The 57,671-nt window shown below is 68.0% G+C and carries 47 protein-coding genes and 10 pseudogenes (2 of these 57 running past the window's edge); 31 read left to right on the plus strand and 26 right to left on the minus strand.

What is annotated here, in order from left to right; all coding sequences use genetic code 11:
• A protein-coding gene (locus OG736_RS05765; RefSeq protein WP_266396734.1) for an IclR family transcriptional regulator crosses the window boundary here: on the minus strand, positions 1-49 show its beginning. It extends 662 nt beyond the left edge of the window; 49 of the gene's 711 nt are visible here — the first part of the coding sequence; it begins with the start codon at positions 47-49; the stop codon falls past the left edge of the window.
• 343 nt (positions 50-392) lie between these two features.
• Here OG736_RS05765 and OG736_RS05770 point away from each other — a divergent pair, with 343 nt between their 5' ends.
• The 5 genes from OG736_RS05770 to hutU are packed head-to-tail and all read left to right on the plus strand — an operon-like array spanning position 393 to position 6,489.
• The gene (locus OG736_RS05770) at positions 393-1,934 is read left to right on the plus strand and encodes an HAL/PAL/TAL family ammonia-lyase (protein WP_327181457.1); all 1,542 of its coding nucleotides are present in this window, start codon (positions 393-395) and stop codon (positions 1,932-1,934) included.
• On the plus strand, positions 1,931-3,154 hold the full coding sequence (locus tag OG736_RS05775) for a CaiB/BaiF CoA transferase family protein (RefSeq protein ID WP_327181458.1): 1,224 nt from the start codon (positions 1,931-1,933) through the stop codon (positions 3,152-3,154). Before OG736_RS05770 ends, OG736_RS05775 begins: the two co-directional genes overlap by 4 nt.
• A 20-nt stretch (positions 3,155-3,174) precedes the next feature.
• Positions 3,175-4,050: a 3-hydroxyacyl-CoA dehydrogenase family protein gene (locus tag OG736_RS05780; RefSeq protein WP_327181459.1), complete on the plus strand. Its 876-nt coding sequence runs from the start codon at positions 3,175-3,177 to the stop codon at positions 4,048-4,050.
• Entirely contained in the window at positions 4,043-4,825 is a 783-nt protein-coding gene (locus tag OG736_RS05785) for an enoyl-CoA hydratase-related protein (RefSeq protein ID WP_327181460.1), read from the plus strand. Before OG736_RS05780 ends, OG736_RS05785 begins: the two co-directional genes overlap by 8 nt.
• A 5-nt stretch (positions 4,826-4,830) precedes the next feature.
• Positions 4,831-6,489, plus strand: coding sequence for a urocanate hydratase (hutU, locus tag OG736_RS05790; RefSeq protein ID WP_327187529.1), 1,659 nt, complete (start codon positions 4,831-4,833; stop codon positions 6,487-6,489).
• A 49-nt stretch (positions 6,490-6,538) separates the two neighbouring features.
• Here the strand turns inward: hutU and OG736_RS05795 are convergent, their stop codons facing one another.
• The 3 genes and pseudogenes from OG736_RS05795 to OG736_RS05805 all read right to left on the minus strand — a co-directional run.
• The gene (locus OG736_RS05795; protein WP_327181461.1) at positions 6,539-6,784 is read right to left on the minus strand and encodes a hypothetical protein; all 246 of its coding nucleotides are present in this window, start codon (positions 6,782-6,784) and stop codon (positions 6,539-6,541) included.
• Entirely contained in the window at positions 6,729-7,163 is a 435-nt protein-coding gene (locus tag OG736_RS05800; RefSeq protein WP_327187530.1) for a ribosomal maturation YjgA family protein, read from the minus strand. The genes OG736_RS05795 and OG736_RS05800 overlap by 56 nt, the downstream gene beginning before the upstream one ends.
• 51 nt (positions 7,164-7,214) lie before the next feature.
• A pseudogene (locus OG736_RS05805) lies at positions 7,215-7,337 on the minus strand (ISAzo13-like element transposase-related protein); the annotation flags it as partial.
• Positions 7,338-7,624: 287 nt separating this feature from the next.
• Between OG736_RS05805 and OG736_RS05810 the strand changes: the two are divergent.
• Positions 7,625-7,792 (plus strand): annotated as a pseudogene (locus OG736_RS05810) (IS5 family transposase); the annotation flags it as partial.
• Positions 7,793-7,837: 45 nt separating this feature from the next.
• Here OG736_RS05810 and OG736_RS05815 read toward each other — a convergent pair.
• A complete protein-coding gene (locus tag OG736_RS05815; protein WP_327181462.1) occupies positions 7,838-8,260 on the minus strand; it encodes a DUF6924 domain-containing protein in 423 nt (140 codons plus the stop codon).
• A 221-nt stretch (positions 8,261-8,481) separates the two neighbouring features.
• On the opposite strand from OG736_RS05815, the gene OG736_RS05820 reads away from it, so the two are divergent.
• Positions 8,482-9,285, plus strand: coding sequence for an SDR family oxidoreductase (locus OG736_RS05820; RefSeq protein WP_327181463.1), 804 nt, complete (start codon positions 8,482-8,484; stop codon positions 9,283-9,285).
• 353 nt (positions 9,286-9,638) lie between these two features.
• Here OG736_RS05820 and OG736_RS05825 read toward each other — a convergent pair whose 3' ends face one another.
• Positions 9,639-10,553: a DMT family protein gene (locus OG736_RS05825; RefSeq protein ID WP_327187531.1), complete on the minus strand. Its 915-nt coding sequence runs from the start codon at positions 10,551-10,553 to the stop codon at positions 9,639-9,641.
• Positions 10,554-11,076: 523 nt separating this feature from the next.
• Complete coding sequence (locus tag OG736_RS05830) at positions 11,077-11,376, minus strand: hypothetical protein (protein ID WP_327181464.1); 300 nt, start codon at positions 11,374-11,376, stop codon at positions 11,077-11,079.
• Between the two features lie 25 nt (positions 11,377-11,401).
• Between OG736_RS05830 and OG736_RS05835 the strand changes: the two genes are divergently transcribed.
• Positions 11,402-13,936, plus strand: a complete 2,535-nt coding sequence (locus OG736_RS05835) for a sel1 repeat family protein (RefSeq protein WP_327181465.1) — start codon at positions 11,402-11,404, stop codon at positions 13,934-13,936.
• A gap of 694 nt (positions 13,937-14,630) precedes the next feature.
• On the opposite strand, the pseudogene OG736_RS05840 reads toward OG736_RS05835, so the two are convergent.
• A pseudogene (locus tag OG736_RS05840) lies at positions 14,631-15,002 on the minus strand (aldo/keto reductase); the annotation flags it as partial.
• Between OG736_RS05840 and OG736_RS05845 the strand changes: the two are divergent.
• Positions 15,002-15,529, plus strand: a pseudogene (locus tag OG736_RS05845) (LysR substrate-binding domain-containing protein); the annotation flags it as partial. The pseudogenes OG736_RS05840 and OG736_RS05845 overlap by 1 nt on opposite strands.
• Before the next feature lie 261 nt (positions 15,530-15,790).
• Here OG736_RS05845 and OG736_RS05850 read toward each other — a convergent pair.
• Positions 15,791-16,177 carry a hypothetical protein gene (locus tag OG736_RS05850; RefSeq protein ID WP_327181466.1) on the minus strand — a complete coding sequence of 129 codons (387 nt, stop codon included), beginning with the start codon at positions 16,175-16,177 and terminating at the stop codon, positions 15,791-15,793.
• Positions 16,178-16,569: 392 nt separating this feature from the next.
• Between OG736_RS05850 and OG736_RS05855 the strand changes: the two genes are divergently transcribed.
• Positions 16,570-16,893, plus strand: a complete 324-nt coding sequence (locus OG736_RS05855; RefSeq protein ID WP_327181467.1) for a hypothetical protein — start codon at positions 16,570-16,572, stop codon at positions 16,891-16,893.
• Positions 16,894-16,916: 23 nt separating this feature from the next.
• On the opposite strand, the pseudogene OG736_RS05860 reads toward OG736_RS05855, so the two are convergent.
• Positions 16,917-17,063: pseudogene (locus tag OG736_RS05860) on the minus strand (helix-turn-helix domain-containing protein); the annotation flags it as partial.
• A 93-nt stretch (positions 17,064-17,156) separates the two neighbouring features.
• Positions 17,157-17,849: a hypothetical protein gene (locus OG736_RS05865; RefSeq protein ID WP_327181468.1), complete on the minus strand. Its 693-nt coding sequence runs from the start codon at positions 17,847-17,849 to the stop codon at positions 17,157-17,159.
• 391 nt (positions 17,850-18,240) lie between these two features.
• On the opposite strand from OG736_RS05865, the gene OG736_RS05870 reads away from it, so the two are divergent.
• A complete protein-coding gene (locus tag OG736_RS05870; RefSeq protein WP_327181469.1) occupies positions 18,241-19,026 on the plus strand; it encodes a maleylpyruvate isomerase family mycothiol-dependent enzyme in 786 nt (261 codons plus the stop codon).
• A 168-nt stretch (positions 19,027-19,194) separates the two neighbouring features.
• Here OG736_RS05870 and OG736_RS05875 read toward each other — a convergent pair.
• Positions 19,195-19,336, minus strand: a pseudogene (locus OG736_RS05875) (IS5/IS1182 family transposase); the annotation flags it as partial.
• A gap of 446 nt (positions 19,337-19,782) precedes the next feature.
• On the opposite strand from OG736_RS05875, the gene OG736_RS05880 reads away from it, so the two are divergent.
• On the plus strand, positions 19,783-20,616 hold the full coding sequence (locus OG736_RS05880) for a PIG-L family deacetylase (RefSeq protein WP_327181470.1): 834 nt from the start codon (positions 19,783-19,785) through the stop codon (positions 20,614-20,616).
• A gap of 464 nt (positions 20,617-21,080) precedes the next feature.
• Positions 21,081-21,212: pseudogene (locus OG736_RS05885) on the plus strand (MOSC N-terminal beta barrel domain-containing protein); the annotation flags it as partial.
• Positions 21,213-21,556: 344 nt separating this feature from the next.
• Here OG736_RS05885 and OG736_RS05890 read toward each other — a convergent pair.
• A complete protein-coding gene (locus OG736_RS05890) occupies positions 21,557-22,972 on the minus strand; it encodes an RICIN domain-containing protein (protein WP_327187532.1) in 1,416 nt (471 codons plus the stop codon).
• Between the two features lie 1,083 nt (positions 22,973-24,055).
• Here OG736_RS05890 and OG736_RS05895 point away from each other — a divergent pair.
• The 8 genes and pseudogenes from OG736_RS05895 to OG736_RS05930 all read left to right on the plus strand — a co-directional run.
• Positions 24,056-24,325, plus strand: a pseudogene (locus tag OG736_RS05895) (transposase); the annotation flags it as partial.
• A 220-nt stretch (positions 24,326-24,545) separates the two neighbouring features.
• The gene (locus OG736_RS05900) at positions 24,546-24,965 is read left to right on the plus strand and encodes a hypothetical protein (RefSeq protein WP_327181471.1); all 420 of its coding nucleotides are present in this window, start codon (positions 24,546-24,548) and stop codon (positions 24,963-24,965) included.
• Positions 24,962-25,174: a helix-turn-helix transcriptional regulator gene (locus tag OG736_RS05905; RefSeq protein ID WP_327181472.1), complete on the plus strand. Its 213-nt coding sequence runs from the start codon at positions 24,962-24,964 to the stop codon at positions 25,172-25,174. Before OG736_RS05900 ends, OG736_RS05905 begins: the two co-directional genes overlap by 4 nt.
• A gap of 232 nt (positions 25,175-25,406) precedes the next feature.
• Positions 25,407-26,312: a LysR family transcriptional regulator gene (locus OG736_RS05910; RefSeq protein WP_327181473.1), complete on the plus strand. Its 906-nt coding sequence runs from the start codon at positions 25,407-25,409 to the stop codon at positions 26,310-26,312.
• Between the two features lie 139 nt (positions 26,313-26,451).
• Positions 26,452-27,795 (plus strand): MFS transporter, encoded by a 1,344-nt coding sequence (locus tag OG736_RS05915; RefSeq protein ID WP_327181474.1) that lies wholly within the window; start codon positions 26,452-26,454, stop codon positions 27,793-27,795.
• 31 nt (positions 27,796-27,826) lie between these two features.
• The gene (locus OG736_RS05920) at positions 27,827-29,473 is read left to right on the plus strand and encodes an acyl-CoA dehydrogenase family protein (protein ID WP_327181475.1); all 1,647 of its coding nucleotides are present in this window, start codon (positions 27,827-27,829) and stop codon (positions 29,471-29,473) included.
• Complete coding sequence (locus OG736_RS05925; RefSeq protein ID WP_327181476.1) at positions 29,466-30,668, plus strand: CaiB/BaiF CoA transferase family protein; 1,203 nt, start codon at positions 29,466-29,468, stop codon at positions 30,666-30,668. Before OG736_RS05920 ends, OG736_RS05925 begins: the two co-directional genes overlap by 8 nt.
• Positions 30,669-30,670: 2 nt before the next feature.
• A complete protein-coding gene (locus tag OG736_RS05930; protein WP_327181477.1) occupies positions 30,671-31,849 on the plus strand; it encodes an acyl-CoA dehydrogenase family protein in 1,179 nt (392 codons plus the stop codon).
• Positions 31,850-32,225: 376 nt separating this feature from the next.
• Here OG736_RS05930 and chvE read toward each other — a convergent pair whose 3' ends face one another.
• Together chvE and OG736_RS05940 are read right to left on the minus strand one after the other, a co-directional pair.
• Positions 32,226-33,323, minus strand: a complete 1,098-nt coding sequence (chvE, locus tag OG736_RS05935; protein WP_327181478.1) for a multiple monosaccharide ABC transporter substrate-binding protein — start codon at positions 33,321-33,323, stop codon at positions 32,226-32,228.
• 466 nt (positions 33,324-33,789) lie between these two features.
• Entirely contained in the window at positions 33,790-34,362 is a 573-nt protein-coding gene (locus OG736_RS05940; RefSeq protein WP_327181479.1) for an ATP-binding protein, read from the minus strand.
• Between the two features lie 915 nt (positions 34,363-35,277).
• Between OG736_RS05940 and OG736_RS05945 the strand changes: the two genes are divergently transcribed.
• The 3 genes from OG736_RS05945 (at position 35,278) to OG736_RS05955 (ending at position 39,044) form a co-directional block, all read left to right on the plus strand.
• Positions 35,278-36,318 (plus strand): substrate-binding domain-containing protein, encoded by a 1,041-nt coding sequence (locus OG736_RS05945; protein ID WP_327181480.1) that lies wholly within the window; start codon positions 35,278-35,280, stop codon positions 36,316-36,318.
• A 105-nt stretch (positions 36,319-36,423) separates the two neighbouring features.
• A complete protein-coding gene (locus OG736_RS05950) occupies positions 36,424-38,013 on the plus strand; it encodes a sugar ABC transporter ATP-binding protein (RefSeq protein WP_327181481.1) in 1,590 nt (529 codons plus the stop codon).
• Entirely contained in the window at positions 38,010-39,044 is a 1,035-nt protein-coding gene (locus OG736_RS05955; protein WP_327181482.1) for an ABC transporter permease, read from the plus strand. Before OG736_RS05950 ends, OG736_RS05955 begins: the two co-directional genes overlap by 4 nt.
• 364 nt (positions 39,045-39,408) lie before the next feature.
• Here the strand turns inward: OG736_RS05955 and OG736_RS05960 are convergent.
• The 10 genes and pseudogenes from OG736_RS05960 to OG736_RS06010 form a co-directional block, all read right to left on the minus strand.
• Positions 39,409-39,693: pseudogene (locus OG736_RS05960) on the minus strand (DeoR family transcriptional regulator); the annotation flags it as partial.
• Between the two features lie 414 nt (positions 39,694-40,107).
• Positions 40,108-41,589, minus strand: a complete 1,482-nt coding sequence (locus OG736_RS05970; protein WP_327187533.1) for an alkaline phosphatase family protein — start codon at positions 41,587-41,589, stop codon at positions 40,108-40,110.
• Positions 41,590-42,015: 426 nt separating this feature from the next.
• Positions 42,016-42,765 (minus strand): IclR family transcriptional regulator, encoded by a 750-nt coding sequence (locus OG736_RS05975; RefSeq protein WP_327181483.1) that lies wholly within the window; start codon positions 42,763-42,765, stop codon positions 42,016-42,018.
• Positions 42,766-42,897: 132 nt separating this feature from the next.
• Positions 42,898-43,965, minus strand: a complete 1,068-nt coding sequence (locus OG736_RS05980; protein ID WP_327181484.1) for a maleylacetate reductase — start codon at positions 43,963-43,965, stop codon at positions 42,898-42,900.
• Between the two features lie 28 nt (positions 43,966-43,993).
• Positions 43,994-44,875, minus strand: a complete 882-nt coding sequence (locus tag OG736_RS05985; protein WP_327181485.1) for an intradiol ring-cleavage dioxygenase — start codon at positions 44,873-44,875, stop codon at positions 43,994-43,996.
• A gap of 86 nt (positions 44,876-44,961) precedes the next feature.
• Positions 44,962-45,573 carry a nuclear transport factor 2 family protein gene (locus tag OG736_RS05990; RefSeq protein ID WP_327181486.1) on the minus strand — a complete coding sequence of 204 codons (612 nt, stop codon included), beginning with the start codon at positions 45,571-45,573 and terminating at the stop codon, positions 44,962-44,964.
• A gap of 61 nt (positions 45,574-45,634) precedes the next feature.
• Positions 45,635-46,192 (minus strand): NADPH-dependent FMN reductase, encoded by a 558-nt coding sequence (locus OG736_RS05995; protein ID WP_327187534.1) that lies wholly within the window; start codon positions 46,190-46,192, stop codon positions 45,635-45,637.
• Between the two features lie 112 nt (positions 46,193-46,304).
• On the minus strand, positions 46,305-47,042 hold the full coding sequence (locus tag OG736_RS06000) for an ABC transporter permease (RefSeq protein ID WP_327181487.1): 738 nt from the start codon (positions 47,040-47,042) through the stop codon (positions 46,305-46,307).
• An 89-nt stretch (positions 47,043-47,131) separates the two neighbouring features.
• Positions 47,132-47,938: an ABC transporter ATP-binding protein gene (locus tag OG736_RS06005; protein ID WP_327181489.1), complete on the minus strand. Its 807-nt coding sequence runs from the start codon at positions 47,936-47,938 to the stop codon at positions 47,132-47,134.
• Positions 47,929-49,083 carry an ABC transporter substrate-binding protein gene (locus OG736_RS06010; RefSeq protein WP_327181490.1) on the minus strand — a complete coding sequence of 385 codons (1,155 nt, stop codon included), beginning with the start codon at positions 49,081-49,083 and terminating at the stop codon, positions 47,929-47,931. Before OG736_RS06010 ends, OG736_RS06005 begins: the two co-directional genes overlap by 10 nt.
• 1,137 nt (positions 49,084-50,220) lie before the next feature.
• On the opposite strand from OG736_RS06010, the pseudogene OG736_RS47230 reads away from it, so the two are divergent.
• A pseudogene (locus tag OG736_RS47230) lies at positions 50,221-50,367 on the plus strand (kynureninase/PvdN C-terminal domain-containing protein); the annotation flags it as partial.
• Positions 50,368-50,410: 43 nt separating this feature from the next.
• Complete coding sequence (locus OG736_RS06025; protein WP_327181491.1) at positions 50,411-51,844, plus strand: amino acid permease; 1,434 nt, start codon at positions 50,411-50,413, stop codon at positions 51,842-51,844.
• A 103-nt stretch (positions 51,845-51,947) separates the two neighbouring features.
• Here the strand turns inward: OG736_RS06025 and OG736_RS06030 are convergent, their stop codons facing one another.
• Positions 51,948-52,739 carry an IclR family transcriptional regulator gene (locus OG736_RS06030; RefSeq protein ID WP_327181492.1) on the minus strand — a complete coding sequence of 264 codons (792 nt, stop codon included), beginning with the start codon at positions 52,737-52,739 and terminating at the stop codon, positions 51,948-51,950.
• 75 nt (positions 52,740-52,814) lie between these two features.
• On the opposite strand from OG736_RS06030, the gene OG736_RS06035 reads away from it, so the two are divergent.
• The 5 genes from OG736_RS06035 to OG736_RS06055 all read left to right on the plus strand — a co-directional run.
• Entirely contained in the window at positions 52,815-53,813 is a 999-nt protein-coding gene (locus tag OG736_RS06035) for an AraC family transcriptional regulator (protein ID WP_327181493.1), read from the plus strand.
• Between the two features lie 245 nt (positions 53,814-54,058).
• Positions 54,059-55,084: a carbon-nitrogen hydrolase family protein gene (locus OG736_RS06040; RefSeq protein WP_327181494.1), complete on the plus strand. Its 1,026-nt coding sequence runs from the start codon at positions 54,059-54,061 to the stop codon at positions 55,082-55,084.
• A complete protein-coding gene (locus OG736_RS06045; protein WP_327181495.1) occupies positions 55,081-56,193 on the plus strand; it encodes a cupin domain-containing protein in 1,113 nt (370 codons plus the stop codon). The genes OG736_RS06040 and OG736_RS06045 overlap by 4 nt, the downstream gene beginning before the upstream one ends.
• A gap of 60 nt (positions 56,194-56,253) precedes the next feature.
• On the plus strand, positions 56,254-57,159 hold the full coding sequence (locus tag OG736_RS06050; protein WP_327181496.1) for a fumarylacetoacetate hydrolase family protein: 906 nt from the start codon (positions 56,254-56,256) through the stop codon (positions 57,157-57,159).
• Positions 57,156-57,671 carry the 5' portion of a maleate cis-trans isomerase family protein gene (locus OG736_RS06055; protein ID WP_327181497.1) on the plus strand. Its footprint extends 252 nt past the window's final position, so 516 of the gene's 768 nt are visible here — the first part of the coding sequence; the start codon lies at positions 57,156-57,158; its stop codon lies beyond the right edge, outside the window. The genes OG736_RS06050 and OG736_RS06055 overlap by 4 nt, the downstream gene beginning before the upstream one ends.

A 57,671-nucleotide genomic window follows, 5' to 3' on the forward strand; every position in this document is an offset into this window, starting at 1 on the left:
CGAGCAGAGCCATCGCCCGCTCCGCAGTCCGTGTCGACGTTTCGCCCATGCCCCACCTCCTGAATAGGTGGCAACACTAGGGACGGTTCTTTTCGGATGTATTCAGTACGGTTTCTGTTGAGTGAATCCCGATTGCCACCAGACGGAATACGCGAAACGCATGGTGGCGATTTGCGCACGAAGAGTCACTACCCGGCAGGGGAAATGCTCCCCGAAGGGCGGGATTGCACTGCCACAGATATGCGCGGAGCTCGAAAGAACATCCTGAGCAGGCCGCTCTGCCACCTGGTGGCAATCGGGTTTCATCGGGCAGAAACCTCCGCGAGTGAGACGCGAAACCGGGCGTCCATAGCGTCCGATTCCATACACACGCACCGCTGGGAAGGAATACCGTGAGTGATTCTCGGGAGCCGGTGGCCATCGGATCCACGCCGCTGTCCATTGACGACATCGTGGCGGTGGCGCGGCACGGCGCCCCGGTGCTGCTCACCGAGGAAGCCGCCCTGGCGGTCAAGGGCATGCGCGTCCGGATGCTCGCGGGCCTCGACGCGGACGGAGCGCCCGTCTACGGGCTCACCACGGGCGTCGGCGACCTCTACGACGTGTCGGTCGCCCCGGAGCACGTGTCGTCGGCCCAGCTGAAGATGCTCAAGAGCCATGCCTGCGGGGTGGGCGAGCCCTACCCGCCCGAAGTTGTGCGCGCCATGATCCTCCTGATCGTGCGGGCGATGGCCCAGGGCCGCAGCGGAGTGGGCCTCGGTCTGGTCGAGACCCTCGCCGCGATGCTCAACCGAGGCGTCACCCCCTGGTCCCCCGGCCGCGGCTCGGTCGGCTATCTGATCGGCACCGCACACATCGGCCTGGTCACGGCCGGTCTCGGCCGGGCGTACTTCGAGGGCGAGCTGCTGCCCGGCGCCGAGGCGATGCGCCGCGCCGGTCTGCCCGTTCTCGAACTGGGCCCCCGCGAGGGTCACGCCCTGGTCAGCGGCACGTACGAGGTGACCGCGATGGCGGCGCTCGCCGTCCACGACGCCCGGCTGCTGACCGCCGCCGCCGACATAGCGGCGGCGATGAGCCTGGAGGCCCTGCGCGGCAACGACCGCGCCTTCGACCCCCGCGTCCAGCAGGTCCGCCCGCACCCCGGCCAGGCGGCCACCGCCGCGAACCTGCGCGCCCTGCTCGACGGCAGCGCGATCGTGGCGGCGCACCGTCACCACCGCCTCCAGGACCCTCTGAGCCTGCGCTGCGCGCCCCAGGTCCACGGCAGCGTGCGCGACGCGCTGGACTACGCCGAGCGCACGGTCACCATCGAGGCCAACTCGGTCACCGACAACCCGCTGTTCTCCGTCGCCGGCGACGAGCTCACCGCCCACACCGGCGGCAACGGCCACGGCGCCCCGGTCGCCATGGCGCTGGACGTCCTCGCCATCGCTGTCACCCACCTGCTCAACATCTCCGAGCGCCGCACCGACCGCCTCACCACCGCCCACTTCAGCGAACTGCCGGCCTTCCTCGCGGCCCCCGGCGGCGAGGACTCAGGCTTCATGATCCCGCAGTACGTCGCCGCCTCGCTGGCCGCCGAGGCCCGCGCACTCGCCCAGCCCGCCTCCGTGCACAACATCCCGACCTCGGCGATGCAGGAGGACCACGTCAGCATGGGCGTCCCCGCCGGCTGGCAGGCCCGGCAGGCGGTCGAGTACGCACAGCAGGGCCTCGGCATCGAGATCCTGGCGGCGGCGCAGGGGCTGGAGCACCACGGCACCCTGCGCCCGGGAGCCGGGACGGGGGCCGCGTACCGAGCGGTCCGGGAGCGGGTGGCCGCCCTGGAGGAGGACCGCGAGATGTACCCCGACCTCGCGGCGGCCCGGGAGCTGGTCGCGGACGGCAGCCTCGTGGCGGCCGTGGAAGCAGTAGTGGGAGGACTGGCCCGATGAAGAGCACGGTGACGAGCGAGAACAACGCAGATCAGAAAGGCCCGCTGTCCGGCGTCAAGGTCCTCGACCTCTCCCGGGTCCTGGCCGGTCCGCTCTGCGGGGCGCTGCTCGGTGACCTCGGAGCCGAGGTCACCAAGGTCGAGATGCCCGGCGCCGGCGACGACTCCCGGCACTTCGCCCCGCACATCAACAGCGAGAGCTCGTACTTCATGATGCTCAACCGGGGCAAACGCGGCATCACCCTCAACCTGAAGTCCGACGAGGGCCGCGATCTGCTGCACCGCCTGGTGCGCGACACGGACATCCTGATCGAGAACTACCGGCCCGGCGTCACCGCCCGCCTCGGCATCGACTACGACACCCTGGCCGCCGTCAACCCGCGCCTGGTGTACGTCAGCATCTCCGGCTTCGGCCAGACCGGACCACTCGCCCACCGCCCCGCCTACGACCACATCATCCAGGCCATGGGCGGCATCATGAGCCTCACCGGCTGGCCCGGCACCGGCCCGACCCGCGTCGGCGAGTCCATCGGCGACGTCGTCGCCGGGATGTACGGCTCGTACGGTGCCCTGGCCGCGCTCCGGCAACGCGACGTCACCGGGCACGGGCAGCACGTGGATGTCGCCATGCTCGACTCCGTGCTGTCCCTGCTGGTCGTGTCGCTGTCCCAGTTCACCGCCGACGGCACCGAACCCGAGCGGATCGGCAACCGTCATCCGGTCTCCGCCCCCATGGACAGCTTCCCCGCCCGCGACGGACAGGTCGTCCTCGCGGTCGCCAACGACGCCCTCTTCGCCCGTCTGTGCAAGGAGACCGGCATGCCCGAACTCCTCGACGACCCCCGCTTCGCCACGGACGCCCAGCGCGCCCGCCACCACGCCGAACTCCGGGTACTGATCGAGAACTGGACGCGTGGCCTGACGGTCGACGAGGCCGTGAACCGGCTGGAGGCGGCGGGCGTACCGGCCGGTCCCATCTGGAGCCTCAAGGAGGCCCTGGACAGCGACCACGCGCGGCAGCGACAGCTGCTGGGCACCACACGGCACCCGGTGGCCGGCGAGGTCGCCGTGATGCGTCAGCCCGTCCGCTTCTCCGGAGCGCAGCCCGCCGCCCCCGCACCCGCGCCGGTCCTCGGGCAGCACACGGACGAGGTGCTGGCCGCCGCGCTCGGGCTGAGCCCCGACGAGATCGCGGGCCTGCGCGCCCGTGGCGCGATCTGAGCCCCTGAATGGAGAGAGAGATGCCGGAGAAGAAACTGCCCACCGTGGCGGTGATCGGCGCCGGGACCATGGGCGCGGGCATCGCCCAGGTCTTCGCCCGAGCGGGCTGCCGGGTCACCCTGTGGTCCCGCAGCGAAGCCACCCTGGATGCCGCGCGCGCCCTGGTCCCGGACGAGGTCCTCCGCACGCGTTCGCTGTCGGAGGCGCTGGACGGCGCGGACGTGGTGAGCGAGAACGTCGCCGAAGTGGTGGCTCTCAAGCAGGACGTCCTCGCCTCGATCGAGGCCGCGGTGACACCGGACTGCCTGCTCACCACCAACACCTCCAGCGTGCCGATCACCCTGCTGGGCACGGCACTTGACGATCCCGGCCGGTTCCTCGGCATGCACTGGTTCAATCCCGCGCCGGTCATGCCGCTCGTCGAACTCGTCGCCGGCGAGGCCACCTCCGCGACGGCGATGGAGCGCGCCGAGTCGCTGACCCGGCGGCTCGGCAAGCTGCCCGTCGTCGTACGGGCGGATGTCCCCGGCTTCGTCGTCAACCGTATCCAGTACGCGGTGCTGCGGGAGGTGCTGCACCTGGTGGAGTCGGGCGTGACCTCCGCGGCGGACGCCGACCTGGCGGTCCGTACGACGCTCGCCCCACGCTGGGCTGCCTGCGGCCCACTGGAGCTGATGGACCTGGCCGGGCTGGACGTGGTCGAGCAGGTGTCGGCGATCCTGATGCCCGAGCTGAGCCGCTCGGTCGAGGTGCCGGAGTCCGTGAGGAAACTGGTGGCCGAAGGCGCTCTGGGCGCCAAGTCGGGACGCGGCTTCTACGAGTGGCCCGGCGAACGGGCCGACCGGGTCAAGGCCCACCGGGACGCCGTCGTCAGGCAGTTGACCCACGATGGCTGACGGCGCCGGCACCATTCTGACCCGTACCGAGGATGCGGTCGGCCACGTCCGCCTCCACCGCCCCGAAGCGGCCAACGCGCTGAGCCGCGCCATGATGACGGCTCTGCTGGACGCCGTACGCGCCTGGGACGCCGACCCCGACGTCCGCTGCGTCGTCATCAGCGGCACGGAACGCCTCTTCGCGGCCGGCGCCGACATCGCCGACCTGGCGGAACTCTCGGAGTCCGGCCCGGTCGGCACGTACCTCGACGACTTCAGCGACCTGTGGGAGGCCCTGTACGCCACCCGCATCCCTCTCGTCGCGGCGGTCAACGGTCATGTCCTGGGTGGCGGCTGCGAACTCGCCATGATCTGCGACCTCGTCATCGCCTCGGACACCGCCCGCTTCGGCCAGCCCGAGCTGCGTCTCGGTGCGATCCCCGGTGCGGGCGGCACCCAACGCCTCGTCCGCGCGGTCGGCAAGGCCCTCGCGATGGACATGATCCTCACCGGCCGCACCATCACCGCCCCCGAAGCCCTCGCCGCCGGCCTCGTCAGCCGCGTCGTACCCCCCGACCAGCTCGACCGCACCGCCCACGACACGGCCCGCACCATCGCCGCCCACCCCGCGACCGCGGTCCGACTGGCGAAGGAGGCGGTGCTGACGGCCTTCGAGACGCCCCTCTCCGTCGGCATCCGCACCGAACGCCGCCTGGCCGCCCTCAACTCCTCCACCGACGACCACACCCAGGGCCTGCGGGCCTTCCTCGACAAGCGCCGGAGCAACGAACGATGACTGGAATTTCTGGACCGAGGACCGTGCGCGCTCCCCGCGGGAACTCGCTCAGCGCGCAGGGCTGGCAGCAGGAGGCGGCGCTGCGGATGCTGCAGAACAACCTGGATCCGGAAGTCGCCGAGCACCCCGACAAGCTCGTCGTCTACGGCGGCACGGGAAAGGCGGCGCGGGACTGGCGGTCGTTCGACGCGATGGTCCGCACCCTGCGGACCCTGAAGCAGGACGAGACGATGCTGGTGCAGTCCGGCCGTCCGGTGGGGGTGATGCAGACCCACGAGTGGGCCCCGCGTGTCCTCATCGCCAACTCCAACCTCGTCGGCGACTGGGCCAACTGGGAGGAGTTCCGCCGCCTGGAGGCCCTGGGCCTGACCATGTACGGGCAGATGACCGCCGGTTCCTGGATCTACATCGGTACGCAAGGCATCCTCCAGGGCACCTACGAGACCTTCGCCGCCGTCGCCGCCAAGAAGTTCGGCGGCACCCTCGCCGGCACGATCACCCTCACCGCCGGCCTCGGCGGCATGGGCGGCGCCCAGCCGCTCGCCGTGACGATGAACGACGGCGTCGCGATCTGTATCGACGTCGACCCGCGCGCCATCGAGCGCCGCATCGAGCACCGGTACCTCGACGTGAAGGCCGACTCCCTGGAGCACGCCCTCCAACTCGCGGTGGAGGCGCGTGACGCCCGCCGCCCGCTCTCCATCGGCCTGCTGGGCAACGCGGCCGAACTGCTCCCGCAGATGCTCACCGAGAGCGCCCCCATCGACATCGTCACCGACCAGACCTCGGCCCACGACCCCCTCGCCTACCTCCCCATCGGCGTCGACTTCGACGACATGGCCGACGCCGCGGCCAAGGACCCGGCGGGCTTCACCACCCGCGCCCGCGAGTCCATGGCCAAGCACGTCGAGGCGATGGTCGGCTTCATGGACGCCGGCGCCGAGGTCTTCGACTACGGCAACTCGATCCGCGGCGAGGCCCAACTCGCCGGATACGAGCGGGCGTTCGCCTTCCCTGGCTTCGTGCCCGCCTATATCCGGCCGCTGTTCAGCGCGGGCAAGGGGCCCTTCCGCTGGGCCGCCCTGTCCGGTGAGGCCTCCGACATCCACAAGACCGACAAGGCGATCCTGGAGCTCTTCCCGGAGAACGAGTCCCTGGCCCGCTGGATCAAGCTGGCCGGTGAGCGCGTCCACTTCCAGGGGCTGCCCGCCCGTATCTGCTGGCTCGGCTACGGCGAGCGGGACAAGGCCGGCGAGCGGTTCAACGACATGGTCGCCAGTGGTGAGCTGGCCGCCCCGCTCGCCATCGGCCGCGACCACCTCGACTCGGGCTCCGTCGCCTCCCCGTACCGCGAGACCGAAGCCATGCTCGACGGCTCCGACGCGATCGCCGACTGGCCGCTGCTCAACGCCATGGTCAACGTGGCCTCCGGCGCGTCCTGGGTCTCCATCCACCACGGCGGCGGCGTCGGCATGGGGCGCTCCATCCACGCCGGCCAGGTCTCCGTCGCCGACGGCACCGCACTCGCCGGCGAGAAGCTGCGCCGCGTGCTGACCAACGACCCCGGCATGGGCGTCATCCGCCACGTCGACGCCGGCTACGACATCGCGGAGACGGTCGCCGACGAGCGGGGCGTCCGGGTGCCTATGCGCGAAGGCGTCTGATCCCCGGAAGGCGCATCGCTCTCCCAGAACGCGCCGAGGTCACCGCCGCTCACTCCACGAACAGCCCGCGCGCCGCCTCCCCCGGGTCGAACTGCTCCCCTTTCCGTACGTACTTCGCACGCCGCGTCTCCCACGAAGACGATGTCGCACAGGCGTTGCGCGCCCCCGGTTGCCCGCCGGCCTTCCAGGCGTACGAGTCCAGTGCCAACCGGTCGGTGAGGGCGCCGGCGGTGATGGAGTCACCGATGAACTCGATCAGCCGGGCGCTGACCCGCCCTTCGACAAGCTCCGGCAAGCGATCCGACCAGCGCGCCGACCGCGTACCAGAACAGGTCCGGTGCATTGAAGGTGGAACCGAGGATCAACCGAGCAGCGGTGCTGTGCCGGGAGAGCTCCGTCGGCACCTCAGTGAGCTGCAAGAACTCGACCCCCCAACTGACCGCCAGCGCAAGCGCGCCGGCCTTCCAAGCCGTCACCCACGGCGCCACCAGGATGACGAGAGCGACGATCAACAAGGTGTACAGGGCGTCCCCGCCGTACTTGGCCGCATCTCCCTCCACCACGGCCCTGAGACCCAACCCCGCACCCGCGATCACCAGCGCGGCCCCGGCCGCCCGAAGACGCATCCGGTTCGTCTCGGTGTCGACGCCTGCACGGGTTCCGGAAGAGGCCATACGTTCATTCTCCTGGATGCCGGCAGCTCGCCCGACGGGCGCCGCCCACCACACCAAGTCATGCGTCTTGACCAGCGCAGGTCGGCCTGCCGGCTGACACTCACGTCCGGCGTTCCTCTGGTGGCCGACCAACTCCTTCTTCTTGGTGTCCACGCTGATCACCGGATCCCCCACGCCGAGTACGGGACCCCGACCATTGCAGGTCACAGCGTTGCGCAGGACATTGCGCAGGCGACCGTGCCCAGCCGCCCCGCCCGGCGCAGGGCACGGCCGCCGCTCACTGCCCCATCTTGCGCAACCCGTCGGCAGGGCCGGTTGCTCAGCCGTCTTGCGCAACCGCCTTTCCGACTGCGCAAGACGGGCTGGTTGCGCAGCCACCCGGCAACCGCCGACCGGACGGGTACTGGCGGGAAGGCGAGCGAACTCCCGTCGCCGCTTGGGACGTTGACGGGCATAGCCTCAAGGCGATCCCGCAGTGCTGGGTCGTCGAGCGGACCTTCGGCAGGCTCATGCACCACCGACGACTCGCCCGCGCCCACGAATCCCACCCTCACGGCTCTGAAGCCATGATCCGCCTCGCGATGATCGACCTGATGAGCCGTCGCCTCACCCGCGAAGCCACGCTGAACCGGCGCGGTACACAGCTCGCCCGGACGGGCCTGAACGATGAGGTGTCAGCCCTCGTCAAAGCCGCGGTAGGTTCCCGATCCATCAGCGGCGTCGGCGAACTCCGCAAAGTCCATGTTGGCGATGCTGAGGTTGGCTGAGATGTCAGGGAACCACCGAGCGGGGACCCTGAACGTCCGCCCAGGCTCGTCCGAGAGGTCCACGGCCAGGAGCGGGTGACCCGGAACCTTCATCGTGGTTGCATCCGCCAGAAACATGTAGACGATCTGATCGTCCTCGTCCGCGGCAGCCTCCTCGTCCAGCAATGCCTGGACCCCCACGCCGGCAAAGGCAAGCTCACTGACATACGTGGCATGGGGATACTCGCCGGCCGCGTCGAGTGCGGCTCGCACCGCGTCCCAGGCTCCCTCGTCACCGAAGTCGGTACGCAGGACCAGCGAGGTCAGATCATCGGGCTGAGGCAGAGGCATCTTGCGATGCTCTCACCTGGCGCCGACATCGACTGTCGTCAGACCACGCACACTCCGCGCTGACGGAACTCCTCAAGCAACCCGGCGATCCCAAACGCCCCCGCCACGACGAAACGCTCTCTTCAGGGCGGGCCACGAGCGCCGCCTGCCCCTGCGCATTTGGCGCGACGTCGCAGGAAAACGATTGACGCTGCGATGTCGTTCGTGAACGATTCCGGCCCGTGACGACGGACACCGATCATGACCAGCCTGCCCACGGACCAGGCTCTCCGGCCGACCGCCCGCTCGCCCTGATTACCGGGGTGGGCCGCACCGTGGGTATCGGCGCGGGCATCGCCCGTCGGCTGGCCGCATCGGGCTGGGACATCGCCTTCACCTACTGGACCCCCTACGACGACCGTATGAGCTGGGGCAGCGAGCCCGGCGCGACCGAAGCGATCAGCCAATCTCTGGCCGAACACGGTGCGTCCACCACCGCGATCGAGGCGGATCTCGCCGACCCGGATACCCCGGCACGCGTCTTCGACGAGGTCGAACAGCGTATGGGCAGTGTCACCGCGCTGGTGATGAGTCACTGCGAGTCCGTCGACTCTGGGCTGCTTGACACCACCGTCGAGAGTTTCGACCGGCACTTCGCCGTCAATGCGCGCGCCACCTGGCTGCTCATTCGCGAGTTCGGACGCCGCTTCGCCGCAGAACGGGGAACCGGCCGGATCGTCAGCCTCACCAGTGATCACACCGTCGGCAACCTGCCCTACGGGGCGAGCAAGGGAGCCCTGGACCGCATCACGCTCGCCGCCGCCCACGAACTCGCCCACCTCGGCGTGACCGCCAACGCGATCAATCCCGGGCCGGTCGACACCGGCTGGATGCCCGAGAAGGTCCGGGAGCAATGCGTCCGCAGCACCCCGCTCGGTCGGCTGGGCACTCCGCAGGACACCGCGCACCTCGTGGACTTCCTGTGCTCCAGGGAGGGCGAGTGGATCAACGGTCAGCTGCTGATGAGCAACGGTGGCCTCGCGTAGGCCCAAAGTCCCCTGCGTACGCGACCACAGGGATGGGACCGGAGTCGCAACTCACGTACATGGCCACAGCGTCACGCTGTCGCATGGATCAGTTACGTCCGATATCTATCGCTGTGGCTCGTCCATGCCCCATGGTGTGCAGACGAATGATCCTCCCACCCTCAGGCGGAGGACCCCCTTGCCGGGCCCTGCCGTCCCGTGGGCGGCGGGGCCCGCCGCGCCTCCCGGCTCCCCACGGGTGACCACGAGGCTTGCGTCCGCGCATACCGCCGCGAGGGAGGAACGACTTCAGTCGATCCCACTCCGCTTGGGTCAGATCCTCACGGGCCGTACCGCCGGCCTGAGTCGGGTGCTCAGCGCGTGGGAGTCAGTTCTGCCGCCTGCTGCGGCTGCTCCTCCACGTGCGCCGCAGGCCCGCCGAACCATGCCACCGCGACCGCGCCTGCCACCGCCAGGACGAAGCCGAGCAGCGCCATCCAGGCGAGACCAGCCCGTGAGGCGTCGCCGAGCCAAAGCACGCCGATCGCGCCGGGCAACACGGTCTCGCCGACGACCAGGGCCGCCGTGGCACCGTTGACCGAACCGATCTGCAAGGCGACGGTGTGCAGGTACATCCCACCCACGCCGGCCGTCACGATCGCGTACAGGGCGGGATCCGTCAGCAGGGCGGCCGGATCGAAGGGGGTGACGCCGTTCAGGACACGGACGCCCACGCCCAGCGCGCCGAAACCGAGTCCGGACAGCAGTCCGGCAAGGATCGCCGCGCGGGGACCAAGGAGGCGTACCGCGTGCGTGCCGCCCACCATCAGGGCAAGCGAGATCGCCAGGAGCCACCAGTGCGTGGCGATCGGGATGCCGTGTCCACTGCCCTCCTCCCCCGCCGCCGTCGCGAGCAGAACGAGCGCCACGCAGACCACGCCGATGGACGTCCACTCGGCGCGCGTCAGCCGGATACGGAGGAACCTGACGCTCAGCACGGCGGTGATGATCAGGTTGGCGCTGATCACGGTTTGCGAGAGGAACAGGGGCAGGAGCCGAGCAGCCAGTGCACCCAGTGCGAAGCCGACGAAGTCCAGGACGGTACCGACGACGAATTCCCAGGTCATCGCGGCCTTCGCAGTGGAGGAGAGGCTGGGCCCCCCGTACTGCGTGCTGGCAGTGGTGGCCGCACCGCTCCGCGCGGACCTGCGGGACCCGATGGCTTGCAGGACTGAGCCTGTGCCGTAACAGACGGATGCCGCAACGGCGGTCAGCAAGCCCATCAACACGATTCGCTCCGTTCCTGATGGGCACCGACTCAGCGCCATCTCGGTTGACGAGACGGCTTATGGCCACGGAGCGTTGCCTCGCTGTCAGCTTCGCCGCCCGCCCGTTCCGTAAGAGACCCACCCGCCGACGGACGGCTCGGCGTTGGCAACAGCGCCCCTGGCCCCTGCTCGGCATCGGCGGATCCAGAAATCTTGCACCAAGAACTAGGCACAATCGCTTCCGCGCCACTCCTCGCTATGGGTACGGCACGCAAACCGCATCCAGGGAAGAAGAGGAGATGGCCTGCCGTGTTCTCCGGGCAAGAGGCTGAACGGCAGACCGCGGGCGGGAGTCCGGTACAGCCCGGCTCCCGCCCACACGCACGCATCCGCTCTGCATGCACCGCAGCAGACCCGCCGTCGCAGACGGTGCCACCCCCCTTGTCCGGAAGGCTCGCCCCGGACGATCCGATCCGAACTGCCTGAACCATCCAGTACTCAACCGTCTGAGGGCGGGTTGTGAGGCCGGACGGAATCTCACGTGTCAGGTAGGCCCACCAGATCGCTGCCGGCGATCGGCCAGTTCGCTGCCCGTGTCGCCTTGGCTGGGATCAGCGTCCCGGTGGCGTCGCGTGGGATGCGGCAGCGGTCGCTGGAACGGATGCAGAGGATGGCTCGTACCCGAGGCGGAGTCGCTGCGCCAGGCCTGTTTCAGTTCCCGCGCTGCCTGCAGGGTCGGGATGCAGGCACGCAGCAGGTCTGCGAGGGCTGCCGGCACCCGGGAGGCTGCCGCGCACAGGACGACGATGGCCCCCGATGCGCTGAGAAGGACGTCGAGATTCACGGGTGCTCCCAAGCGGAGAAGTGTGATGCGCACGGCCTGTGCGGAACACCAGTGCGCCAAACGCGGCAGGATCAAGCGAGCGGGCTTTCCCCAAACAGGCACATCGCTGCAGTTGAAAGAGCTAGCTTCGGATTCCGGTCCGGATCCGGTGGGGGATCTGGGCACCAACGAGCGGGCACGGATGTCGGACGGTGGTGTGGCGGAGACAGAACCGGGCGCGAGGGAACTTCTCGGAGCGCGTTTGCGAGAACTGATCAGACTCGCGGGAGTGACGCAGAAACAGGCGGCCCAAGCGGCAAACGAGCGCCGACGTCCGCCTGGTGTCGATATCACCGACAAACGGATCAGCGACTGGGTGAACGGCAAGCACGTGCCCGCAGAACCAGAGCTGACGCACTTGGTGAACAGTCTCATCGCAGCCGTTCGCCGTCGCCAGCAACGGCACGGGCTGTCCCTGCAGGAGCTGGGCCCCTTCCACAGCGGACTGCTGCAGCCTCATCACTGGCTGGCCTGGCGCGAGGCGGCACGCAAGCAGGGGTCCCTGCATGACGCGGACACAGCTCAAAGGCCAGGGCCAGTGGACCGACCGCGTCGGCTGCCGGCATGGAGCGCGCAAAGGCTGGGCGTGCACCCCGCCATCTCCGCAACACCCGGCGAGGCTCGTGATCAGGATTTTGTGCTGCCCCAGTACGTGGCACGCGCCCATGATGCGCTGATACAGGCGCATCTGCGTGCCGCGGCCCTTCCGTCAGCGGCTCCCCTGCTGGTGGCAGTGGTCGGTGAATCGTGCACCGGCAAGACCCGCACCGCGTTCGAGGCCATGCGCGCCGTTGTCCCCGACAGCTTCGAGCTGCTCTTTCCCACCGACGCTGCCGGGCTCGCCGCACTCCTTGACGCCGACGCTCCCGCTCCGGGCACGGTGCTGTGGCTGAATGAGGCCCAGGTCTATCTCGCCGGCCCCCTCGGCGAGCGCGTGTCGGCTGCGCTGCTTCGCCGACTGGATTCGGGTGGCCCTCTCATCGTCATCGCCACGCTGTGGCCCAACCACCACCAGAGCCTGACTGCTGCCCCGCAGACGAACTCCACGGATCCCCATCACCTGGCCAGGCAACTACTCGCCCAAGCCAGGCTGATCAGCGTCCCTGACACGTTCGCTGACGACCTCCCCGCAGCCCGCCGTATGGGCGAACAGGACCGCTCGCTGGCCACAGCCGTCCGGCTCGGCAGCGCGGTGACGCAGACCCTGGCAGCGGGTCCGGATCTAGTACGGCATTACGAGCTCCCCTCGGGCAGCGCCGGGCGCCTGGGCCGAGCCCTCATCGAGGCAGCCATGGACGCCCGTCGTCTCGGCGTCGGCGGCCCGCTGCCGCTGGCTTTCCTCAGGGAGGCAGCCCCCGGCTATCTTCCGGATCCCGAACGGGCCCGTGCCGGCACAGGCTGGTTCACCGACGCACTCACCTACAGCCGCATGTTGATCAAGCAGATCGCCGTGCCTCTGCCAGACGTGCCCCAGCCCACTGGCATGGGGGCCCTGCCCGGCGTGGTGGGCCTGGCAGACTTTCTTCAGCATCACGGTCGGCTCACCCGTCGCGCGATGTGCCCGCCCGCCTCGTTCTGGCAGGCGGCCCTGACGTACTTGGAACAAGGCGACGAACTCTTCCAGCTCGGCATCGCGGCCCGCCTGCGCCACCGCCTCGAGTGGGCACAGCGCCTGTACCAACGAGCCGCCGACGCAGGCTCCGTACCGGCCTTGAGTCATCTCGCAGACTGGGCCGAAAACTCGCGCACGGCCGAACAGTTGCTTCGCCAGGCCATCGAAGCCGGTGACCCCAACGCCCTGTTGAGGCTCGGTATCCTGCGCGAAGACGCCCATGACCTGGCTGGAGCCGAGGACCTCTACCGGCAGGCCATCGCCTCCGGTGACGCGGCCGGACATACGTTCCTGGCGGCCCTGCACGAGCGCGCCGGCGATCTCAAGGAAGCCGAGAGCCTGTACCGGCAGGCTGTCCGGCATGGTGCGATCGGCGGTCTGGGATCACTCGCACGGCTTCACGAGAATCGCGGCCGCCATGAGGCCGCCGCACGGCTGTACCGGAAAGCGATCGACGCCGGCGCCACCAGCAACCTGATCTTCCTGGCGAGGCTCCACAAGCAGACCGGGCATCATGAGGCTGCCGAGGCCTGCTATCAGGAAGCGATCGACGCCGGGATCGGCGACGACCTGCTCCACCTTGCGGAGATGTTCCACCGACTCGGGCACCCCGACTACGCCGACGAGGTCATCGAACGTGCTGCCCGAGCCGGTGTCCTCGGCGCGCTCGTCGTGACCACGCATCCTCACGACGAGACCACGTCACGCAGCCTGTACCGCAAGGCGCTCGCTACTGGCGATGCGACAGCCCTCAGCCTGCTCGGCAAGATCCAGGAAAAGCTCGGTGACCCCGACCGCACCGAACATCTATACATACTGGCAGCCAACTGCGGCTCTCAACAACGCCAGTTCTACAAGCGCTGGCCCAACGGCCTTGACCCCGACGGCACTCCTACGTCCGCCCTCTGACCGGTCCCGCATACTCCGCCACCAGCGTGCGGCATTCCCGTTTCCGTGCTCGCACGCGGAGAGTCTCGAGTCCCCCCTCGTGAGGACGTGGGCGCCCTCACCTCGAGCGCCTACGTCGGCATCAACGCCGACGGCATCGACACCCACCTTCGGCACCCGTCTCGGCCGGGGCCTGTCCTGGCGGCGGCCGAGTTCACCCAAGGCGCTGCCCCTCAAAGGCGCACCCTCAAGGGCCGTGCACGCACACGAACGCAGTGCCCAGTATGCCTCCGTGGTCGCCTCCGGCGCCGGGGGTCCCCTCCGCCTTCCGTGGGCACCCCGGGCCGGTCGCGGTCGCTGGTCCGGGACGCCCTACCGGGCAGGCGACCGCCCAGGCCGGAGCCGGCGCGCGGTACACCGAAGCGTTCAACAGGATCCAGGCCGGTCGGTGGATGTTCTGACGCATCTTCCGAGCAGAGCAACTCCCACCTGGCCGTTTCATGTCCGAAGGTACGTGAGAGCCAGGCCGGCCAGTCGCTCACTGCCTGCGGCCGGCGCTTCTGGGCCGCCGAACTCACACTCACCCTGGGCAGAACCCGCAGGCCACCGACCCCATCTGCTCCTGCGTCAGCTGCAGCCGTCACCGTCTCGCGCCCCGGTCGTACCAGGCCGCGCGTACCTGCCCGGCAAGGCCTGTAGAGGGCGGTGACTTCAGCTGACGGTAGGCGATGTTGTGCATGTTCCGCACGCACACGATCGGCGCTATCGCCTGTGCCTCGGCGACCTGTTCCGCCGTGGCGTTACTCACGCCGAGGTGCCGGATCAGACCCTGCTGCCGAAGTTCGACGAGGGTCTCGAAGGGCTCGGCGAGTGAGCCGGGCTGGGGCCCCTGAGCGTTGCCGAGCCGGAGATTGACCACGTCGAGCGAATCGAGGCCTAGGACCTCGAGGTTCTCGTGGCGGCGCGGCGCAGGGCCTCGGGCCGGGGGCCAGCCGCCCTGCTGATCGCGGACCGAGCCGACCTTGGTCACGATGTGCAGAGATTCGGAGTGGGGGTACAGCGCTTCACGGATCAGCTGGTTGGTGACTGCTGCACAAGCTCCTCGATGCCTACGCGGCCCAGCCCGACGCCGCCGAGATCGAGGTGCTACCGAGCGGCACGTGTGAGCAGGAAGGGATGCTGCGCGACGGCCGCGCCGATGTGGCACTCCTGCACGCGCCGTTCAACTCCCTCGCCGGGTTCGACAGCGAGGAACTGATGACCGAGGGGCAGATCGCCGTCCTGCCCGCCGGGCACCCCCTCGCCGCGCAGAGGACCTTGTCCTTGGCCGACGTCACCGACATCCCCGATATTCCGCTCGCCCGCTGGTCCCGCCACGGCACGTACCCACCCGGCCCGGGCCCCGAGATCCACGACCAGACCCAGCTGGCCCAGCTGATCGCCCTCGGACGCACCGTGGCCGTCTTCCCCGACTCAGCCCGCGCCTGGCTGTGGGCCGAGCACACCGCCGTCCCCCTGACCGACGCACCCCCCGTGGTCACCCACATCGCCTGGCCCGCGCACAGTCGCTCCCTCGCCCTCGCCGGGCTGATCCGCACGGCCACACGGATATGACCCGCCCTCGCCTTCATCGCCGCGACACACGGTCTGACCGCCGGCGCGGGCGGCCGTGGCCAGCCGGTGGGCGCCCACCGGCATCGCACGGCGGCCCGCCAGGCGGTCGGTGGCCAGGTTGACCTGGGCCTCGGTAGCCAGGTCAGCGGCGCCGACGAACCCTGCGCGGTCGTCGGCGCCCGCTGTCTCAGGCCTTCTCCGGCGGGACTGGGCATTCACCGGCGTCGCCGTCCAGGGAGTAGACCCCCGGCACCCGCAGGGTCATGCCTGTCCTTGCCGCCCTTCCTGACGGGCCGCCCGATCCTCCCGCTCATCAGATGCGAGCGGCTCCGCCGGGCGACTCTCCAACTCCCACTGCCTGGCGGCCAGGGCCCTCGCCAGCATCTTCGCCCGGTAGGGGTTCGACGTACCGAGGGCCTTCGCCACCTCCACAGCCTCGTCCAACAGGGCCAACCGTCGCTCGGGCAACTCCCGCACCAGGGGCGACGCGCTCGCCTCCACCAAGACGTACGCCAGCTTCGACCCGTACGCCTCCGGCTCGACCCGTGTCAGAACGCGGTAGATCCACAGCCCCTCTGCACCACGCACCACCCGCCGGTTGGCACTGAGCAGCCTGACCCTCGCCAGCACAACCATGTCCTGATCCATCGATCCCCCTTCGTCCCGCCACCCCCCGACCGGTGCACGTCACACGGCGAGACAGCACGGCGAACGCGCCGACAGCCGATAGAGGCTGCCGACACGTTGGCCGGAGAGTGGATGACGACGAGTCTGGCGCGCGACACGAGCTGCCACAAGGTCGAACGGACGTGCGCTGAGTCCTACCGAAACCGGCTCCGAACAGCCATGATGGACCTGACACTCACTCAAGGACATCCGCGAGCACAACGACCCACGCATACCGTTCACGCTCCGCCTGCCCGGCAGGAACGACCAGGAGACGGAAACCGAGCGGTTGCCGGCCTCTTTCGCCGCGTCCCCACTGGGGCAATGGACCACCGACGCCAGGCGCTTCTACGCTGCCCGACACCCTGGCCTCGGTGCTGCCCCGCCCCGCACCCACCGGCTGGACCCCCGATACAGCCACCGCCCTGCCGCCCACCGCTCCCCAGCCGACCCAGCCTCCTCCTCGCCTCACCCAAGACCTGGCTCCCTCGGTCCTGGGGCGCGTGCTCGGCCTGCACCCGATGACCGCCACCCAGTGGCGCAGCCGAGCCGCCACCGACTTCACCCAGTGGCGCGGGCGAGCCGCCACCGACTGGACCGCCTACCTCTCCGCCCGGATCGACGGCCACAGGAGAGTTCCACCAGATCAGGCTGCGCAGGGGCGTTTCTCCGGTGCACACACCGTCGCGATCAAGTGATCCGCCCCGGCCGATGCCCCTCGCTGACCGAGCTCGACCGGGCGGGCGGTGGCCGTCTGGATGACGAAGTCCTCTTCGTCATCACCGAGTTGGCGGGGACGGCCTCCCGCCCACCGAGAGCCCAGGCAGGCCCGGCCCTTCCCATTGAACGCGTCGATCACATCGACTACGGCGAGCGGGTGCGGCGTCTTGGCCCGTCTCCCGGATGGGCTGGTCCGGAAGACGGACCCTGGATGTACCGGCCGGGGCGTCGCCCCGTTGCCCTAAGCGGCCTTGGGGCAGGTCACATGGGCGAACTTCGACGTGACGGTGTACGTGTCGTTGGGGACGCCGGTGAACTCGAAGAAGCCGTCCTTGATCGTGACGGTCGTGTCCACGACGGCGCCCTTGGAATTCTTCAACGTGACCGTCTCGGCCTCCGGGAACCCCCTGCCGGACACGCCGTAGGTCTTTCCCGGGCCCTTGGTGACCGTGCACTTGATGGCGGCTTCCTCGTCCGACACGAACTTCCGGCAGGATGCGGTGGCGGTCTTCCCGGTGGCGCGGTAGTTGTCGTTCGGCAGCCCGGTGACCTCGAAGAACCCTCCTGTGATCGCCTTGGTCACGCGCACCACGGTGCCCTTGGAATTCCGCACGGTGATTCTGTCGCCCGTCTTGAATCCTTTGCCCGACACCCCGAAGCGACCACCAGGGCCTTCGGACACCCTGCAGGTGGCTTTGGGCGCGGCCTTCACCGCCGCGTCGGCATTCGAGAAGGTGACCGCGGTCCATCCGCTGAAGGCCATCGCTGACGTCAGTACGGACACGAGGATCTGCTTACGCATGGGTTTCTCCCTGCTTCCGAAGACGAAGAGACTGGAGATCCGAAGCCGCGGCACTGCCTGCGGCCCGGCGGAGAACGTGCCCCGACGCCCCACCCGATTTATCACTGTTCCACCAGGTAAGCCCGTCTGCATGTCGGGTCTCCTGCCCCGGCCAGGGGCCCAGCAGCCCGAATCGCTGCCCGCCCTGATCCGGGTACCGGGACCGAACCACCCCAACACCCTCAGCGCCCGTCACAACCTCGCCCGCTTACGGAGGGATGCGAGCGGAAACAGCAGCGAACGGCAACGGGCGGACGATCGGCCGGCGCGCCCGTCGGCTCGAACAGTTCCGCGCGGTCTGGTCGGTGGCGGATGAGCGGTTCCAGACGCCACAAGTCAGGCAGTGCGGCATGACTCAGCCAACTGATCGTTTCAGAACGCGAACATGGCGCCATCCGAGGGCGCCCGGCCCATGCCGCGCGCTCGCCGCCTCGGCTGCGAAAATCACTGTCCGATTGTCGGAACACGGTGATAAAGAGTCCATGTGACAACGACACTTACGTTCCCCGTTCTGTTGCGCCTGATCGACGAACGGTCGCGCGCCTTCCGCGCCGCGGTCGCCTCCGCGCCCAGCCTCGACGTACAGGTGCCGACCTGCCCCGAGTGGACGCTGTTCGATCTGGCGCAGCACATCGGCGAGGGGCGCCGCGCCTGGGCCGCCACCGTTGCCGCGGGGCCTGCTCCGGCCAAGTCCGTACCAGAGGGCGCCCCGGCTGCGCCTCGGGAGCGCGAGGCCGTGCCGGCCTGGTTGGCCGCGTCGACGCTGGAGTTGGTGGACGCACTGCGGGAGGCCGGCCCGGATCGCGGTTGCTGGACGTGGTGGGGTGCGTCCCAGTCGCCGCAGACCTGTGGTGCCGTCGCCCGGCACCAGCTCCAGCAGATCGCGGTGCACACCTACGACGCCCAGGTCACTGTGGGTGCCCCGGAGCCGCTGCCGGATGAGGTGGCACTCGACGGTGTCGAGGAGTTCCTGTCCACCTGCGTCGCAACGACGAGTGCCTGGCCGCACAAGCCCACTGCCTTCGACTTCCACGCCACCGAGGGCCACTCCTGGCGCCTCACGGTCGACGGTGACGGCGCACGCTACACCCGTATCCCCGCGCCCGGCACCGCTGTCGGCCAAGGCCCGGACGCGGCTGGTGTCTCCGTCCGCGGCACGGCCAGTGAGCTGGTCCTCTTCGTGTACGACCGTATCCCGGCGGACTCCCTGCAGATCGATGGAGACGTAGGTCTGTTCGATCTCCTTCGCGCGTGGGAGCCGGAGGAGTAGGACGTGACGATGCGCCACCTCCCCCGCCCCGAGGGCATGCCTCTGGCCAACGGCTACAGCCGCGCCGTGGTAGCTCGGGTCCGCTGATCTGTTCACCTCTGCCTCGACCTGTGCCTCCACCGGCCTGGCCACACGTGCCCTGACGGAGGTCGGCGCGTTGTTCGTAGCGCCCCGGTCGGCGTACAGGCGCCGGGGCTTGCGGCGAGGCCGTCCCAGCAGGCCCCGGATCGTCGGGACCGCGTCCGGCAACGGCACGAGCGGTGACGTCATGTCGGTTCCCGCCGGTAAGCGTGACGGCGAGTGGGGTTCCGTAGGGTCGACTCGACGACATGTCGATCGCGCGACCGGCCGCCGAGTTCTCGACGTCCTCCAGGAAGGCCCTCGTGACCAGGAAGTACCCGTTCACGTTGATGGAGAAGTGGTTGCTCCACACCTCCGACGATGTGTTCTCGAAGTTCGTGTCCGAATCTCCCGGCCGGTGCCGGATGGAAGTCGGATCCGGCGTGGCACTGAGACATGCAGGTCGCGCCCATGCCTCGTTCGCGTGGGCACGCCGGCGCCCTGGAAAGCCAAGCGGCCGTGCCGGGAACAGCTGGTCCGGTCGGCACGGTTGCATCGACCGAGGGACCGGCGCCGCGCGAGGGGAACACGGAGACCACAGGGTCGTCCGCCCCACCAGGATCCGGGCCTCGGGATCGCGGTACGCCCACCGCGTTCCTTGGACCAAGACGTATTTTTCTGCAGGAGGACTGTTTCATGACTGACCGGCCCTTGACGCTCATGGCGGTACACGCCCACCCCGACGACGAGGCCACCGGAACCGGAGGAGTCCTCGCGCGGTACGCGGCGGAAGGCATCCGCACGGTTCTCGTGACGTGTACCGACGGCGGTTGCGGCGACGGACCGGGGGGTGTCAAGCCGGGTGATCCCGGGCACGATCCGGCGGCGGTCGCCTTGATGCGCCGTCAGGAACTCGAGGCGAGCTGTGACGTCCTGAAGGTCGCCGATCTGGAGATGCTGGACTATGCCGACTCCGGGATGGCGGGCTGGCCGAGCAACGACGCCCCCGGATCCTTCTGGCAGACCCCCGTGCAGGAAGGCGCGGCCCGACTCGCGGAACTCATGCGGCACTACCGACCTGATGTGGTCGTCACCTACGACGAGAACGGCTTCTACGGCCACCCCGACCACATCCAGGCCCACCGCATCACGATGGCGGCGCTGGAGATGACCGCGCTGACACCGAAGGTGTACTGGACCACGATGCCCCGCTCGATGATGCAGCGGTTCGGCGAGATCATGCGCGAGTTTCATGAGGACATGCCGGAGCCGGACCCGGCCGAGACCGCCGCGCTGGCCGAGATCGGCCTCCCCGACGATGAGATCACCACGTGGGTGGACACCACCGCGTTCAGCGGTCAGAAGTTCGACGCGCTGGCCGCGCACGCCAGCCAGGGCGAGAACATCTTCTTCCTCAAGATGGGCAAGGAGAGGTTCGGCGAGCTGATGGGCACGGAAACCTTCGTACGTGTCCAGGACGCCACCGGCGCGGCCGTACCCGAGAACGATCTCTTCGCCGGACTGCGCTGATCCGCCCGTCCGCCCGTCCGCTCGACCGGCCGGGAAGGCGCATCGACCGCACGGCGCGATCGAGCGGGTCACACACCCGGAGGCTCGTCCACGCGAGTTCCGCTCCGGCAGCCCGCGTCCAGGCCCTCCCCGGCACCGCGGCCGAACGCCTGGAACACCTCGTGGGACACATGCACGCGGGCCGCGGCCCGGGGTCGCCGCCTTCGCACAACACATCGGCGACGGCCCCGACATGCTCCAGCGGACGGACCGGGCGCACATCGCCCGCAACGAGGCGGCATGACGCAGGCACCCATATCGTTGATCAGGGTCGTGCATGCGGAGGGAGGCAGGGGTGTGCACCAGCCGGCGCCGGAAAGCAATTGCCGCCCGCTGCGCAGACCCCGATACTTTGCACGGTGACGTCGGAGGAGTCAGACACACTCGGAACGGTGGAACGGCTCCTGCGTTACCCCGTGAAGTCGATGCTCGGCGAGGAGCTCTCCACCGTCGACGTCACCGAGCGAGGCCTCACCCACGACCGGCGCTTCGCTCTGACCGACCGGGACACCGGCAAGGTAGCGAGTGCCAAACACCCCCGCCTCTGGCGCCAACTGCTCACGCTGACGGCACAGGCCGAGAACTCCGCCGTCCGCATCACCACCCCCGATGATAGGCATCCACGGATCGTTCACGACTTCACGTTCACCGTCTCCCGCAGCGGTGAAGGCGCCTGCAGTCTCGTGCCGAGCGGCGCCTTCCAGCGCAGGGTGCCTCTCGCTCGCAGGACGCGTGTTGCCTCGACGCCCGCACACCACCCGGCAGAGTCGGAGTCTCCGTCGGTCGATCCTCGACACGCGTCGTACGCCGGCAGCCTGGGCACCGGCGCACAACGGCGACTCCTGCTCATGTCGTGCAGCTGGAGTCCACAGGCCCGTCCGCGAGCAGCACTCGGAGGCAGTCAGGTGTCGGTGCGCTTCCACTGCTGGTTCTGGCCCTCGCTGCATGTCCACTGGATGAGAGCGGTGCCGTCGGCGGTGGACTGGTTGGTGACATCGAGGCACTTGCCGGAGTGCTGGGCAGCAATCTGCACGTACCCCGCGGTCTCTCGCACGGACCAACGCTGGCTCAAGCCGCCGTCGCAGGTGGTCTGCACGACGGTGGCACCGTCGACGGTGGAAGCGCCGCGCGCGGCAAGGCACTTCCCGGAGTGCCGGGCCATGATCTGAACGGTTCCGTCCCCGGCTCCCTTGAGCCAGAACTGCTGGTTGATTCCTGCGTTGCAACCCCACTGGACCACTGCGGCGCCGTCAGCGCTGGAGCGGTCGGCGACGTCGGCGCACTTGCCGCTGTGCCGTGCGGTGAGGGTTTCCCAGTTTCCGACGCCGCTCACCCCGCCGGCCGTGACGTCAACGGTGATCTGGGGGAAGTAGGAGAGGGCCATGGTGGTCCTCGTAGGGAACTTGAGCGGCAGCCAAACGTACTGGGAGTCGTTGACGACGCCGCCGAAGGAATTGCCCCAGCGGTCGCCCATATAGAGATATGAAGTCCCGGAGGTGCCCTGGACAGGCAGGACGAACGCAGTCTGGGATCCGTAGGCGGTGGAGTCGCCGACGTCGCTCAGACCACTCCAGGTGCCGCTGATGCTGCTGGCGGTGGCGTACCTCTGCTGATTGGGGGCCCAGCCGGTCGCGTGAGACGTGAGAAGGAAGTAGACGCCGTCGCGCTTGAACATCGCCGGCGCCTCGCGCCACTGGCCGGACCACAGCTTTTGCACCTGGGCATCGACGGCGGTGTAATCGGAGTTGAGTCGGTACACATGCAGATCGGCGTTCTCATTGGCCGCCGAGATCATGTAGCCGGTGCCGTCGGTGTCCACGAACGTGGTGATGTCACGTGACATGTGACCGAGCGGACGGAAGCTGCCGCGCCAGGTGTAGTCGCCGTCGACCGTCGATGACACGGCGACGGCGGCCCTGGCCTCGCCGTAGTCGGTCGCGTTCTCCTTGTGCATCCACATGACGAACTGACCGGTCGCCCGGTTGTACATGACCTTCGGGCGCTCGATGTTCGCGGACTGCAGCTCCGGATCGCTGTCACGGGTGAGCACATGGTTGCGGAACTCCCAGTGCGCCAGGTCCGTGGAACGGTAGACCGACACGTAGCGGAATGAGTTGTCTGCGTTGCGGTTCTCACCGAACCAGTAGTAGTACGCGCCGACTTTGAGGACCCCGCCCCCATGGGCATGCACGGGGTTGCCGTTCGAATCGGTGAACTGGGTGGCATTGGTGATGGACGCTGGAGCTGCGGACGCGGGGCCCACCGCTGCTGTCCATGACAGAAGCAGAGCCGCCACGGCGGTGAACACGGCCGCCATGGCTCTGGAACGACATTGCATGGTCAAAGACCTCTCGGTGTCGAAGTGCTGCGGAACTGCGACGCGGGCACAGCAAGGCCAGCCATCGAGCCGGAGACAAGACCGTGCCGGGGCAGGATCGGTCGGCCTGACGAGCGGCGCATCGGTAACAGGACGGCAGCGGACCCGCACAGCGCGGTCCGCGAACCTGAAGGGGGTGGTCTTCGCGCGGGCACTTCAGGTGCTGCCGCCGGATCCCGCGCCAGAGGTGGCGGGATGACGGCCGGGTTACGGGGAGATGACGTCCTTCCATGTTTGCGTTAACACGGCCGGTTCGGGGAGTGAGTCTGGGGACCTCGGTGACGGCCGTCAAGTGGTTGCGCCGTGGAATATCGGAAGCTGTTGGAAATCGGAGCATCTACCGACGGCAGTTTCGGGCAATGAAGCTGATAGGCGGTCAAGTCAGGCCCCGAAGGCTTGACACGAGCGCGCGAGTTCGGTGAGATGCGTTGCACTGCGTTAGAAGCTGTTTGTTTTTGATCGACATTCGAATGGTCGGCAGCCACGTGACAGCGCGGATGCGCTCCTCCAGTCACCCACAGAACAAGGCCGGGCGGCGGGGCAGCGGGACGGCGACAAACACGCCCCGCAACCCGCAGCGGCACCAGGCGCCCTGACGGGGGCAGGACACCTGTCACCTGCCGTCACCGCCCCGACAGGTCCGCCCCCATCGATTCACTCGCAACCGAGAAGCGGCGGTGATCACTTCTCCGAACTACCGTAACTGCGAAGGCATCCACTCCACGCACGCCGGTACGGCCGCCGGCCTCCCCTGCTCAGGCACGCCTGGGAAGCCGGGCGGATGCACGTGTGGGCCACTCAGCTGCCGACGGGCTCGCCCCTTCAGTGTCCGACAGAGGACCTGGTCCTGATCACCGGTGAACTGGCCACCAACGCTTGCCTTACGGGTGTGGGACACACAGGCCAGCTTGCAGGTGGCCGATGCCGCAGACGATGAACCTCGTGTCCGCATCGAGATCGCCGACCGGGACCCCGGACTCGATGTGGACGCGACCGTCGGTCGGGCAGCGACAGGACCGGTAGGTGCTGCGCGGGATCCGTTACGTGCTGCCCACCGGGATCCAGTGGAAGTACTTGCCGCAGGACCTGGACTTCGGCGCGGGCGTCACGTGCCGGCGCCGGCTGCGGGACTGGAAAGAGGCGGGCGTCCGGCAACGGCTGCACGAGGTTCTGCTCCCCGAGCTGAACGCGGCCTCACGGCTGGACCGATCCCTGTGCGTGGTCGATTCCTCCCGCGTCCGAGCCCTCAAAACAGAGCAGGAGGGCAGCACGGGCCCCTTGCCGGTCGACCGGGCCGAGCCGACTCGCAACCAGGCTCCGCTCGAGCTCGGAGGCTATGCGGCGTTGTCCCCACAGCACTTGCCGATCGGGGGCCAGGGAGCCCGGTACAGCGTCTTCCAGGGTCGCCGCTGCCCTGCGATGCCTTCGCCTGACCGGCGACCTACCGTCAACCTTCCTTGTCTATTTGACAAGCACCATTGACATCGAGACAAGTTCCCTTGACATTTACCGTATGGAGAAATCGTCGGAGAACCGGCAGAGCCAAAGCGACACAGTCCGCGCCCGCGCGTGGTTCCTCGACTGGTTGCCGGCGGTAATCGTCCTCATGTTGCTCAGCCTGATCTCAGAGCTAGGCCTCTTCGGTTCCGCGGGCTCATGGAAACTGTTCTGGTCGCTGCTGAACCTCGCCCCGGGGCTGTGGATCGTCCGTACCGTGGTCAGGAGCCTGCGACGCGCCGACGAGTACCAGCGCCGTTGCCAGCTCGAGGCCCTGGCAATCGGGTTCGGCGTGCTGACCATGGCGATCTACACCGTCGGACTTCTTCAGGCTGCCGGGGTGGGCGACCTGCGGCAGCTGGTCCAGATCAGCTTCATCACAAGCATCCTGATCTGGATCGCGGCCCTGCTGTTCAAGACCCCGCGAACCCGATGAAGAACCGGCTCAGGGAACTGCGGGCCGTGCGCCGTTGGAGCCAGACCGACCTCGCTGACCGCCTCGACGTGTCCCGGCAGACGGTCTACGCCATCGAAACGGGCCGCTACGACCCGAGCCTGCCGCTCGCGTTCAAAATCGCCGCCGTGTTCGGCGAACCGATTGAAGGTCTCTTCTTCCCTGACGAAGGCACGGACTCCACACCCTGACCGCCGGCTGCGGCAGGACACGCAGCAAGCCGTAGTGGTCCGGCCCGCCCGGGCGGAAGCCACCCGGCCCGCCAGGGCAACCACGCGGGCAGGCCACCCTGCTTCGTGTCCCGCTGCCTGACCATCGGGGACGGCACCGTCCCCGTCCAGTTCCCTGTCGTGGCGGAGCCGATTCGTCGATGTTCGGGTTGCCGAGGGACTGAGCCGCCTCACCCCTGACATTGTCTGTGGGATGGAACTACGTCACCTTTCCGGATTCGTCGCCGTCGCCGAGGAACTGCACTTCGGGCGTGCCGCCGAGCGGCTGCACATCGCCCAGTCGCCGCTCAGCCAGCAGATCCGGCTGCTCGAACGGGACCTCGGGGTCAAGCTCTTCGACCGCACCACCCGCTCCGTGCGACTCACCGCCGCCGGGCAGGCGCTGCTTGAGCCCGCCAGGCACCTGCTGGCCGAGGCGTCCGCGGTGCGCCGCACCGTGCAGGCCGCCCATCTCGGCGACGTCGGCCGGGTCACCATCGGCTTCGCGGGCGCCAGCAGCTACTCGGCGCTGCCCCTGCTCACCCGGGCCGTCACGTCCGAACTGCCCGGCATCGAGCTGATCCTGGAGGGGCAGACGTACACGGGTGAGGCCCTCGGCCGGATCGCGGACGGCTCGCTGGACGTAGGCTTCGTGGCCCTGCCGGTGCGGCGCGGGATCAGCACCCGAGTGGTACAGATGGAGCGGCTGGCGCTCGCCCTGCCGGACAGCCATCCGCTCGCGCAGCGCGCGGAGCTCGCGTTCGCCGATCTGGCGCACGAGCCGTTTGTGAGCTTCCCCGTCTCGCGCGGGTCCGCGGTGCGCGAAGCCATGGTGCAGGCCTGTCACGAGGCCGGGTTCGCACCGCGCATCGTCCAGGAGGCCCCCGACTCGTACAACCTGCTGGCCCTCGTGGGTGCCGGGGTGGGCCTCGCCGTCGTGGTCGAGTCGGCGCGCGCCATCCGCCTGGAGCATGTCGTGTTCCGACCGCTGGCCGGGGACGACGTGCCGGTGCTGCCGATCGCCCTCGGCTGGCGGACAGGCAATCCCTCGGCGGCGCTCAAGGCGGTGCTGCGCGTCGCCGAGCGAGTGATGCCCACTCCGCGCGATTATGACGGATGACATCTCGCCGGAGAGTTCTTTTGGTCTTGGACATGTCCTAATCGAGGGGTGCACAGTTGTCTGAATCCCGCACAGGACCCGGTCCGCCGCTCGTCCCCGTCGTGTTCGCGGGATCTGCCGCTACGAGAGGACGCTCGTCATGCAGCAAGACACCCCCGCCCCCAGAACCCCCGCCGCCCAGCCCTCCACGCGCGAAGCGCGTCGGGCCGGGATCAGCGCCTTCATCGGCACCACCATCGAATGGTTCGACTTCTACATCTACGGGTCGGCCGCCGCGCTGGTCCTCGGCAAAGTCTTCTTCACCGATGCCTCGCCCGCCGTGGGCACCCTCGCCGCCTTCGCCACCTTCTGGATCGGCTTCCTCGCCCGCCCCCTCGGCGGCCTGATCTTCGGGCACTTCGGGGACCGCCGCGGCCGCAAGGCGGCCCTCGTCGTCACCCTGATCATGATGGGGGGCGCCACCTTCTGCGTCGGGCTGCTCCCCGGATACGCGCAGATCGGCGTCGCCGCCCCGATCCTGCTGGTGCTGCTGCGGCTGATCCAGGGCATTGCCATGGGCGGCGAGTGGGGCGGCGCCGTGCTCATCGCCACCGAATTCGCCCCGCCCAAGCGGAAGTTGCTCTACGGCGCCTTCGCTCAGCAGGGATCCCCCGTCGGCAACCTCCTCGCCACGCTCGCCTTCCTCGGCATCGTCCAGCTCCCCGATGCCGCCTTCGAGTCCTGGGGCTGGCGCGTCCCCTTCCTCGCCTCCGCCGTTCTCGTCGCTGTCGGACTGTTCCTCCGGCTGCGGCTCACCGAGACCCCCGAGATGGCCGCCGCCCTGGAGCGGAAGCAGACCTCCAAGCTCCCCGTCAAGGACGTGCTCACCACCTGCCCGCTGCTCGTCGTGCTCGGTGTGCTCGCGGGCACGGCCGGAGTCGCGATCACCTACGTCAAGACGACGTTCGCGCTGTCCTGGGCGACCACCGATCTGGGCTTCGACAAGTCCACGTTCCTCACCGTCATCTCGCTCGCCCTCGTCGTCCAGGTGCTGGTGCAGCCCTTCGGCGCGGTCATTGCCGAGAGGTGGCCGGTACACAAGGCCGTGCTGTGGATGCTGCTGCCCGAATTCGTGCTGCTGCCGCTGATGTTCGTGCTCGTCAGCACCGGGAATTTCTGGCTCGCCGTCCTCGGCATGGGCCTCGCCACCTTCCCGCACGCCATGTACTACGCGGCCCTTGCCGGCATCCTCGCCCGCGTCTACCCCGTCGAGATCCGCTACACGGGCATGTCCCTCTCGTACCAGGTGTGCACTGCACTGTTCGCCGGGACGGCCCCGATCGTCTCCCAGTACCTGCTCACCACCACCGGTTCCATCTGGTCCGTCGTCGCTCTCGGCCTCGGATACGTCGTGATCACGCTCGTGGGGGTGCTGCCGCTGCTCGCCCGCACCGGTCAGACGGCCCTGGACCCCTCCCCGGAGCCCGCCGCATCCCCCGCCTGAGCAGGCCCTTCCTTCCAGGAGAACCGCCCCTATGAACTACGCTGAACAAGACCCGGCCCTGCGCCCGCTTCTGGACCGGTTTCTCGCCCCCGACGACCGGGCACGCATCGAACCGCTCCTCGTCGAGCTCGGTGCGCTCGCGGCCGGCGAGATCGACCGGCAGGCCAGGCTCGCCGACGCCAACCCGCCGCGCCTGCGCCCGTACACCCCTGACGGCCAGCGCATCGACGTGATCGACTTCCACCCGGCGCACGACCGGCTGGCCGAGATCGCCTACGAACGCTTCGGACTCGCCGCCATGTCCCACCGCCCCGGTGTCCACGGCTGGCCCACCAAGACCCCGCACACCGTGAAGTACGCACTGTCGTACCTCTATGTCCAGGCCGAGTTCGGCATGGCCTGCCCGCTGTCGATGACCGACTCGGCCGCCCGCGTGCTGCGTCTCTTCGACCCCGAGCGGTACGCCGCCGAGATCACGGCGCTCACGTCCACCGATCCCGAACGGCGCTCCACCGGGGCTATGTTCATGACCGAGCGGCAGGGCGGCACGGATGTCGGCCTGACGTCGACCGTCGCCACCGACTGTGGCACGCACTGGACGCTGAACGGCCGCAAGTGGTTCGCGTCCAACCCGGGGGCGGACGTCATCCTCACCCTGGCGTGCGTGCCGGGACAGGGCGAGGGCACCCGTGGGCTCGGGATGTTCCTGGTGCCGCGGCTGCGCCCGGACGGTTCCCGCAACGCCATCCGCATCGACCGGCTCAAGGACAAACTCGGCTCGAGGTCCATTCCGAGCGGCGAAGTCACACTGGAGGACGCGTACGCGACTCCCGTCGGTGAACTCACCCACGGCTTCGCGCAGATGGCCGAAATGCTCAATGTCTCCCGGCTGTCCAACGCGATGCGGGCCACCGCGCTCATGCGCCGCGCGGTACGCGAAGCCGTGGACCACACCCGGCGGCGCGAGGTCTTCGGCAGGCCACTGTTCGAACAGCCGCTGATGCGGGCCGTCCTGCTGCCCCTGCTGCTCGACGCCGAGGCCGCCCTTGGCCTCGTACTCGAAGCCGCCGCCCGCCTCGACGCCGCAGACGCAGGCGACTGCGTGGCCCGCGAACTGGTGCGGATCCTCACTCCGCTCGCCAAGTACACCCTGTGCAGGCGTGCCCGCTCCGTGACCGGCGAGACGATGGAGGTCCGTGGCGGCAACGGCTACATCGAGGACTGGGTCGACCCCAGGCTGCTGCGCGACGCCCACCTCGGCTCGATCTGGGAGGGCTCCTCGAACGTCATCGCGCTCGACGTTCTGCGCTGCATGCGACGAGCGGACGCCCACCACGCCCTCGCCGACACCTACGGCACCCGGCTCGGCGACCTGTGGCATTCCCTGCGCGCCAAGGGCGACGGGATCCTCGAACTCCCTGAGGAGGAACAGGAGATGCGCATCGGACGGTACGCGGACGATCTTGCCCGCGCCGTCATGGCGACGCTGCTGCTGGAACAGGGCGAGTACGAGTGGTGGGCCACCGGCAATGCCCGCAAGCTGCTCGTCGCCCACACCTACCACGCGCTCCTCATCGACCCGGGCGCGCTGCCCCGTCCCGCCCTCGACCGCCTCGCCGAGGTGGCCGACGGCGGAGAGGTGACGCTCGCCGACGCCAAGGAGGCCGCAGATGCCTGAACCCCTGTCCGGAACACGTGTCGTCGATCTGTCGAAAATCCTCGCCGGCCCGTATGTGACGATGTCCCTGGCCGACCTCGGCGCCGACGTCATCAAAGTCGAACACCCCGACGGCGGTGACCCGACGCGTAACTGGGGCCCACCGTTCCACGGCCCCGACGCCACATACTTCCTGGCCGCCAACCGCAACAAGCGCTCCGTCACCCTCAACCTCAAGTCCCCCGAAGGCCAGGAAGCCGTACACCGGCTGATCGCCACCGCGGACGTCGTCGTCGAGAACTTCCGCCCCGGCAGCTTGCTGGCCCGCAGCTTCGACTACCGCGAGCTCAGCGAGCGTTACCCGCGCCTGGTGGTGCTGCACATCTCCGCCTTCGGAGAGAGCGGTCCGCTACGCGACGAACCCGGCTACGACATGGTGGCGCAGGCCTCCGCCGGCCTGATGTCCCTGACCGGCGAGCCCGACGGGCCGCCCGTGCGCGCCGGATACGCGATGGGCGACCTCGGCGCCGCGCTCTTCGGGATCATCGGCGTCACCGCGGCGCTCGTGGAGCGCGAGCGGACCGGACGCGGGCAGTACGTCACGACCTCGCTGTACGAGTCGCTGCTCGCCCTGCACGTCAACTGGGCCACCGGATACTTCGCCACCGGTGAGCGGCCTGCCCGCCTCGGCTCAGGGCATCCGAGCCTTGTGCCGTACCAGGCGTATCCGGCCTCCGACGGACACTTCGTGATCGCGGTCGGCAATGATGCCCAGTTCCGCAGGCTGTCCGCGGTCCTCGGGCATCCCGAGTGGTTCGACGACCCGCGGTTCGCTACCAACCGCGCCCGCGTCGACAACCGACGCGTCTTGAACACCGAGCTGAACGCTGTCCTGACCGGTGCTTCCGTGGCCCACTGGTGCGGTTTGCTGAAGGACGCGGGTGTGCCCGTCACCCCCATCCGCACCCTCGACGAGGTCTACGACTGCCCGCAGACCGAGGCGCTCGGCATCGTCCAGAAGGCAGATCACCCTGTCGTCGGCCCGCTCCAGCAGGTCGGCTTCCCGGTGACCTTCCGCGGCGAGCGCCCGCCCGTGCGGTCCGCGCCGCCCACGCTGGGGCAGCACAGCCAGGACGTGCTGGCCGAACTCGGCTACGACGAGGCGGAGATCGCCCGTCTGCTCGACCGCAATCCGCACCAGGCCCAGGGGGACTGAACATGCCCTTCCCATCGTTTGATCCCGCCGATCCGCTCGGTCTGGAACCCCTCCTGGCCGACGATGAGCGGGACGTGCGCGACACGGTCCGTCAGTACTGCGCCGATCGGATCGAGCCGCACATCGCCGACTGGTTCGAGCGCGGCGAGCTGCCTGACCTGCCGGAAGTAGCCCGCGGCTTCGGCAGACTCGGCCTGCTCGGCATGCATCTGGACGGGTACGGCTGCGCGGGCACGTCCGCCCTCGCGTACGGCATCGCCTGCCGCGAGCTGGAGGCCTGCGACTCCGCGCTGCGGTCGTTCGTCTCCGTACAGGGGTCCCTCGCGATGTTCGCCGTCCACCGATTCGGGAGCGAGGAACAGAAGCGGGAGTGGCTGCCGCGGATGGCGGCGGGCGAGGCCATCGGCTGCTTCGGTCTGACCGAGCCCGACCATGGCTCGGACCCGTCGTCCCTGCGGACCCGGGCACGCCGCAACGGCGGTGACTGGATCCTCGACGGCCGCAAGATGTGGATCACCAACGGTTCGGTGGCCGAGGTCGCGGTCGTATGGGCGCGCACCGACGACGGCATCCGAGGTTTTGTCGTCCCCACCGCGACGCCTGGCTTCTCCGCGCCTGAGATCAAGCACAAGATGTCGCTGCGGGCGAGCGTCACGAGCGAACTGGTCCTGGACGGCGTGCGGCTGCCCGCGAGCGCGCTGCTGCCCGGCGCGCGTGGCGTGTCCGCGCCACTGACCTGTCTGAACGAGGCACGCTACGGGATCGTGTGGGGCGTGACGGGCGCGGCACGCTCGGCCTGGCAGGCGGCCGCTCAATATGCCGCTCAGCGCGAACAGTTCGGAAAGCCGCTCGCCGCCTTCCAGCTCACGCAGCAGAAACTCGTCGACATGGCCCTGGAACTGCACAAGGCCACGCTCACGGCCCTGCACCTGGCGCGTCTCAAGGACGGGCCGGGAATCCAGCCTGCGCAGATCAGCTTCGGCAAGCTCAACAACGTACGCGAGGCCATCGAGATCTGCCGCACCGCCCGCACGATTCTGGGCGCCAACGGCATCTCGCTGGAGTACCCGGTGATCCGGCACATGAACAACCTGGAGTCCGTCCTCACCTACGAAGGCACCACCGAAATGCACACACTCACGCTCGGTCAGGCGCTGACGGGGCTCGCGGCCTTCCGCTGACAGTCCGGACAGGAACATCCCCCCAGGTAAGGACTGGCATGTCCTCGCATCACGCACGAGTCACTGCGGCGCCTGCTGTTCTCCCCTCAGGGCCGGGGACCACGGCGGCAAGCGCGAGCAGCCCGAACCGAAGCTGATCACCGAAGGCAACAGGCCGAACGCGAGTTGCTCATCATCCCGCTGGGATGAGGTCACCGACCCCGACTGGACCATCACCTGGAGCGACCCCGGCTCGGTCTGCCATGCCACCACCGGTGGACCTCTCGGTACCGAGCGCTCCCAGCGCCCAGTCGGGCTTCGGTGCGGGCCGTCCGACCGCAGGGCGAGCGAGGCGGACGGCTCGTCAACTGCGGAGAGCGTTCCGTCCGGGCTGTGGCTACTTGAGTTCGGCGTCGGTGTAGTAGCCACCCGCGACCAGGACGTACTCGTAGTTGGTCTTGTCGACGGTCGTCGGCTGCAGCAGGTAGGCGGGCACGGCCTTGACCCCGTTGTCGTAGGCCCTTCTGTTGTTCACCTTCGGCGTCTTGTCGTTGAGTATGTCGTCGGCCATCTCGGCGGCGACACCGGCGAGTTGACGGAGGTCCTTGTAGACGGTCTGCGACTGCTCACCCGCGATGATCGACTTCACCGAGGCAAGTTCGGCGTCCTGCCCGGTGACGATCGGCAGAGGCTTGTTGCCGGAGCCGTAGCCGTCCGCCTTCAGCGCGTTCAGGACGCCGATGGAGATGCCGTCGTACGGCGACAGGACCGCGTCGACCTTCCTGCTCCCGTACGCGTCGGAAAGGATGCCGTCCATGCGCTTCTGCGCGGTGGGCCCGTCCCAGCGCAGGGTGGTGACCTCCTTGAGCGCGGTCTGGCCGGACCGGACCACCAACTGCTTGGTGTCCAGGTACGGCTGGAGGAGGTGCATCGCGCCGTCGAAGAAGAACTTGGTGTTGTTGTCGTCGGGGGAGCCGGCGAACAGCTCGATGTTGAACGGGCCCGCGCCGTCCTCCAGGCCGAGCTTGTCGATGATGTAGCGGGCCTGGAACCGGCCGACCTGCTCGTTGTCGAAGGACACGTAGTAGTCGACGTTCTCGGTACCGAGGATGAGCCGGTCGTAGGAGATCACCGGGATGTCCGCGTCGGCGGCCTGCTGGAGCACGCCGTTCAGCGACTTGTTGTCGATGGCCGCGATGATCAGCGCGTCGACGCCCTGCTTGATCAGGGCCTCGATCTGTGAGACCTGCGTCTTCGGGTCGTCCTGGCCGTACACCAGCTTGGTCCGGTAGCCGTCGGCCTTCAGGTCGTCGACGACGCTCTTGCCGTCGGTGAGCCAGCGCTCGGAGGCCTGCGTCGGCATGGCGATGCCGACAGTGTCGCCCGTGCCGCTGCCCTCGGAGCTGCCCCCGATGTTGCTGCCGCAGGCGGACAGCGTGAGGGCGAGAGAGACGGCTCCGGCGGTGGCGGCGAGGGCGGCTCTTCGGTTGCGCATGGTGATCGTTCCTCGTTCTTCTCGTCGTTGAGAGGATGGCGGCGTAGCGGGTGTCGGTGCGGGCGGGGAACCGGTGGAGCGGGGTGGGGGTGGGCAGGCAGCGAGCCGGGCATGCCGTTGCGCATGTGCTCCGCCCCTTGCCGGGGTCGGATTCCGCAGAGGAGCGCCGTGCGGCTGTTTCCCGGGTGCCTTGGACGGACCGGAGTTGCGGTGGAGCGGTACGTCCCGCAGTGGTCCGCTCGGCGACCTCGTGAATCCGCAGGTGGCCGCCGGAACCGTCGGGTCACCCGGCGCACCGGCTCAGTAGCGGTGAACGGGCGGACAGCCAAGCGAGACTGACCGGTAGTCAGGCAGCCCGGCGCGTCATTCCGCGCAGCGGGTTCGGGCGAACCTTGGAACACGCCTCCCCCACAGCACGCAGCCGCAGAGATCGGCAAAGGCAGGAGAGTCAGCACAGCGCTGCTGTTCACGCAGTGTCCGTGACATCAGGATCAATGCCGGGGATCGCTGTCAACGCCCCGTACGGGGCCGGCGACGCCGGCCTGTCGGCGACGCCGGCGTGCGACCGGGCGGTCACCGCTGGGGCCGGGGCCGTCCCGGCGGCGCGGATCGCAGCCGTGACGACGTGGCACGCCGGCCCCTGATCCACCTGCACCCACTCGGCGAGGTGCTCAACGATTCCCAGACCCCTGCCCCGTTCGCAGGGATCGCACTCCCGCGATGAGCGCGGCTCCGCGGCGGGGCCCGAGTCGGCCAGGGCCACCTCGAGCAACTCGCCCCCGGACTCCCATGACATATACAGCGTCAGTTCGCCGCCACCGTACTGGGCGGCGTTTGCCGCCAGTTCACCGACGATGAGCTCCGCTTCGTCCCGCGCCACCGGGGTGAGTTCCCAGGCGGTGAGGACTGCCACCACCGCGCGCCGCACCACGGGGACCCAGCGCACTTCGGCGAGCCCCGACCACAGCATCTGGCGGCCGGTACGTGCCCCGCCGAAGACCGGTGACGAGACGGCAGTGGTGGTGGTGAGCGCAATCATGGCTCCCCCTCGAAGACGAGTCGAGACAGGGGTGGGACCACCTGAGGTACAGGTAGGTCGGCTGGCTGCGTTGCCTGCTGTCGGACACGGGCAACGATCAGAGGAGCACCAACACATCTAACGAAATCACACACGTTTCCACAAAACAAGAGGGCTCAAACAGGAACTTTGCCCCTAGTTTCAACAGAGTCGAACGACTCTTTCCCTATATCCCCCATGTCTGTCATGTACACGCCACAACGGTATCCGATCCATATCCTGCGGCCGCACGAGCATGAAGACACGCCCATTACTCAACTGCCGACCGTCTGCCGAGCGGCTGAATGGAAGCGCTTTCACTTCATGGGTAAGCGCTTCCATTTCCGCGGGTAAGCGCTTCCGCATTTGGATGCGCATCGGATTGCGGCCGGGGCGATATCGATGGAGCCGCCATCCGGGACGGCCACAACTCCCGACCCGAGAAGGCGGCGATCCGCCAACTCTCGGCCAGAGCAAGGCTTTGAGCTGCTCAATCGCCTTGCCGGCAGAAGCTGCGCCAAGGCGGTACACCTCCCCCGCGTCGAACCTGATCGCACACCCCCGCGGAAGCGTTGAGAATTGTTCACTTCCTCGGACCCCGCACCGAGCGGCCGCCTTCCGCCGTACCCGCGGGGGCACTTGAGGCATCTAGTTGAGCCTTTTACGACCCAGAGAAGCGGAACATTACAGACTCATCTCGCGCACCTCATGAACTTGACTCCTTCGCGCAACAGAGATGTCATATGGCCACGCGTTCGAACATGTTGGGTCCTGATCGTTTCTGCGAACGCGTTGCGTTGGTCAGTCGTCTGCCGGCGACTCGTGACCATCTCTCCATCACACGGCCCCGTTCCACTCACCGAGTACAGGGTCGTTGTCAGCACAAAGGAGCTCGCCATGTCCCGTCCCTCTCGCCGACGTGTCGCTGTCGCCACCGGACTCCTGCTCACCTTGGGTCTGAGCACAGCGTGTTCGTCGGGCAAGGAGGAGGCCAAGGAGGACTCGTCCGTCAGGGTCGACGGCAAGATCTCCATCACATACCTGCAGAAGCAGGGGGACCAGGAGTACTTCGTCGGTGAGGCGGCCGGCGCGCAAGCGAAGGCGAAGGAGCTGGGCATCGACCTGAAGGTCGTGAACCTGGGCAACGACGCCAACAAGACGGTCAGCGAGGTGCAGTCGGCGATCGCACAGAAGACAAACGGCATCATCATCGTCGTCCCGGACCCGGCCGTCGGTCCGCAGGTCGTGCAGACCGCCAGGGACGGCAAGGTCGCCTTGCTGACCTCGGACGACCAGATCTGCACCACCGGCCCGGATCCGGCTGTCTGCGACAAGGGCGACCTCGTGCCCCGGATCGGGTTCAGTGGCGAGCAGATGGGCACCGAGGTCGGCAAGCGCGCGGCAGAGGAGTACAAGAAGGCCGGGTTCAAGCCCGCCGAGACTCGTGTCATCTCGGCCTGGAAGCAGGACGTCACCGTCTGCGGCGACCGGGTCAGCGCCGCAAAGAAGGCCTTCGGTGCGGCCGTCCCCGGTGTGAAGACCATCGATGTGCCCACCGACAACACACCGACCGGCGCGCAGGACAAGATCGCCGCGACGATCACCGCCAACGCCAAAGTCAAGAACTGGGTGGTGTGGGGGTGCAACGACGAGAACGTCATGGGCGGCGTCACCGCCCTGCAGAATGCCGGCATCAAGCCGGCCAACGTCGTCGGCGTCGGTCTCGGCGCCTACCTCGCCTGCAAGGAATGGCAGACCGCCAAGCCGTCCGGCATGAAGGCCGCGCTGTTCATCAACGGCAAGGACGTCGGCGCCCTGGCCGTCCAGACCATGTACGACAAGCTCAAGAACGGCAAGGACTTCCCCAAGGAAGCCTTCGCCCCCACCACCATGGTCGACGCCGCCTCCTGGAAGACCGCCGGCGTCACCTGCAGCTGAACCCCACGGTCGGCGGCCGCAGGGCCGCCGACCGGACAGCCCGTTCCCTTCCTGACGACCGGGCACCCCGACCCCACAGCACGAAGTCTTCGAGGTAGCCGAGATATGACCAGAGCGCCCAACTCGAACTCAGGATCAGGCCGTTACAGCGGCGAGTACGACGGGGCACCACCATCTGAAGCGGTCGGCGTGGCCGGCGTCACCAAGCGGTTCGGTGCCGTGCAGGCTCTCGAAAGTGTCAGTCTCGACTTCCCGGCTGGGCGCGTCACCGCACTGATGGGGGAGAACGGCGCAGGGAAGTCAACGCTGCTCAAGATCCTCACCGGTGACCACCAGCCCACCGAGGGACACGTACTGGTTGAGGGGAAGCCGGTCACCCTCGCCTCACCCGCGGACGCCCGGGCTGCGGGCATCCGCATCATCCCCCAGGAACCGGAGATCATCCCGCACATCTCCGTCGCAGAGAACGTCTACGCCGGTGCCCTGCCCCGGAAGGCCGGACGGCTGTTGGACCGCGCCGCGCTGCGCCGGCGCATCGAGGACGACCTGGAGCGGCTCGGTTTCGCTGGCGTCCTCGACCCGGATCTCATCGGCTCCCGCCTCACACCCGCGCAGCGGCAACTGGTCGAGATCATGCGTGCGCTGACCGGCAGCACCTCACCCCGGCTGATTGCGTTCGACGAGCCCACCTCATCGCTCTCGGAGCACGAGGTGGACGCCTTGTTCGCCCTGATCCGCCGCCTGCGTGCGCAGGGCATCGCCGTCGTCTACGTCTCGCACCGCATGCAAGAGATCTTCCAACTCGCGGACCGTATCGCGGTGCTGCGGGACGGTGGTCTGGTCGGCGTACACCAGGCGAGCACCACCGACGAGGGGGAACTGGTGCGCCTGATGGTCGGGCGCGATCTGTCCAGCATGTTCGTGCGACAGCGCGTGGCCACCGACCGCCTCGTGCTCGACGTCAAGAGCCTCACCACCGACCACGTCGCTGACATCAACCTCCAGGTTCACGCCGGGGAAGTGGTCGGCCTGGCTGGACTCATCGGCGCCGGCCGCTCCGAACTGGCCCTTGCCCTGGCCGGTGACCAGCGCGTGCACAGCGGCACCATGACCCTGAACGGCGTAGCGCTGCCGTCAGGGAAGCCCGGAGCCGTGATCCGGGCCGGGCTCGGGCTCGCCCCCGAGGAGCGCAAGGCTCAGGCCCTGTTCCTGCAGCAGTCCGTTCGAGACAACACGTCGTTGGTGGTCATGGACCGCCTGCGCCGGTTCCGTTTCGTCAAGCGTGCCGCAGAGCGCGCCCTCGCCCAGAAGTACACCGACCGACTGCGCGTGCGCACGCCGTCGATCAACCACGAGGTCCGCAAGCTCTCCGGCGGCAACCAGCAGAAGGTCGTACTCGCCCGCTGGCTGGCCCGCAAGCCGAAGGTACTGATCCTCGACGAGCCAACGCGGGGCATCGACGTCGGTGCCAAGGCCGAGATCTACCAGATCATCGCCGAACTCGCCGCCGAGGGCGTCGCCCTGCTGGTCATCTCGTCGGAGCTCCCTGAACTCCTGGGCCTCGCCGACCGGGTGGTCGTCATGCAAGGCGGCCGGATCACCGGCGAACTCACCCACGACGAAGCCACCGAAGAATCCATCCTCGCACTCGCCATGGCCGACGACATCGCCGGCGCCTCTGGAGCAACATCATGACGTTCACCAGCGCCCCCTCCTCGAATGTGAAGGAACCGTCGGGCGGCAGCGCGCCCTCCCGGCCCACGTTCCTGGCCAACATCAGTGGCCAGAACATCAGCCTCGTCGGCGCTCTCGTGCTCGTGCTGGCCTTGTTCGGCATCCTCAACGACAACTACCTGAGCTGGTCGAACATGCAGGTGATCGCCGAAGCGGCGACCATCACCGGCCTGCTCGCCATCGTGCAGACCGTCGTCATCATCTGCGGCGGGCTGGACATCTCTGTCGGCTCACAGGTGGGTGTGGCCTCAGTGGTCAGCGCCATGGTCTTCACCAGCACCGGTTCGAACGCTCTCGTGGGCATGGCCGCCGCTGTCGGCGTCGGCCTGGTCATCGGTGTCCTCAACGGCCTCATCATCCTCTACGGCCGTGTCAACCCCACGATAGCCACCCTCGCCGGGCTCGCCGCCTACAAGGGTCTCGCCCAGCTCCTCTCAGACGGCCGGGCCCAGGGCTACGTCCTCAACGACGACGTCTTCATCTTCCTCGGCCGCGGCAGGATTGCCGGGCTTCCCGTCATGGTCTGGATGCTCGTCGTCGTCGCCATCGGGGTGCACCTGCTCCTCAAGTACACCGATATCGGCCGCAATCTCTACGCGATCGGCGGCAACGACACGGCCGCCCGCCTCGCCGGCATCAAGATCAACAAGTACCTCATCTGTGTCTACGTGCTGATCGGCGTCGTCGCCGCCATCGCCGGCATACTCCTGACCGCCCGCACCGGCTCCGGGCAGCCCGTGTCGGGCAGCGAGGGGCTCGAGCTCAAGGCGATCACCGCCGCTGCCCTAGGTGGCGCTGCCCTCAAGGGCGGCAAGGGCGGAATCGGCGGAACACTGCTCGCTGTCGCCCTCCTCGGCTGCCTCGAGAACGGCCTCACCGTCGAAGGCATCAACACCTTCTGGCAAAACGTCGCCCAAGGCGCGCTCCTCGTCGTCGCCGTCATCATCCAGCAGCGCCGCAACGGCGAACGCGCCATCGGCCTGCCCAACTGACCACCCCTCAGGCCGGGCTCCTCTGAGGCGGTGGGTCCGGCTACCGACCCCTGCGGGTGGTCGGCGGGCTACGTCTGACTGCCGGGGTCGCGCATCCCCCCTCCCCGCGGCCCCGGCGCCTCCGCGTACACGACGTGTCTGAGCTGCACCTCCCGGGGTCGTCTTCGCCGGCAGCCGGGACACCTTCGCGCTCGAACTGACCGTCGCGAACCTCCGCGGGTGGGCGGGGGCCGGCCGGTGCTCGCGGGGACACGTGTCCGCGCCCGTCCGTAGCGGGGTCTCAGTGTCCGGGCGGGCTGGAAGCCGAGGGTGTCGCCTCGGGCACCACGAGATCGTCTCCCCAGGACTCGCTCGCCGGGACGGCGGCCACAGGCCCCACCGACGCGTCCGACGGCGTGCGCACACCGCCCGTCAGCACGACCGTGGCCTCAGCCTGCCGGGAGTCGGAGGCCGGCTGCGCCGCGTAGAAGACGTCGGCCACACGCACCGAGTTGGTGACCACAGTGAGGTGGGGAACGTCGAGTAGGTGATGAGCCAGCGCGAACGTGGTCGTACCGCCGGAGAGCGCGATCGCCGAGCCCGGGGCGACGAGCCTGGCCGCCGCCCTTGCAATGTCCTCCTTGGAGCTTGACTCAAGGCCCGACTTGGCGGCGTCGTCAACGCCTTGACCGACCGGCGTTCGGTGCTCGGCCGACAAGTCCCGACCAAGGAGCCGACGGCGCCGTATGCCCTATCGCGACGGCCGGGCCGAACTGCCGGTCGGCCCGCAAGCTGTCAACCGCTCCCACGCCAATATCCGGATCCTCGGTGACCAGGCCATGGCCGCCATCAAGTCCTGGCACCTCCTCCGCACAGTTCGTTGCAGCACCAACCGGATCGCCGACATCGTCGAGGCCGTCCTGGCCTTGCAGCTCGTCACTTCCGCATGGAGATGGGACGGCACGGCAAAGCGTGGGCAAGGCCGAACTCAACCGCATCAAGGAGCGTGCTGGCCATGGCGGGCGTCAGGGTCACCTACGACAAGACGGCGGATGGCGCGTCTGTGTGTTTCCTGGCCGGCTGGTCATGTCTGTTCGATCTGTACCCCGTCGATCACCCAGTACCAGTTGTTTCCGCCCGTGTACCTGAACCGCACGCCGGCTGTCGTTGCACCCGCCGGAACGTGGAGGGCAAGCGTCTCGGTACGGGAGGACGTGTCCGTGGTGTACGTCTTCACCGGGACCGGCGTTCCGTCGTCGTAGGCGACGAGTACTTCGCCCTTCTGCGGAGACTCCCGGCGGTAGTACGTCGAGTAGGTCAAGGTGGCAGAGGCGCCTCCGGTCACCGCGTAGGCCGGACTGACCAGGGTCGAGTCGAAGGTGCCCGAATGGGGTTTGTCGCTCCACTCGTCGCCGTCGGCCACCGCGAATACGTTGCGGGCCCGGACGTTGGACTCGCGCTGCTGGTCGGTCTGTGCCGCAGTCCAGAACTCGTCCGTGGTGAAGGACCAGCCGCGCCACTCGGTGACGCCGCCCGTACCCATCGCGGAGTTGTCGACCGACCAGCCAGGGGGCGGGGTGTGCGTGAAGCCGAGGATGTTGTTGCCGATGCCGGTCTCGTCAACGCGGGTCGCCAGCAGCGGACGCAGCGTGTCGAAGTCGTCGGGGGCCGGTTGCTGGAGGGGCCGCCCGTCCAAACCCCAGGCCGGGTCGATCGCTACACCCAGGTGGGCGAGGGCAGAGGCGGCGACATCGGGCATCTTGACGTCGTAGCGCACCGAGCCGGCCGCTGTCCCGGCACCGGTTGCGATCAGGAAGGTTTGGCGCTCAGGCCTGCTGGAGCCGCCGTGTCCGCCCGCGTCGGTGTGTCCGTGATCGGCGGTGATCATGATGAGCCAGTCCTCGTTCGCGTACGAGGCACGGGATCTGACGGCGGCGACCATCTGTCCGACCTGGGTGTCGACGCCGTGGACGGCGTCCAGGTACTGCGGGGAGGCCGCGCCGTAACTGTGGCCCGCGTGGTCGACGTTGTCGAGCTGGACGAAGACCGCGTCCGGGTTGCCGTCCAGCAGCTGGGCCACCGCGCGCGCGGTGGTGCCGGTGTCGTACTCGTCGGCGGGGGTGGACACCCGGGTGTCCACCTTCGACGAGAAGACGGTGTCCGTGATCGGCGCCCAGGACGAGACGGCGTACGTCGTCAGAGACGGCTTCGCGGTCTCGATGCGGGTGAGGAAGTCCGGGTACTGCGCGAACTGGTGGCCGGTCAAGGCGTTGTCCTTGACGTTGTGCTTGTCGGGCCAGACGCCGGTGATGATCGTGGACCAGCCGGGGCCTGACAGTGTCGGCGCGAGCGGGGCGGCACAGGTGCTGCTGGGTGCGGTGAGGCCCGCGGCCATCAGCGCGCCGAGGTGGGGGGCGTCCGCGTCCTTGATCCGGGTCAGAAGCGTGCCGTCCAGACCGATGGCCAGGACCTTGGGGGTCTTGGCGGCGGCGCGGGCGAGGGCGGAGAGCGGACCGGCGGAGGCCGCGAGGGCCGACGCCGAGACGAGGAGTGAGCGACGGGACATGCGTGACGACACGTGGTCCTCCGTCGAGAGGGTGAGGCACGGATGAGAGCGGCGGTGCGTTGGGGCAGGCCGACGCCGTTGGTGGCTCCAAGGCCGCTGCGGCGCGTTGTTCAGGAGCGTAAGTCAGTGCGGTGGAGCAGGGCGGGGCTTCAGTCACCTGTGGCCGACTTCCATTCCTCGACGTACGCGCTGAGGTTCCTGTAGTCCTCGGCCCAGTCCGGCTCGAAGTTCGCGACGCCGCCCATTGAGCCTGGTCCTTCTGGGCCCGGGTCCAGGTCGAACTGCTCAACCGCGGACGGCGACGGACCCGGCTGAAACCGTCCACCACTCTTCGCAGAGGTGTTCAGGGACTTCGGCACGTTCTCGCACTCTCCGGTCCACGACCCCAGAATGCGCCGGCCGGGACCAGGGAGCAGGTGCGGCCCGTCAGGTGCTTGTCCGGGAGATGCCGAGGGCAGCGGTGCGCACGGCTGGTTCCAGCCGGTCTAGTTGAGTGTTGGATCGGGTCACGATACTCACCGCACCCTTGAGAAGCCCGTCCGGGCCCTTGACAGCAGCCGCGACGGAGACGGCCCCGAGAGTCATCTCCTCCCTGGAGTAGGCCACCCCGGTACGGCGTACCTCCGCCAGTGACGACATCAGCCGCCCCCGCTCGACGATCGTGTGGCACGTCAACCTGCGCAGACCGTGAGAGATCGACGCCATGACGACCTCCGGGGGTGAAAACGCCAGCAACACCTTCCCCACCCCGGTGGCATGCAGCGGGAGGCGTCCGCCCACCTCCGTCTGCGTCGGAACGGCCCTGGTTCCGGAGATCTTCTCCACGCACAAGGCGTTCAGCCCGTCGAGCACTGCGAGCTGCACGTTCTCCAGTGTCGCCTCGTAGAGATCGTGGAGGTAAGGCATCGCAGCCTCGCGAAAGTCGCGCTGCTCATACGCCAACGAGCCGATCTTCCACAGGTGTATCCCGATGCAGTACCGGCGGTCCGGGAGCTGGACCAGGCCACCCCATGCCGTGAGGTCTTTGACCAACCGCCGTGCCGTCGAAAGGGGCAGTGCCGAACGGGTTGCGATGTCGGTGAGTGTCAGGGCGGACTGACTGACCTCGAAGCAGTCGAGGACGGCGAAAAGGCGGCTCGACACACTGGCTCCCGGCAGGTTGGCGTTTCCAGCCACACGTCACCTCGCTTCTGCCCCCACGGGGGATCCGTTCCGTCACGCCACCCGGATGTGTCTGCGCCGTGTGCCGAAGTCCGCGGCGCCATGGCCGCACCCAGGTGCAGAGCCTCAGGTGGTGGCGGGAGAGACTCACCCGGGTGTCGCTCCGACAAGCGCGCTGTGCATGATCGTGCGGACTGCCTCGGCACTCACCGGCCTCGGATGAGTGACCGAAAGAGCCATGGCCCGCTCCACGACCATCTCCACACCGCCGGTCGGCAGGCCCAGTTGCTTGAGTGATGTCGGCACGCCGAGGCGTTCGGCCATGTCGAAGATCGTGCGCGGTACGTCGCTGGTGCCCAAGGCGTCACCCAGAGCCAGAGCGGCACGGGGCGCGGCTGGAAGGTTGTAGGCGAGGACGTGCGGGAGCAGCACCGTATGCGTCTCCGAGTGTGGCAGGTCGAAGAGGCCGCCCAGGATGTGGCACAGCTTGTGGTGCAGGCCCATGGTCGTGGCGCCGAGGCATGCGCCGGAGAGCCACGCTCCGTACAGCGCGCGGGTGCGGTGGGAGAGGTCGGCCCCGTCGGCCACCACCTCGGGCAGCGCCTGCCAGAGTGCCCGGACTCCCTCTACGGCCATCATCGAGCTCACCGGGGAGGCGTCGTGGGCATATAGGGCCTCGGCCGCGTGGGCGACGGCGTTCAGGCCGCTGGTCACCGACACCTGCGCGGGCAGCTTGGTCGTCAAGGCCGGGTCGTACACGACGGTCCGTGGCAGGACGCGGGGATCCCGGCCCGTCACTTTGCCGTCACTGCCGGTCATACCCCAGATCGGGGTCATCTCGGAGCCCGAGTAGGTGGTGGGTACGGCGACGAAAGGAAGGCTGGTCGACAGGGCCACCGCTTTGGCCAGGCCTATCGCCGACCCTCCTCCGATAGCCACGCAGCCGTCCGCCCGCTCCTCGAGCGCCCGTGACACGGCGCGCTGGGCAACACGTGACGGTACGTGCACCTCCCCCTCCGCGTGGATGGCGACCGCAGCCCCGTCCAGCAGGTCGGCCACGGTCTCAGCCTCCGCAGCCCTCCTGCGGCTGGCGATGACGAGGATGCGGCGCAAACCGAGTCGCTGGGTTTCGTCGGCCAGTTCCCGCACCCGGCCGGCCCCGAAGACAACCCGCGTCGGCGCGGCTTGGAACGTGAAGGTGTCGTGGCTGGTCACGCGGATCTCCTGAACATGAGGGATGTCCTCAGCCCTGGCAGGAACCGGTGGGGCTGAGGGTCATATCGAAGTCGATGAGGCGGAAGGGATTGGGGACGCCGTAGGCGCTCGCCAGGTCCTGGGCGTCGACCGTGACCACTTCGCGGATGAGGCTCTGTTTCACGGCAAATACGGCATCAGAATCGATGTAGGGACTCTGGTTGATGAACAGGTGAGTGGTCAGCGTCGCCACCCCCTCCCCGCCGGCGATGAAGTGGATGTGCGCGGGCCGGTTGGGGTGCCGGCCGGTGCTGCGCAGCATCTGACCGACCGGCCCGTCGTCGGGGATCGGGTAATAGCGGGGGACGATCGTACGGAACCAGTAGCGCCCGTCGCTGTCTGCGGTGAACACCCCCCGGAGGTTGCTCTCGGGCAGCAGGTCCGGTGTTTGTACGTCGTAGGTGCCGTCGGCGTTGGCCTGCCAGACGTCGATGAAGGCGCCTGGCACCGGGGTGCCGTCCACGCTTCGTACGATCCCGGAGACCACGCACTGCTCGCCGGCGCCGTCGAGCGCGATGTCCGCGCCGAGCGGCCGACGCGGTGCTCCGGAGACATGGAACGGGCCGAGGACGGTGGACTCAGTGGCCTTGGACGGCTTCCGGTTGTTGATCGCGTCGACGAGCATGGACACACCGAGCGTATCGGAGAGCAGAACGAACTCCTGCCGGTTCCCGTGGCACATGTGCCCGACATTCGTGAGGAAGTCAACCGCGTTCTGCCATTCCTGATGGGTCGGCTCGACGTCTCGAACGAACGCATGCAGGTGCCTGACCAAAGTCCGCAGAATGTCACGCAGTCTGGGATCAGGCGTGCCGTCGAAGCTGCTCAACACGGCTTCGGTGATGGTGGTCTCTGTCAGATCGCTGGTCATCGACCGGATACCTCCGTCAAATCGTCGGCCGGACGCCGTGTCTGCGGAGGTTCAGGTCGCTCTGCAGACACGGCGAGTCAAGTGGATCAGTGCGCCCAGGCACTGGTGGAGCCGCCCAGCCAGGCAGTGCCTTGTGCGTACAGCTCCTCCACGGCCTCGCCGGTCAGCCCGGGAAGGCCCGGCTTTATCTCGAAGCCCGCCCTGGTCTGAAGGTAAGCCAGATGGCGGTAGCCCTGCGGGAAGCGGTGGAGCAGCTCTGCGTCCAGCGGGACGTACTCGGCGGGTGCGACGGGGATCATGAAGTCCTTCTCGTAGATCGGCTGCCGGCGTACGATCCGCCATTCCCCGTCCCGCCGCTCGAAGAAGTCGTAGAAGCGGCCGACGCAGCTGACGTCAACCTCCACACCTTCCACGATTCCGCGTTGGAGGATGGTCATCTTTGTCTGGGCAATGGCCCGGTCACCAAGCACGTCGGTGGAGAACCCGCCGAGCAGGTGCAGAATGTTCACTCCTGACTCGAAGCCCTTGCGGCTGACCTCGATGAACTCCTTTGCCGGGCCCTGGAACCAGGTGGCGGTCATGTATCCGTCGTCGTGCCAGACGGTCGCGAAGCGGTTCCAGTCGCCCGCGTCTCTCCACACCGCCCAGTTCTCCACGACTTCCCTGATCTCCCGCTTGGCGTCGCTCAGTGTCGACATGCTCTCTCCTGATGTGTGAAACGAGTTGTTGGCCGCCCGGCCTGCTGGGATCTTTCGTCGGCTAAGGCTGACGCAGAGCAGCGGTCCACCGGGCGAGCCCGTCGAGCAGAGTGGTGGCCGCCCCGTCGTGGATCTCGCTGGGCTTCATGCGTCCGTGCTCGTCGAGGCAGTTCTGCACGAAGGGCACGGCCACCGCGTCCGTGACCGGGACCATTTGCAGACAGCTGACCACCGGCTTGATCATCTGCACGGCGCGGGTGCCGCCGGCGACGCCTCCGTAGCTGACGAACCCGACGGGCTTGCGGGCCCACTCCTGATGCAGGAAGTCGATGGCGTTCTTCAGCGGGGCGTTGAAGCCGTGGTTGTACTCCGGCATCACGAACACGAACGCGTCGCTCGCGGCCACCTGATCGCTCCAGTCCCGAGTGTGCTGCTGTGTGTATCTGCCCAGCCGTGGATGGTTGGGTTCGTCCATGAACGGCAAGGCGAGCTCGGCGAGGTTGACGGTGCGCGGGGTGAAGCGTCCGTGCGTGAGCACCCTTTCGTCGAACCATTCGGCGATTGCCGGCCCTACCCCGCCGGGGCGGGTCGTGGCGACGATGATCATCAGGTCGGGCAGATCCATTGCCGGGGATTCCTTTCGGACGGGTGCAGGGTGGAGGCATGGCTGGCTGGGCCCCGAAAACCGTGAGGGTGCGGTCCGGTGGTGGTGCGTGAATGATCTGCTGTTGTCACATACCGGTGACGAGATCGCCCGACGCCCAGGGCAGCAAACGCTTCTCCAGCCAGAGCATGAGGTAGTACAGGATCAGGCCGAGGGCCGAGATCACCACTATTGCGGCATAGGCCAAAGGCGTGTCCAGGGCGCCTGCCGCGCTGGACACGACATAGCCCAGTCCCTCCGAGCCGGCGAATATCTCGCCGGCCACCGCACCGACGGTCGCGAAGGACATGCCCAGCTTCAGTCCCGTGAAGATGCTGGGCATCGCAGCGGGAAGACGGATCTTGCGGAAGCGCATGAAGTGGCTGCCCGCCATCACGCGCCCGAGCTCGACGTAGCGACGGTCGACGGACTGGAAGCCATGGAGGGTGTTGACGATCACCGGGAACACCGAGATGAGCAGCGCGATCACTGCGTTGGACGTCCGACCGAAGCCGAACCAAATGAGGATGACCGGCACCAGTGCCAGCTTCGGCACCGCCTGGGCCACGATCATCAGGGGATACAGCAGCCGGTAGAGAATCCTGGAACTGTCGATCAGCAGCGCAATGAGGAATCCGGACACGGCGCTGAGTACGAATCCGAGCAGGATCTCGATGAGCGTGATCTGGCTGTGTTCCCATAGCACCGCGCCGTGCTCCGACAGCGCCTCGACCACGCTCAGGGGCCGCGGCAGCGCCGTCTCCTGTACGGCGGCCAAGGACACCAGGAGCTGCCAGCAGATGATCAGCAGGGCGAAGCCGGCCACACCCCACAGCCACCCGAGGGGCACCTTGAACCGGCGCTGTCGACGCTTGGCGAGGCCCGTCTCACCGACAGAGGCGACGTTTACCGCATTCATGAGAAGGAACCTCCTCGGGTCAGCGCCTCACGGGCTTCCTTCACATACGGCGAGAAGACGGACTCCCCGTGCGGCCACTCGAGGCGGGGCCGGGGCACCGGTACCTCGATGTCCGCAATGAGACGACCCGGGCGGCCGGACATGACCAGCACACGGTCCGCCAGGAAGACAGCCTCCTCGATGCTGTGCGTCACGAACAGGACGGTCTTACCGGACGCTCCCACGATGTTCAGGAGGTCGACATTGATCTTCTCTCGGGTGATCGCGTCGAGAGCCCCGAACGGCTCGTCCATGAGGAGCAGACTCGGATCGTGAATGAGAGCGCGGCAGATGCCGACACGCTGCCGCATCCCACCGGAGAGCTGCTTCGGCATGGCCTCGGCGAACTGTTCGATCCCGGTCTTGGCAAGCAGCTCCCGGGCGGCGTCGGCGTAGTCCGAGCGCTTGAGCCCGCGGAATTCGACCTGGATCAAGATGTTGTCGATGGCATTACGCCAGTCCAGGAGCAGATCGGACTGGAACACCATGCCCATGTCGTGGCCCGTGCTGCGTATCAGACCGCCGTCCACCCGGACTTCGCCACGTGTGGCCTCGACCAGGCCGGACACCAGGCTGAGCAGGGTGGACTTCCCGCACCCCGAGGGTCCGAGAATGCTTACGAACTGTCCCTTGTCGACCGAGAAGGAAACGTCCTCCAGGGCCCGAACCGTCCTGGAGCGCCCGGCGAAATCGTGGGTCACACCGGAGACCGAGATCTTCTCGCGCACCTGCTGGAGGGCGGGTTGCTGGGATTTCACCGACATGAGGCCGCCTTCGATTTGGAATCCTTCACGGCTGCCGCGGCGATGTCGTTGGTGAAAAAGTCGCTGATCCGGACGGAGCCCTTGTCGATCATCTTGGCCTCCTCGAAGACGGAGACGCCGTCCCGCCACAGTGGGTCGGGCAGGAGAAGGGGTGACGATCCGACTGCCGCCTTGCTCCAGCAGCGGAATTCCTTGCCTGCGGCGAACTGGCCGGCGGCCACGTCTTTGTCGAGCTGCGGCGCCTTCTTGGTGACCGCCTCGACGGCGCCGTCGCTGTCACCGTCGGCCGCGCTCTCCGCCTCGCTGAGAGCGGCGAGGAAGCGTACATAGACGTCGCGCTTCTCACGCAGATCGGCGGGCTTCGCGACCAGGTTGAGACCCGGCTGGATGATGCCGTTGTCGATGAACGACAGCGGCACGGAAGGCCGCTTGTCCTTGACCAGCGGCACGGAGTTCGGGAGCACTGTCACCATGCCGTCGCCCTGTCCTGCAGCGTAGGTGGCATACATGGCGCTGAGCGAAACGTCCTTGACCGTGACGTCTTTCTCGTTGAGACCCGCCCGGGACAGCAGTACCGGAAGCATCTTTCGCGTGGCGGACCCGGGGGCGGCGAGCAGCGTCTTTCCCTTCAGGCCCGCGACAGAGGTGACCTTGGAGGACTCACTCACCAGGATGCCGGCGCTGTCCACTTGGTGCAGCGATCCGAAGGAGATCAGTTCCCCCTTGTTCGCCGAGTTCAGGACCACTGCCGAGTACACGGTTACTCCGGCGTCCGCCCGACCGCTCGCCACCGCGTCATAGGCGGCTTGAGAGCCCGTGCCGAACTGGATGCTGAGATCGACTCCGTGCTCCTTAAAAATCCCCTTGTCCACTCCGTAAAAAAGCGGAGCGTCAAGACCCGTGGGTGACGAGAGCAGTATCACCTTAAAGGCATCACGTTGCTTCGACGTAGATTGGTCTCCCGGACTTCCTGTTACAGCGCATCCCGAGGCCAACAGAACAACGACAGCCGGTAGCGCCCAAGTAGCTCTTCGATTTCTCCGCATCGTACTCAAGTAACCCATCTCCCCTCCATTGAGAGCTCGGTAGGACATCTCAGGGAGCCTTGCGAAATACTCCATCAGACCGGTTCGACCGTGGTCCATGACGCTGCGCGGCTCACATCATTTCCCCCGTGTTTCAGTTGCGTTTTGAAGGTAGGGCGGCCTTCCGGGCAAGGCAATGAACTACTGCCACTCAGTGGCAGCCGGAGCAGCCGGGTCTTGCCCCTGCCCTGGACCGAGCCCGTGCATCGACGGCGCCAGGCGGGCCAGGCGCCGTCGCAACCCTGCGCCCGCGCCCCGGTGCCAACCGGGGCCTGCCAGATGAACGGCCCTGCTTGAGAGGGCGGTGAGTCAATGCGCGCTCATCCATCGGGGCCGCACCGGCTGCCAGTGGGATCTGTGCCGCACTGCGGGCTGGTGCGCGACTACGAACGTCTGTCGCGCAGTTCGGAGTGGCGGGTGTACTGGGGCGATGACCGCGGTCACACTGGGCCGGTTGACCGGGGCCACCGCTGCAGCCTGGCGCAGCGGTGGTGCGTCAGGGCATGCCGACGCCCCTGGTGGCTCCATGGCCGCTACGGCGCGTGGTACAGGAACATAGGTCAGTGCGGTGGACCAGGGTGGGGCTCAGTTACCTGTGGCCGACTTCCACTCCTCGACGTACGCGGTGAGGTTCGTGTCGATGTCGGCCCAGTCCGGCTCGAGGATCTCGACGCCGTCCATGAGCTTGGCCGGGGCGATGGCGTTGGCGTCGGCGGCCTTGACTCATGCAGCTCTAGGAGGTCCGTCATCACCCGGTGGTCCTCCACGTTCGACGTACAGCCGATGCGTGGGACCCCGCCACTGCACCCTCGGTGACGGTTCCGGCAACCTGATCGGACCCGGGACCGAGGCCGACGAAGTGGGGACGTACGCACTGGGTCGCCTTGGCGCCGGGCACCGCGTCCGCCGTATCGATCTTGGTGAGTTCGCGATAGTCGTTGGTTGAACGCAACGACTCCGTATGCCCGCCCCGGGAGATCGTCGCGGGCTCAGCCGGGGCCCTGTGGAGTGCAGCCGAAGGTGACGCGGACACGACCTCGGACAACTGCCCAGCACTCAGAACAAGTACCGCTGCAGTACCAGACGCCCAGAGGCATCGGGCGCGGCCACCACTGCACTGCACCGACAAAGCAGTGCGCTCTTCCGAGTGCTGGGTTCCGGCCAAATTCCTAGCATCACTTCACCGGATTGACTCAATTGCCCTGTGGGCAAAGCCCGGTTCCTCCTCGATTACCCACATGTCGCGAACCGCTGATCGACAACGGCGTCTGCGTGGACTTCCGGGCACCCGACGGCATCCGGCTCGGACTCTCGCCCCTGTCCACGAGCTTCACCGCGGTGTGGTCCGCCCTGGACCGTACGCAGCAATCGCAAAGGAGATCCTGCCATGAGTGTTCAACCCGAAGACGGTGGCCTGCACAGAGGCCTGAGCCGCCGCCAGATGGCTCTGCTCGGACTCGGATCGGCCCTTGGAACGGGGCTGTTCCTAGGAGCGGGCGCGGCCATCTCCGTCGCCGGTCCGGGGGTGCTGATCAGCTACGCGGCAGGCGCGCTGATCGCGCTGACCGTGGCCTTCGCCCTGGGCGAGATGGTCAGCGCGCATCCCGTCCAGGGGTCGTTCGGGGCCATCGCCGCCCGCTATCTCGGGCCCTTCGCCGGATTCGCCGTTCGCTACATCTACTGGATCGCACTCATCGTCGGCATCGGCAGCGAGGTCGTCGCGGCAGCCCTGTACCTGCGCTTCTGGTGGCCTGACATGCCTCTGGCGGTGACCGTCCTGATCCTCGCGGCAGCGGTGACCCTCGTCAACCTCGCCGGTGTGAAGTCCTTCGGCTCGGCCGAATCGGGCCTCAGCCTGATCAAGGCGGCGGCCGTGGTGGCCTTCATCGGCATCGGCTGCATCCTCATCGTGTTCGGTCTGCCCGACAAGCCGGCGACCGGCGTGACCAACTGGATATCCCACGGAGGACTGGTCCCCGAAGGCGCCCTCGCCCTCTGGCTGGTCATGGCCATCGTGGTGTTCAGCTTCGCGGGCATCGAGCTCGTCGCGATCTCCGCCCCGGAGGCCAAGGACCCTGGTGCCTCCCTGCGCAGCGCTCTGCGGTCACTGGTGCTGCGGCTGACGCTGTTCTACCTGGGGGCCATCGCCATCATGCTCGCCGTGATCCCCTGGCCGCAGCTCGCCTCCGGGCATGGCACCCGGACCAGTCCCTTCGTGATGATGTTCTCCGCTGCCGGAATCCCCGCAGCCGCGACGGTCACGAACCTTGTCATCCTCATCACCGCCCTGTCGGCAACCAACGCCAACCTCTACGCGGCCGCCCGCATGCTCCACTCACTCGGCTGTGACCGCCTCGCGCCGTCTGCCCTCGGAGTGACGACCGCACGCGGTGTGCCGCGCCGAGCCGTCCTAGTCTCCTCCTTGGGGTTCCTCGCCACGGCAGGACTTACCGCCGTCTTCGGGCCCCGGGTGTTCTCCGTGCTGATGTCCCTGGGCGCGTTCGGCGTCATCGCGACCTGGATCATCATCCTCCTCACGCTGCTCGCCTTCCGCCGAAACGCCGAGCGCCCGCCGTCCACGATGCACCTGCGGGGCGGCCGTATCACGCCGATCATGGGCATCGCCGCACTGCTGTCCGTCTACGGCACCGGGTTCTTCGTCCCGGACATGCGGCTGGCATGCATGGTCGGCGTTCCCGCACTCCTGGGGCTCCTGCTCGCCTACCGTCTGTTCCTACGGCGGTCCGCTACCGCAGGGTCCGACGAAACCCCCGTACCGGACACCTCCGTCGACGCCGCACCGCGGGCGGATGTCGTCTGAAGCCTCACCCGGCTATACAGCACCCCCGTTGGGCGTCGCGCAGCTGCTCGCCGACGCCCATGGCCCGATCGGCACCGCGGTGATCCCGGCGCTCGGCGACACCTCAGGACGTCTCCTGCTCGACCGAGCGGGCGGCGTCCTGAAGTGCTTCGGCCACCTCGTCGATCCGGGCACCTTCCAGGCGATGCGCCGGGGCAGAGACGGCCAACGCGGCCACAGCCTGTCCGGACCGGTCGTGCACGGCCACGCCCACGGCGTTCAGTCCCGTCTCTGTGCCTTGCAGGTTCACGGCAAAACCGCGCTCGCGCACCTGCACGAGCTCCCGCTCGAGCTCGTCGAAACGGGTCACTGTATGGGCGGTGAGAGGACGGAATCCTTCGGGGTAGAGGGCAACCAGCTCCCTCCGGGGCAGCTCGGCAAGGTAGGCCTTCCCGCCCGACACCGCGTAAGCGGGCAGCCGCACCCCCGTGCGCAGCCCGGCCTTGAGGGCCCGCTCGGCTTCCACTCCGTCGGTGAACAGGACATCAGGACCCTGGAAGATCTGAGCGCTGACCGTCTCCTCCAACACGGCCGACAGCCTCACCAGCTGACGGTGCAGTACGGCGTCCATCGCCGGATCCCGGATCAGAGCGTAGGTGAGATCCGTCAGCGCGGGGCCGGGTCCGTACCTACGGGTGCCGGGTTCCTGCACCGCCAGGCCTCGCCGGCACAGGGTCGTGATCAGCCGGTGCGCGGTGGAGCGGGCGACGCCCAGCCGTGCGGCGACCTCGCTGACCCGTATCACCCGGCTGTCCTTGAACATCAGCAGAACACGCAGCACGTTGTCCGCCGAGCTCAGGGTGTACGCCGCCGCAGCGGGCTCCGGGGCATTGCCATCACCAGCAAGTCGTTCCATATAACAGAATCATATTCCTCAAGTGTTCTGTTGTGGAGAACGAAGTCTCTACTCTGGCGGGGAGAGGAGACACTCATGCGGAACAACGGGCCGTTCGACATCGGTATCGACTTCACCCGACACACCGTGCTGCGCTCCAGCGACCACGACGAGATCGTCGACGCGGTCACCTCCGTCCTGCGACCCCATCGGCTGCGACCCGCCGGCCGCACACCCCCCTCCTGTGTGCTCCAGCACGTCACGATCGGGGGCGTTTCGGCCACCCGCCTGCGCTACGGACAGAGCGTCGTGGTCGAGTCCGAACCCCTGAAGGCCTGCTACCTCGTCAGCGTGCCCATGGCCGGGTCTGCTTCCTATGTGCATGGGTCGCAAGAAGCCCACGCCACGCCCAGCACCGCCACCGTCATCAGCCCGCACGAACCGTTCCGCATCACTATGAGCGCCGGTTACGACCAGCTCATCCTGCGCCTGGACCGCAACCTGGTCGAACGAGTCTGTGACGCGCGGGCAACACGCGGCGACCGCCGGACGATCCGCTTCAAGCTGGGCTTCGACACCGCCTCTCCGCGGTGGGCGATCTGGGCACCCGTGGCCCAGGCGTTCCTGGCCAGCGACCCGTTCCTCGACCGGATCCAGCACTCACCGGGCCTCAGCGTACACATGGAGTGGTTGTTGGCCTCGGCGCTGCTGGAGGCCCAGCCCAGCACCGCGCCCCGGGCCGTATCGACGATGCGCGACGCGACGTCGCCCCTGTACGTACGCCGGGCAGAGGAGTACATCCGCACCCGACTCGCCGATCCGGTCACGGTCGCGGCCATCGCCGCGCACGCGGGCGTCAGCACCCGCAGCCTCTACGCCGGATTCAAGGAACACCGCGGCGTCTCGCCCATGTCGTTGCTCAGACGTCTGCGCTTGGAGCGCGTGCACCAAGAGCTGCTCACCGCACCATCCGGATCGGTCACCGTCACCGAGGTCGCCCTCCGCTGGGGTTTCGGACACCTCGGGGAATTCTCGGCCGCGTATCGCCGCCGTTTCGGCGAGACACCGTCCACCACTCTCGCCCGCATGCCTTGACGGCTGCGGTCCCTCGCGCTCAGCCGACTGCGCGCCGCACTCCACCGATAGAGACCGCCCCGTGGCGCTTCCTACATTGACGCCATGCCACATCCCACGATCCCGCAAGCCGTGCCTCGCGCGGCCGCCGACGCCACCGACGACCTGGAGGGAAGGGGCCCACGCCCTTCCCTCACCCGTCGCGCAGGCCGGATGCGGTGCCGTACGCGCCGCGCCGTCCGCCGAGGCGAAAGAGGCGGTGGACCGTGCTAGTTCCGAAGACCCTCCCCCGCTTCACCGCAGCGGCGGTGCAGGCCGCCCCGGTCTACCTGGACACCGGTGCCACCGTCGACAAGGCGGTCGCGCTGATCGCGGAGGCCGCGCACAACGGTGCCTCACTCGTGGTCTTCCCCGAGGTGTTCGTTCCGGGCTACCCGTACTGGAACTGGACGATGAACCCCGTCCAGGGGTCCCCCTGGTTCGAGCGTCTCTACCGCGCGGCCGTGGACATCCCCGGGCCTCATGTCGACACCCTGCGCGACGCCGCCCGTCGACACCACATCGTCTTGGTCATCGGCGTCAATGAACGCAGCCCGCACAGTTTCGGCACCCTTTACAACTCGATCATCACCATCGGCCCCACCGGTGATGTGCTCGGCGTGCACCGCAAACTGGTCCCCACCTGGGCCGAGAAGCTGACATGGAGCGGTGGCGACGGCAGCGGCCTGCGTGTGCACGAAACTCCCGTGGGCCCGCTCGGAGCGCTCGCCTGCGGCGAGAACACCAACACGCTCGCGCGTTTCGCCCTGCTCGCCCAGGGCGAGCTCGTCCACGCCGCCACGTATGTCGCCCTACCGGTCGCCCCGACCGACTACGACATGTCCGAGGCCATCGCGGTACGCGCGGCAGCGCACAGTTTCGAGGGCAAAGTCTTCTCCGTCGTCGCCTGCTCCTCGCTCACTCCGGAGATCGTCGGCACCGTCGCCGGGGATGACCAGCGGATCCGTGCGCTCTTCGACCGCCCTTGCAGCGCGCTCTCGGGAATCTTCGGGCCCGACGGCCGCCCGGTCACCGACCCTCTCGTGGACGACGAGGGCATCGTCTACGGCCAGATCGATCTCGCCCGCTGCATCCAGCCGAAGCAGATGCACGACATCACCGGCCACTACAACCGATTCGACGTCTTCCGGCTGCACGTCGACAACAGGCCCCACACCCCGCTCACCTTCCACGAAGCAGTGAGCCGACCTGCCGAGCAATTCCCCGCCGACGGCGAGAAGGAGGAAGCATGACCACCGCCTACGACGACAACCAGATCGGCCGGGCCCGTGTCAGGGACACCCCAGAACTCGAGGCCTACTACCGGGAGCTCGCCGGACTGGACGCCGGCGCCCTGTGGACCGTGGCGAACGACATCGAGCCCTGGTACCCCCGCCCCAAGTCGGTCCCCACTCTGTGGGCCTACGATCAGCTCCGCCCGTTGGTGCAGAAAGCGCTGCCCTTGGTGAAGGCAGACGACGCGGGCCGGCGCGTGGTCATGCTGACCAACCCCGGGCGGCGCGACGTAAGCGCGGCGGTCGGACTGCTCTACACGGGCCTCCAGATCATGGGCCCCGGCGAGGCGATGACCGCCCACCGCCACCAGGCCTCCGCACTGCGCTTCGTCCTGGAGGGAAGCGGCGCCTGGACCGTCGTCGACGGCCAGAAACTGAAGGTCGGTCCCCGCGACTTCGCCATCACCCCGAACGGCACCTGGCACGAACACGGCAACGAATCCACCGTCGCCCCCTGCATCTGGCAGGACGGCCTGGACATTCCGCTCGTCAACGCCCTGGACGCACCCTTCTACGAAGTGCATCCCGACCTTCACCAGGTCGCCGGCGACGTCGTCAACTCCTCCGTATTGACCTACGGCGGCACACTCCTGCCCTACGGCGCCGAGCGGTGGAGCAAGCCCTACTCACCCCTGTTCGCGTTCCCCTGGGAGCCCACGTACGAGGCGCTGCTCAGACTCGCCCGATCGACCGAGGGATCCCCTTACGACGGCGTCATCATGGAATACACCAACCCGCTGACCGGTGGATCCGTCATGCCGACCATGAGCGCGCACATCCAACTGCTGCGCGGCGGCCAGGCCACACAGGCACACCGCCACACCGGGTCGGTCCTCTACACCGTCGCCCAGGGGCGCGGCTGCTCCGTCATCGCCGGCAGGCGGTTCGACTGGCAGGAGGGCGACATCTTCTGCGTCCCCTCATGGGCATGGCACGAGCACGCGAATCCCGACACCTCCGAGAACGCCGTCCTCTTCTCCTTCAACGACTTCCCCGTCATGCGCTCGCTCGCGTTCTGGCGGGAGGAGGCATTCTCCGAGAGCGACGGCCGTCAACCTCTCGACTGATCACCGGCCAGCGCGCCGAGCGCACCTTTCCCCCTCCCATCCTCACGATTTGGAGCATGCATGCGACTGGCCACCTTTTCCGACGACGATGAGCGGCCCCGCCTCGGAGTGCAGCAGGAGAGGCTCATCGTCGACCTCGCCGCTCTCACGGCCCACGAGGGTGCGGCACTGCCCGGCGACCTGCTCTCCTTCATCGGGTCCGGTCCGAAGGCGCTCGACGCCGCCCGGTCACTCCTCGAGGGGTGTACGCCCGACACACTGCGAAGGTTCGCCCGTCCTCGCGACGAAGTGACGCTCCACGCGCCCTTCAGACCAGGAAAGATCATCGGAGTGGGGCTCAACTACGTCGAGCACGTCGCCGAGTCCAGCCGCTCGCTCGACACCAAGGACAGCCTGCCCTCACGCCCCGTGCTCTTCAGTAAGCCGGCGACCGCGGTCACCGGTCCGGGGCAGCCCATCTGGCACAACGGCAATCTCACCGCTCAGCTCGACTGGGAGTGCGAACTCGCCGTGGTGATCGGCAGCACCGCCCGGCGCGTCCGCGAGGAGGACGCCTGGAACCACGTCTTCGGCTACAGCATCCTCAACGACATCAGTGCCCGTGACCAGCGACGCTCCGGACAGTGGTTCTTCTCCAAGGGCCAGGACTCCTACGCGCCCTTCGGTCCCGTGGTGGTCACCAGGGCGGCCGTCCCCTGCCCGCCGGAACTGGACATGTCGCTTCGGGTCAACGGAGAGGTGAAGCAGAAATCCAACACACGCCACATGCTCTTCAAGATTCCCCAGCTGATCGCCGACATCTCCTCCGGCATGACCCTGGAACCGGGTGACGTCATCGCCACGGGCTCGCCCTCCGGAGTGGGAGCAGGGCTGACGCCACCTCAGTTCCTCCGCCCCGGCGACCTCGTGGAAGCAACCATCGCCTCCGTGGGCACGCTTGCCAACCCCGTGGCGGACGCCCGATGACCCACTCGTTCGCCTACCGCGTCGGCCAGATCGTCCCCAGCTCCAACGTCACCATGGAAACGGAGATTCCCGCCATCCTGCGGGCCCGTCAAGCCATTGAGCCCGAGCGCTTCACCTTTCACTCCAGCCGGATGAGGCTGACACACGTCACCCCCGAACAGCTCAAGGCCATGGACGCCGACTCCGACCGCTGCGCGCTCGAACTCTCCGACGCCCACGTCGACGTCCTCGGCTATGCCTGTCTCGTGGCCATCATGAGCATGGGGTTGGGATACCACCGCATCTCCGAGGAACGCCTCCACCGGCAGACCGCCCGAAACGGCGCACCGACCCCCGTCGTGACCAGCGCCGGCGCGCTCGTCCACGGACTGAACGCGCTGAACGCCCCACGGGTCGCCCTCATCGCCCCCTACACGCTTACCCTGACCCGGACCGTCGCCGAATACCTGGAACACGAGGGCTTCGACGTCATCGACTACCGAGCCCTCGACATCCCGGACAACCTCGAGGTC

This window comes from Streptomyces sp. NBC_01334 (assembly GCF_035983595.1).
Classification (GTDB): domain Bacteria; phylum Actinomycetota; class Actinomycetes; order Streptomycetales; family Streptomycetaceae; genus Streptomyces; species Streptomyces coriariae.

What these genes read in the sequence shown, in the direction of transcription:
- OG736_RS05775 (WP_327181458.1), top strand. Translation starts at nt 1,931, where the DNA reads ATGAAGAGCACGGTGACGAGCGAGAACAACGCAGATCAGAAAGGCCCG.
- OG736_RS05780 (WP_327181459.1), top strand. Translation starts at nt 3,175, where the DNA reads ATGCCGGAGAAGAAACTGCCCACCGTGGCGGTGATCGGCGCCGGGACC.
- OG736_RS05785 (WP_327181460.1), top strand. Translation starts at nt 4,043, where the DNA reads ATGGCTGACGGCGCCGGCACCATTCTGACCCGTACCGAGGATGCGGTC.
- OG736_RS05800 (WP_327187530.1), bottom strand. Translation starts at nt 7,163, where the DNA reads ATGGCCTCTTCCGGAACCCGTGCAGGCGTCGACACCGAGACGAACCGG.
- OG736_RS05815 (WP_327181462.1), bottom strand. Translation starts at nt 8,260, where the DNA reads ATGCCTCTGCCTCAGCCCGATGATCTGACCTCGCTGGTCCTGCGTACC.
- OG736_RS05835 (WP_327181465.1), top strand. Translation starts at nt 11,402, where the DNA reads ATGCGCACGGCCTGTGCGGAACACCAGTGCGCCAAACGCGGCAGGATC.
- OG736_RS05850 (WP_327181466.1), bottom strand. Translation starts at nt 16,177, where the DNA reads ATGGATCAGGACATGGTTGTGCTGGCGAGGGTCAGGCTGCTCAGTGCC.
- OG736_RS05865 (WP_327181468.1), bottom strand. Translation starts at nt 17,849, where the DNA reads ATGCAGACGGGCTTACCTGGTGGAACAGTGATAAATCGGGTGGGGCGT.
- OG736_RS05880 (WP_327181470.1), top strand. Translation starts at nt 19,783, where the DNA reads ATGACTGACCGGCCCTTGACGCTCATGGCGGTACACGCCCACCCCGAC.
- OG736_RS05890 (WP_327187532.1), bottom strand. Translation starts at nt 22,972, where the DNA reads ATGGCGGCCGTGTTCACCGCCGTGGCGGCTCTGCTTCTGTCATGGACA.
- OG736_RS05900 (WP_327181471.1), top strand. Translation starts at nt 24,546, where the DNA reads ATGGAGAAATCGTCGGAGAACCGGCAGAGCCAAAGCGACACAGTCCGC.
- OG736_RS05905 (WP_327181472.1), top strand. Translation starts at nt 24,962, where the DNA reads ATGAAGAACCGGCTCAGGGAACTGCGGGCCGTGCGCCGTTGGAGCCAG.
- OG736_RS05910 (WP_327181473.1), top strand. Translation starts at nt 25,407, where the DNA reads ATGGAACTACGTCACCTTTCCGGATTCGTCGCCGTCGCCGAGGAACTG.
- OG736_RS05915 (WP_327181474.1), top strand. Translation starts at nt 26,452, where the DNA reads ATGCAGCAAGACACCCCCGCCCCCAGAACCCCCGCCGCCCAGCCCTCC.
- OG736_RS05920 (WP_327181475.1), top strand. Translation starts at nt 27,827, where the DNA reads ATGAACTACGCTGAACAAGACCCGGCCCTGCGCCCGCTTCTGGACCGG.
- OG736_RS05925 (WP_327181476.1), top strand. Translation starts at nt 29,466, where the DNA reads ATGCCTGAACCCCTGTCCGGAACACGTGTCGTCGATCTGTCGAAAATC.
- OG736_RS05930 (WP_327181477.1), top strand. Translation starts at nt 30,671, where the DNA reads ATGCCCTTCCCATCGTTTGATCCCGCCGATCCGCTCGGTCTGGAACCC.
- chvE (WP_327181478.1), bottom strand. Translation starts at nt 33,323, where the DNA reads ATGCGCAACCGAAGAGCCGCCCTCGCCGCCACCGCCGGAGCCGTCTCT.
- OG736_RS05940 (WP_327181479.1), bottom strand. Translation starts at nt 34,362, where the DNA reads ATGATTGCGCTCACCACCACCACTGCCGTCTCGTCACCGGTCTTCGGC.
- OG736_RS05945 (WP_327181480.1), top strand. Translation starts at nt 35,278, where the DNA reads ATGTCCCGTCCCTCTCGCCGACGTGTCGCTGTCGCCACCGGACTCCTG.
- OG736_RS05950 (WP_327181481.1), top strand. Translation starts at nt 36,424, where the DNA reads ATGACCAGAGCGCCCAACTCGAACTCAGGATCAGGCCGTTACAGCGGC.
- OG736_RS05955 (WP_327181482.1), top strand. Translation starts at nt 38,010, where the DNA reads ATGACGTTCACCAGCGCCCCCTCCTCGAATGTGAAGGAACCGTCGGGC.
- OG736_RS05970 (WP_327187533.1), bottom strand. Translation starts at nt 41,589, where the DNA reads ATGTCCCGTCGCTCACTCCTCGTCTCGGCGTCGGCCCTCGCGGCCTCC.
- OG736_RS05985 (WP_327181485.1), bottom strand. Translation starts at nt 44,875, where the DNA reads ATGACCAGCGATCTGACAGAGACCACCATCACCGAAGCCGTGTTGAGC.
- OG736_RS05990 (WP_327181486.1), bottom strand. Translation starts at nt 45,573, where the DNA reads ATGTCGACACTGAGCGACGCCAAGCGGGAGATCAGGGAAGTCGTGGAG.
- OG736_RS06005 (WP_327181489.1), bottom strand. Translation starts at nt 47,938, where the DNA reads ATGTCGGTGAAATCCCAGCAACCCGCCCTCCAGCAGGTGCGCGAGAAG.
- OG736_RS06010 (WP_327181490.1), bottom strand. Translation starts at nt 49,083, where the DNA reads ATGGACCACGGTCGAACCGGTCTGATGGAGTATTTCGCAAGGCTCCCT.
- OG736_RS06025 (WP_327181491.1), top strand. Translation starts at nt 50,411, where the DNA reads ATGAGTGTTCAACCCGAAGACGGTGGCCTGCACAGAGGCCTGAGCCGC.
- OG736_RS06030 (WP_327181492.1), bottom strand. Translation starts at nt 52,739, where the DNA reads ATGGAACGACTTGCTGGTGATGGCAATGCCCCGGAGCCCGCTGCGGCG.
- OG736_RS06035 (WP_327181493.1), top strand. Translation starts at nt 52,815, where the DNA reads ATGCGGAACAACGGGCCGTTCGACATCGGTATCGACTTCACCCGACAC.
- OG736_RS06045 (WP_327181495.1), top strand. Translation starts at nt 55,081, where the DNA reads ATGACCACCGCCTACGACGACAACCAGATCGGCCGGGCCCGTGTCAGG.
- OG736_RS06050 (WP_327181496.1), top strand. Translation starts at nt 56,254, where the DNA reads ATGCGACTGGCCACCTTTTCCGACGACGATGAGCGGCCCCGCCTCGGA.